The sequence below is a fragment of the Psychrobacter sp. ANT_H3 genome (assembly GCF_027919975.1).
Classification (GTDB): domain Bacteria; phylum Pseudomonadota; class Gammaproteobacteria; order Pseudomonadales; family Moraxellaceae; genus Psychrobacter; species Psychrobacter maritimus.
The window spans coordinates 1-57,671 of sequence record NZ_JAQISM010000028.1; the positions used below are offsets into that span (position 1 = coordinate 1).

The 57,671-nt window shown below is 43.0% G+C and carries 47 protein-coding genes (1 of these 47 running past the window's edge); 22 read left to right on the plus strand and 25 right to left on the minus strand.

Annotation, left to right across the window (positions count from 1 at the left end; translation table 11 throughout):
* Positions 1-153 precede the first annotated feature (153 nt).
* Positions 154-1,005, plus strand: coding sequence for a thymidylate synthase (locus PG901_RS12445; protein ID WP_102077603.1), 852 nt, complete (start codon positions 154-156; stop codon positions 1,003-1,005).
* 171 nt (positions 1,006-1,176) lie between these two features.
* On the opposite strand, the gene PG901_RS12450 is transcribed toward PG901_RS12445, so the two are convergent.
* From PG901_RS12450 to lgt, 6 genes are all read right to left on the minus strand, one after another.
* Positions 1,177-1,689, minus strand: coding sequence for a hypothetical protein (locus PG901_RS12450; protein WP_102077602.1), 513 nt, complete (start codon positions 1,687-1,689; stop codon positions 1,177-1,179).
* Positions 1,686-3,794 carry a site-specific integrase gene (locus PG901_RS12455; RefSeq protein WP_102077601.1) on the minus strand — a complete coding sequence of 703 codons (2,109 nt, stop codon included), beginning with the start codon at positions 3,792-3,794 and terminating at the stop codon, positions 1,686-1,688. The genes PG901_RS12450 and PG901_RS12455 overlap by 4 nt, the downstream gene beginning before the upstream one ends.
* The gene (locus PG901_RS12460; RefSeq protein ID WP_102077600.1) at positions 3,794-6,247 is read right to left on the minus strand and encodes a tyrosine-type recombinase/integrase; all 2,454 of its coding nucleotides are present in this window, start codon (positions 6,245-6,247) and stop codon (positions 3,794-3,796) included. Before PG901_RS12460 ends, PG901_RS12455 begins: the two co-directional genes overlap by 1 nt.
* Positions 6,244-7,479 (minus strand): tyrosine-type recombinase/integrase, encoded by a 1,236-nt coding sequence (locus tag PG901_RS12465; protein ID WP_271134616.1) that lies wholly within the window; start codon positions 7,477-7,479, stop codon positions 6,244-6,246. Before PG901_RS12465 ends, PG901_RS12460 begins: the two co-directional genes overlap by 4 nt.
* 42 nt (positions 7,480-7,521) lie before the next feature.
* Positions 7,522-8,166, minus strand: coding sequence for a thymidylate synthase (thyA, locus tag PG901_RS12470; RefSeq protein ID WP_271134617.1), 645 nt, complete (start codon positions 8,164-8,166; stop codon positions 7,522-7,524).
* Positions 8,167-8,293: 127 nt separating this feature from the next.
* Positions 8,294-9,178: a prolipoprotein diacylglyceryl transferase gene (gene lgt / locus PG901_RS12475; protein ID WP_201563655.1), complete on the minus strand. Its 885-nt coding sequence runs from the start codon at positions 9,176-9,178 to the stop codon at positions 8,294-8,296.
* Between the two features lie 156 nt (positions 9,179-9,334).
* Between lgt and PG901_RS12480 the strand changes: the two genes are divergently transcribed.
* The 3 genes from PG901_RS12480 (at position 9,335) to PG901_RS12490 (ending at position 13,259) form a co-directional block, all read left to right on the plus strand.
* Positions 9,335-10,939 carry a DUF4139 domain-containing protein gene (locus tag PG901_RS12480; RefSeq protein ID WP_271134618.1) on the plus strand — a complete coding sequence of 535 codons (1,605 nt, stop codon included), beginning with the start codon at positions 9,335-9,337 and terminating at the stop codon, positions 10,937-10,939.
* Between the two features lie 198 nt (positions 10,940-11,137).
* The gene (locus PG901_RS12485; protein WP_271134619.1) at positions 11,138-11,950 is read left to right on the plus strand and encodes an NRDE family protein; all 813 of its coding nucleotides are present in this window, start codon (positions 11,138-11,140) and stop codon (positions 11,948-11,950) included.
* Between the two features lie 214 nt (positions 11,951-12,164).
* Positions 12,165-13,259, plus strand: a complete 1,095-nt coding sequence (locus tag PG901_RS12490; protein ID WP_271134620.1) for an NAD(P)-dependent alcohol dehydrogenase — start codon at positions 12,165-12,167, stop codon at positions 13,257-13,259.
* An 85-nt stretch (positions 13,260-13,344) separates the two neighbouring features.
* Here the strand turns inward: PG901_RS12490 and PG901_RS12495 are convergent, their stop codons facing one another.
* Entirely contained in the window at positions 13,345-13,866 is a 522-nt protein-coding gene (locus PG901_RS12495; RefSeq protein WP_068403735.1) for an RNA pyrophosphohydrolase, read from the minus strand.
* 565 nt (positions 13,867-14,431) lie between these two features.
* On the opposite strand from PG901_RS12495, the gene PG901_RS12500 reads away from it, so the two are divergent.
* Entirely contained in the window at positions 14,432-14,845 is a 414-nt protein-coding gene (locus tag PG901_RS12500) for an OsmC family protein (RefSeq protein ID WP_271134621.1), read from the plus strand.
* A gap of 14 nt (positions 14,846-14,859) precedes the next feature.
* Positions 14,860-15,285, plus strand: a complete 426-nt coding sequence (locus PG901_RS12505; RefSeq protein ID WP_201619617.1) for an MAPEG family protein — start codon at positions 14,860-14,862, stop codon at positions 15,283-15,285.
* Positions 15,286-15,362: 77 nt separating this feature from the next.
* On the opposite strand, the gene PG901_RS12510 is transcribed toward PG901_RS12505, so the two are convergent.
* From PG901_RS12510 to hisIE, 6 genes are all read right to left on the minus strand, one after another.
* Complete coding sequence (locus tag PG901_RS12510; RefSeq protein WP_271134622.1) at positions 15,363-16,397, minus strand: tRNA dihydrouridine synthase; 1,035 nt, start codon at positions 16,395-16,397, stop codon at positions 15,363-15,365.
* Between the two features lie 66 nt (positions 16,398-16,463).
* On the minus strand, positions 16,464-17,963 hold the full coding sequence (locus PG901_RS12515) for a UvrD-helicase domain-containing protein (protein WP_271134623.1): 1,500 nt from the start codon (positions 17,961-17,963) through the stop codon (positions 16,464-16,466).
* Between the two features lie 220 nt (positions 17,964-18,183).
* Positions 18,184-18,930 carry a twin-arginine translocase subunit TatC gene (gene tatC, locus PG901_RS12520; protein ID WP_442966920.1) on the minus strand — a complete coding sequence of 249 codons (747 nt, stop codon included), beginning with the start codon at positions 18,928-18,930 and terminating at the stop codon, positions 18,184-18,186.
* Between the two features lie 197 nt (positions 18,931-19,127).
* Entirely contained in the window at positions 19,128-19,835 is a 708-nt protein-coding gene (tatB, locus tag PG901_RS12525) for a Sec-independent protein translocase protein TatB (protein ID WP_271134625.1), read from the minus strand.
* Between the two features lie 26 nt (positions 19,836-19,861).
* Positions 19,862-20,104, minus strand: coding sequence for a Sec-independent protein translocase subunit TatA (gene tatA / locus PG901_RS12530; protein WP_201563635.1), 243 nt, complete (start codon positions 20,102-20,104; stop codon positions 19,862-19,864).
* Positions 20,105-20,293: 189 nt separating this feature from the next.
* Entirely contained in the window at positions 20,294-21,142 is an 849-nt protein-coding gene (hisIE, locus tag PG901_RS12535) for a bifunctional phosphoribosyl-AMP cyclohydrolase/phosphoribosyl-ATP diphosphatase HisIE (protein ID WP_201619622.1), read from the minus strand.
* A 558-nt stretch (positions 21,143-21,700) separates the two neighbouring features.
* Here hisIE and rpmI point away from each other — a divergent pair.
* The 5 genes from rpmI to PG901_RS12560 all read left to right on the plus strand — a co-directional run bounded on the left by rpmI (position 21,701) and on the right by PG901_RS12560 (position 26,854).
* Positions 21,701-21,898, plus strand: coding sequence for a 50S ribosomal protein L35 (gene rpmI / locus PG901_RS12540; RefSeq protein WP_011281253.1), 198 nt, complete (start codon positions 21,701-21,703; stop codon positions 21,896-21,898).
* 159 nt (positions 21,899-22,057) lie between these two features.
* Positions 22,058-22,414 carry a 50S ribosomal protein L20 gene (gene rplT / locus PG901_RS12545; protein WP_011281252.1) on the plus strand — a complete coding sequence of 119 codons (357 nt, stop codon included), beginning with the start codon at positions 22,058-22,060 and terminating at the stop codon, positions 22,412-22,414.
* A gap of 325 nt (positions 22,415-22,739) precedes the next feature.
* Positions 22,740-23,795: a phenylalanine--tRNA ligase subunit alpha gene (pheS, locus tag PG901_RS12550; protein ID WP_201629325.1), complete on the plus strand. Its 1,056-nt coding sequence runs from the start codon at positions 22,740-22,742 to the stop codon at positions 23,793-23,795.
* Positions 23,796-23,899: 104 nt separating this feature from the next.
* Positions 23,900-26,305 carry a phenylalanine--tRNA ligase subunit beta gene (pheT, locus tag PG901_RS12555; RefSeq protein ID WP_271134626.1) on the plus strand — a complete coding sequence of 802 codons (2,406 nt, stop codon included), beginning with the start codon at positions 23,900-23,902 and terminating at the stop codon, positions 26,303-26,305.
* Between the two features lie 249 nt (positions 26,306-26,554).
* A complete protein-coding gene (locus PG901_RS12560; RefSeq protein WP_079692789.1) occupies positions 26,555-26,854 on the plus strand; it encodes an integration host factor subunit alpha in 300 nt (99 codons plus the stop codon).
* A gap of 242 nt (positions 26,855-27,096) precedes the next feature.
* Here PG901_RS12560 and PG901_RS12565 read toward each other — a convergent pair whose 3' ends face one another.
* A complete protein-coding gene (locus PG901_RS12565) occupies positions 27,097-27,453 on the minus strand; it encodes a hypothetical protein (RefSeq protein ID WP_271134627.1) in 357 nt (118 codons plus the stop codon).
* Positions 27,454-28,103: 650 nt separating this feature from the next.
* Between PG901_RS12565 and ypfJ the strand changes: the two genes are divergently transcribed.
* Entirely contained in the window at positions 28,104-28,991 is an 888-nt protein-coding gene (gene ypfJ / locus PG901_RS12570; protein ID WP_271134628.1) for a KPN_02809 family neutral zinc metallopeptidase, read from the plus strand.
* A 144-nt stretch (positions 28,992-29,135) separates the two neighbouring features.
* Here the strand turns inward: ypfJ and PG901_RS12575 are convergent, their stop codons facing one another.
* The 3 genes from PG901_RS12575 to trxA all read right to left on the minus strand — a co-directional run bounded on the left by PG901_RS12575 (position 29,136) and on the right by trxA (position 31,886).
* Positions 29,136-29,372, minus strand: coding sequence for a hypothetical protein (locus PG901_RS12575; RefSeq protein WP_201563623.1), 237 nt, complete (start codon positions 29,370-29,372; stop codon positions 29,136-29,138).
* A gap of 391 nt (positions 29,373-29,763) precedes the next feature.
* Positions 29,764-31,032 carry a transcription termination factor Rho gene (gene rho, locus PG901_RS12580; RefSeq protein ID WP_149490840.1) on the minus strand — a complete coding sequence of 423 codons (1,269 nt, stop codon included), beginning with the start codon at positions 31,030-31,032 and terminating at the stop codon, positions 29,764-29,766.
* Between the two features lie 527 nt (positions 31,033-31,559).
* A complete protein-coding gene (gene trxA / locus PG901_RS12585; protein WP_149490841.1) occupies positions 31,560-31,886 on the minus strand; it encodes a thioredoxin in 327 nt (108 codons plus the stop codon).
* Positions 31,887-32,098: 212 nt separating this feature from the next.
* Here trxA and PG901_RS12590 point away from each other — a divergent pair, with 212 nt between their 5' ends.
* From PG901_RS12590 to PG901_RS12600, 3 genes are all read left to right on the plus strand, one after another.
* Positions 32,099-32,230, plus strand: a complete 132-nt coding sequence (locus PG901_RS12590; RefSeq protein WP_271134629.1) for a hypothetical protein — start codon at positions 32,099-32,101, stop codon at positions 32,228-32,230.
* An 88-nt stretch (positions 32,231-32,318) separates the two neighbouring features.
* Positions 32,319-33,032, plus strand: a complete 714-nt coding sequence (locus PG901_RS12595; protein WP_271134630.1) for an RluA family pseudouridine synthase — start codon at positions 32,319-32,321, stop codon at positions 33,030-33,032.
* A gap of 78 nt (positions 33,033-33,110) precedes the next feature.
* Complete coding sequence (locus PG901_RS12600; protein WP_271134631.1) at positions 33,111-34,742, plus strand: flavin-containing monooxygenase; 1,632 nt, start codon at positions 33,111-33,113, stop codon at positions 34,740-34,742.
* A 192-nt stretch (positions 34,743-34,934) separates the two neighbouring features.
* Here PG901_RS12600 and PG901_RS12605 read toward each other — a convergent pair whose 3' ends face one another.
* From PG901_RS12605 to PG901_RS12615, 3 genes are all read right to left on the minus strand, one after another.
* Positions 34,935-35,870 (minus strand): D-2-hydroxyacid dehydrogenase, encoded by a 936-nt coding sequence (locus PG901_RS12605; protein WP_271134632.1) that lies wholly within the window; start codon positions 35,868-35,870, stop codon positions 34,935-34,937.
* Positions 35,871-36,126: 256 nt separating this feature from the next.
* Positions 36,127-37,083, minus strand: coding sequence for a response regulator (locus PG901_RS12610; protein WP_201629318.1), 957 nt, complete (start codon positions 37,081-37,083; stop codon positions 36,127-36,129).
* 83 nt (positions 37,084-37,166) lie between these two features.
* Complete coding sequence (locus PG901_RS12615; RefSeq protein ID WP_271134633.1) at positions 37,167-39,479, minus strand: sensor histidine kinase; 2,313 nt, start codon at positions 39,477-39,479, stop codon at positions 37,167-37,169.
* Positions 39,480-40,296: 817 nt separating this feature from the next.
* Between PG901_RS12615 and rapA the strand changes: the two genes are divergently transcribed.
* A complete protein-coding gene (rapA, locus tag PG901_RS12620; protein ID WP_271134634.1) occupies positions 40,297-43,185 on the plus strand; it encodes an RNA polymerase-associated protein RapA in 2,889 nt (962 codons plus the stop codon).
* A 349-nt stretch (positions 43,186-43,534) separates the two neighbouring features.
* A complete protein-coding gene (locus PG901_RS12625) occupies positions 43,535-44,437 on the plus strand; it encodes an acyl-CoA thioesterase (RefSeq protein WP_271134635.1) in 903 nt (300 codons plus the stop codon).
* A gap of 101 nt (positions 44,438-44,538) precedes the next feature.
* Here the strand turns inward: PG901_RS12625 and mutY are convergent, their stop codons facing one another.
* From mutY to PG901_RS12645, 4 genes are all read right to left on the minus strand, one after another.
* Positions 44,539-45,786, minus strand: a complete 1,248-nt coding sequence (gene mutY / locus PG901_RS12630) for an A/G-specific adenine glycosylase (RefSeq protein ID WP_271134636.1) — start codon at positions 45,784-45,786, stop codon at positions 44,539-44,541.
* Between the two features lie 258 nt (positions 45,787-46,044).
* Entirely contained in the window at positions 46,045-47,001 is a 957-nt protein-coding gene (gene ylqF / locus PG901_RS12635; protein ID WP_271134637.1) for a ribosome biogenesis GTPase YlqF, read from the minus strand.
* A gap of 147 nt (positions 47,002-47,148) precedes the next feature.
* Positions 47,149-50,301: a DUF2339 domain-containing protein gene (locus PG901_RS12640; protein ID WP_271134638.1), complete on the minus strand. Its 3,153-nt coding sequence runs from the start codon at positions 50,299-50,301 to the stop codon at positions 47,149-47,151.
* 164 nt (positions 50,302-50,465) lie between these two features.
* Positions 50,466-51,203, minus strand: coding sequence for a dienelactone hydrolase family protein (locus tag PG901_RS12645; protein WP_271134639.1), 738 nt, complete (start codon positions 51,201-51,203; stop codon positions 50,466-50,468).
* Positions 51,204-51,564: 361 nt separating this feature from the next.
* Between PG901_RS12645 and PG901_RS12650 the strand changes: the two genes are divergently transcribed.
* Positions 51,565-52,050, plus strand: a complete 486-nt coding sequence (locus PG901_RS12650; protein WP_271134650.1) for a YcgN family cysteine cluster protein — start codon at positions 51,565-51,567, stop codon at positions 52,048-52,050.
* On the opposite strand, the gene PG901_RS12655 is transcribed toward PG901_RS12650, so the two are convergent.
* Positions 52,040-53,353: an Lnb N-terminal periplasmic domain-containing protein gene (locus PG901_RS12655; protein WP_271134640.1), complete on the minus strand. Its 1,314-nt coding sequence runs from the start codon at positions 53,351-53,353 to the stop codon at positions 52,040-52,042. The two genes, PG901_RS12650 and PG901_RS12655, sit on opposite strands and share 11 nt — an antisense overlap.
* A gap of 278 nt (positions 53,354-53,631) precedes the next feature.
* Between PG901_RS12655 and PG901_RS12660 the strand changes: the two genes are divergently transcribed.
* From PG901_RS12660 to PG901_RS12675, 4 genes are all read left to right on the plus strand, one after another.
* Positions 53,632-54,531, plus strand: a complete 900-nt coding sequence (locus PG901_RS12660) for a CBS domain-containing protein (protein WP_201565149.1) — start codon at positions 53,632-53,634, stop codon at positions 54,529-54,531.
* A 361-nt stretch (positions 54,532-54,892) separates the two neighbouring features.
* On the plus strand, positions 54,893-56,467 hold the full coding sequence (gene lnt / locus PG901_RS12665; RefSeq protein ID WP_271134641.1) for an apolipoprotein N-acyltransferase: 1,575 nt from the start codon (positions 54,893-54,895) through the stop codon (positions 56,465-56,467).
* 161 nt (positions 56,468-56,628) lie between these two features.
* A complete protein-coding gene (locus tag PG901_RS12670; RefSeq protein ID WP_201565151.1) occupies positions 56,629-57,075 on the plus strand; it encodes a hypothetical protein in 447 nt (148 codons plus the stop codon).
* Between the two features lie 323 nt (positions 57,076-57,398).
* Positions 57,399-57,671: the 5' portion of a peptide MFS transporter gene (locus tag PG901_RS12675; RefSeq protein ID WP_271134642.1), read on the plus strand. 1,284 nt of this gene lie beyond the right edge of the window; the window shows 273 of its 1,557 coding nt (coding positions 1-273); its start codon is at positions 57,399-57,401; its stop codon lies off the right edge, out of view.

The following is a 57,671-nucleotide window of genomic DNA, read 5'->3' on the forward strand; positions in this document are numbered from 1 at the left end:
TATTGAGTCAGTGAGTCTGTACGAACAGGTTTGTACATTCAAGCCTTTAAACTTTATAATGCTCAATGAAATCATGAGGTAAAACGTGTTGTGATCACGGGCAATAAGAAATTACCTCACGAGAAAAGTATACAGTCCAATTAAGGTTATTGAATGAAACAATATCTAGATTTATGTCAACGTATAGTTGATGAAGGCGTGTGGGTCGAAAATGAACGGACTGGAAAGCGTTGCTTAACCGTTATTAATGCTGATTTAGAATACAACGTAGGCGCTAATGAGTTTCCTTTAGTGACTACTCGAAAAAGCTATTGGAAAACGGCTATAGCAGAGTTATTGGGGTATCTACGTGGTTATGATAGCGCAGCTCAGTTTCGAGCTATTGGATGCAATACATGGAGTGCCAATGCCAATGAAAATGAAGCTTGGTTAGCTAATCCTTATCGTAAAGGTGAGGATGATATGGGCCGAGTATATGGTGTACAGGGCCGCAGGTGGCGTAATTCAGTAGGAGAGGAGTTTGACCAGCTTCGTAAGATTTATGATAACTTGCGGAATGGTATTGATGATCGAGGTGAAATCCTAACTTTCTATAATCCAGGTGAGTTTCATATGGGATGTTTGCGTCCTTGTATGCATACCCATACGTTTTCATTGTTAGGAGGAAAGCTATATCTAACTTCATCCCAACGTTCCTGTGATGTGCCATTAGGTCAAAATTTCAATCAAGTCCAGGTTTTTACTTTATTGGCTTTAATGGCTCAAATTACGGGGCATGAGGCTGGAAAAGCTTATCACAAGATTGTAAATGCACATATATATGAAGACCAATTAGAGTTAATGCGTGATGTGCAATTAAAACGCGAACCGTATCCAGCCCCTAAACTTCACATTAACCCTGAAATTAAGTCTCTCGAAGATATTGAGACATGGGTAACATTGGACGATTTTGAAGTGGAAGGGTACCAGTATCATGAGTCTATCGCGTATCCATTCTCAGTTTGATACAAATATAGATTAAAATTTTAGAAAGATGATAAATTTCTGTTAGGCATAAAGTATTAATATATGTGATTTATGCTATAAGGTATATATTTGTTGGCTAGGCTCTTACTAGCCTTTAAGTACAAGGAAATTAAGTTTATACTTTTTATAGCATAGGTAGTTTTCGATAGATTAGTGCATCAGCTGGTTCGGTGTTGCATCTTTTAAAGCTAACATTTGTCTCAGTTTTTTAATCTCCTGTCTAGCTTCTAATAACGACCTTTTATCTGTATCAGATTGTTTTTTATAATAATCTCGTGACTCTTTCATTTTTTGTAACCGTTTATCTGAGTGTTGAGCGACTCTTTTTATATCTTGATATTCATTAAACCAGTAGATAACCTCATTTTGTGCTTGAATCATCTTTGCTTCAAGCACATTCTTAACATCAGCGTTATCTATAGCTTTTTTTTCTTTACGCGATTTCTCTTCAGCTTTTCTGATATCTTTGAGCTGATTTAGCTTTTGGACAGGCCAACCACGGTTTGTAATAGTATTTCGATGAATACCAGTCATCTTCGAAAGTTGCGCTATAGTGGGTTTTAGTTTTTTATTATTTTGAAGATCTATTAGGGCAATATTTAGAGCAGAAGTTATTGCTTCATAGTCATCATTATTTTTTTGATCATAAGCTTCATTACTCATAGTTCGATTGCCTCACCAAGATTTTCCAATACCATTTTGGCCTCGTTCATTGCTGCTAGAATTTGCTCACGAGACTCCAAATATTCTGGTTTATTGAGGTTGTTCTTATTTAACATGTAAACTTCACGCCATTTAGGAGCATGCTTGGTAGTTACAACGGCTTGTTTGCATCGAGCAGGGTTACAACGTAGCGAACCAATACATGGTAGGCTTGAGTCATACTCTTCTGCTCTACCACCATAGCAAAGCCCTTGTCCCATATAGACCATGGCAACCCCTTGATCTACCATAGCCTCATAAATCTCATCCTCTGTGTATCCTTCAGCCATATATCCATTAAACGTCTTGATCAGACCTTTTTTATGCTCACTCGCTTTACCACCATAATATGTACCATTTGGATTATGGGCAGTTTTAATAGCATCTAATTCAGCTGCTCGGCGCAGTGATTTCGTATCACCTTTTCGGTTACCGTCTTTTGACAGCATCTCACCTATATCACCGTAGCCTAACGTAACTGACGAGGTAGCGCCAGTAGATGTGTACTTAGAGATGCTCTCTACAAAATGTTTCAATTGAAACGATATAAGAGGCAATCCAACTTCAGCCTTAAACAATTGATATGTTAATGTGTGTCTTAGCATGTAAGGATTAAACTTCAGTTCATCAGCAATGTTTTTGCCTAACAGTTGGCCTATAAAACTATTCATTTGATGTGTAATACCCTTACTAGCCATCGACTGAGGGGAACTACCTGGTTTAACAGTATCTACATTAGAAATTAAGTAAGGTGAAACTTTAATTTTTGAAATATACGATGCTGCTAATATTGCATCTTTAACAATCGGTATAGCTACCCATCTATCGTCAAACAAGCCTGTACTAATTTCATCTTTATGTTTCTTGACAGTACTTTCAATAAGCCAAACGCCGTCATCTTGAACTAAGCACGAACAATCTTGAACTCTTATTTCTGATAGTTCAGATGGTCTCATACCTGTATACTGGCCTACTAAATATGTGCATGCATACGCTACGAGGTTAAAGTATTCTCTAAGATTATCTAACTTATAACCACGTTTTTTCAATGCTTTACGTAAAGTTAGTCCACCCATGACACTAGAGTCTTTTTTTAGCATCCAATCATGGGGTTCAATTATATTTGTAATGAAACTTGAGGGATAGCCTTTAGTTCCTAGTCTCATAGCAATATACCCATTTAGAATTTCATGAGTGACTTGTTCTTGCTTAGCCCATGACAAATAGTCGCTTGTATTGAAGCGCTCTAAAGAGTGGACATCAGATATTTTTTCTTTAGCTCCTATAGCACTTAAAAAGTCAACTATGATAAAGGAAGCTATTTTCGATAGAGATTCAAATACCAGATCTGGCAGTACTTGTTCTTTTTTCGAAGTATTAGTATTAGCAAGTCTCTTCCATTTCAGGCTATTTAACTCTACATAAGCAACAGGCTTTTCAAATACATACTTGACAGAAGCCGGGCTGCGTAGATATTTGAAAAATTTATCTAGCTCTACACCTTTTACGCGATCATAGTTCTCAGCAGCTTTGGAATACAGTTCGGGTGTTATATCGGAGAGTGTTCTGATTTTTTCCTGAACAAACTCATAGCCTAGCTCATGAGATGCCTGTTTAAATATTTCATTAATAAACGTTAATCCATTTTCAAAAATTGTAATTAAAGAGTTTGCTTTTAAGACTTTTTTTATTCGGCTTTTCCCCTTTTTTTCCTGAGGCTTGAAAATCGAATTGTTTAGCAGAGCCAACTCCAATATAACTTTAATTTCTGTTAAAACGAATATTGGGATCTCTGTATACTTTGAAAAATTAATGCGGAGCTTTGCTCCCTGGACATTTTGTGCAGCATTAGGATAGTCGTTATTAAAATTCCAACACATGTCAGAAAACTTTGATAATTTCGATACAGGTTTGTCCATAAGGTACGTCACATACTCTATGTCATCTGTGTAATTATTTTGAAGGTGTTTCTTCTTTTGAACTGTAGCATGGTCTAGAGCATCTAAGACATATAAACGATGTTCTGCAAAGCCTGCTAATACATTTAGCTTTTTTTCATAGTCCATTAGATTACTCCATCAACTAGTGTGGTCGTTTCAATGTATTCTGCTAAACGCCGCCCATTTTCTAATTCTTCTAAGGAAAAATTAGATAGTTCTGGTTCTGTGATGCCTTTTATCAGCTCTAAATTCTCTGAAATAACATGCCCATAGGGTGTATCCATGACACGAGAGTGCTCTTTCAAAAGCGTATAGTCACGCTTCATTGCAAAAATTTCAGGAAGATTCTTAGCTGTAATAATGACATTGTCACAACCCAAACATTTATTGTATTGTGAGCATGGAGTACCAGGTATGTAGGATGAAAGATTTTTTACAAAATCTGGCGGGTCAAAAATATTTCTGCATTCAGCTAGAGGAGTATGAAAGGTTGTTACCAATTCATCATTTTTTTTGGACTTTATATCTTCTGGCACTTTCTCAACTTGTTTATCCAAAGTCGATTGATGTATCTCCTCTAATTTATCATTTATCTTCATTCTACTCATGGAGTTAAAATCTAGAGAATCTATATAACCGAGAGTTGTTTGGAGTGAGGAGTGGCCCAACATGAGCTGAATCTCACGTACAGTTACGCCATTTCTAAGCATCTCACTAACAAATGTTGGTCTGAACCGACTTATTGTAAGAGTTAGGGGGTCTCCTGCATCATTTTTTAAATTATATTTCTTAACAAACCTGGACAAACTAGCTCCCAATGCTTCTGCATTTTTTTCTTTGTTTCCTAATAGTGGAGATACTCTGCCGTGCTTTTTTGTACTATTCGACTGATAGATGAACAACCTATCTTTAAAGGCATCATCTTCAATATCTTGTCGAAAACTACCAGTTAATTTCTCCAACTCTTCAAAAATAACTTTTATCGACTGAGCTTGAGATGATGTAAGCCATGTCAGTTCTGCATTGAAAAGATCAAGGTGGTATTCTTTATGACCATCAGACCTTTCTTTCCAATATCTAAGACAAGGCCGCGATGTTGCCGGATGGGAATCTACATAATCGTTTATATCAAGAGAAAGTAAAGGATTTGCATTTAAACCAGTAATTTGAGCAAGCCTTAAAACGTAAGGCGTTAGTGTATCCATATTTATCATTGGGGTAATGCCCCAGTCGTTGTATACCTCTATCAAACCCTTATCTGAATCATTAATAATTCTTAAGAAAGACTTCTCAATAGGTGATTTAGCTGTATTGTAATGAACTGGCTTACACATTAAGCGGTTTTCAAAGAGCCATCGCGCATTCTCTAGTGTCGAAAGGCCTCTAATGACTGAACCCTTTTCGTCCAAAGGATTGCTGCCTAAACCCGTTTTCTTATAAGGTTTGAGGGCTTTTCTAGATTCGCTCAATCCTTTTTCAATAGCATCTAATATTTGAAGCCGCTCGTTCATTGTAAATGGCTTTTTAACATCTGTTTCTCTAGTTGTAGCAAATCCATTTATATTGAAAAAGCTATATTCTATATCGCGTACTTGAGTCAGCCGATTCAATGTTATACGGACTGAACTCAAAACTGTATTTGCATGATGACTTGATATTTCTTTATTTATTACCTTGCCCTCTAAATATTTCCGATATCTAGATAATAGGTATTCATCAAAAGTTGTTACGATTCTAAAGGGTTTATTTCCATACAGTTTAGATAAGAACTCTATAAATGAACTACTCGCAACTCTATAATTACTCTTGCCTGATTTTGAAGAGACAGTTTTGCTACTACAAGCAAACAGTTGCTCAACCTGAATAAACGGTTCTAATTTTGAAGGAGGGAAGAAGTCATCAGCTGCATTTAGCTCTCTTGCTGCGAGTCTATGAAAACGCTCTATCTGACTTTCACTATGATTTCTTCTATTGACATTCGCTTCGCTTGTTCTTTCAGCAACGCTTTTATAATTCGCATCAATAATTCCAATTTTTTCTAAGTCTTTGTGAATAAATTCCCAAGCATCTTTAACAACATTAAATTCTAAGGATCCTTTTTTTATAGGTAGTTGTTCTGGAGACATTTTTCCTATCGAAATTTTGTTGCCGAAAATAGGTAAAGTGTGCTTTTCCTCTACAGTTAGCTTTCTGTACCAATTCAAAAGTTTTCTAGTGTTTTCGATGCCAGCCGCTTCGTAGCTTTCACTTGGTATTACTAGAATACCTTCTTCGATCATCCTTTCAATTAAAGGAGTAGTAAGACCCCTATATTTTTGTGCAACAGAGTATGAGACACCTACAGCACTCTGAATATGCTTAACAGCTACACTGAAGCCTAAAGTATTATCCGCTTTACTAATTGGTATTTCCCATAGTGATTCTTTATCTCCAGCTGTTTTCGATACCCATTCTATAACAGCTGCTTCGGCGTCTTTAATCGGTTGTTTTTCTTCAACGTTCTTAAAGTCTGTACCTAAAGTTCCTGGCTCAGGAAAATCCTCATGAATCTCATCAATGGTTATTCCAATGTTTTTCATTTGATGTCCTTAATGCCAATTCTTAACTGTGTCTGTTCAGATAAGCGCTTCATTTTCTCAGCTTTGGTTAATGTATCACCATTCTCGTCACACATGCTCTTGTAGATATCTTGAGGGATATTAGTGTATATCTGTGTAGTACTAAGATGGTTGTGGCCTAAGCAATTCTGCACAATAGCAAGCCGATCTACATAGTTAGACCCTAAATCCTTTGACTGTAGTATTGAATAAGCGTTGCCATGCCGTAGCTTGTGGGGAGAAATCAGTCGATTGAGTCGACCGTGTTTGATTGCGCGTTTACTTATACGTTCAAGTAGCTTACTGATTGAATTTGGGGTGTAAGGAGTGCCTTCAGCATTAAGGAACGCTGGTGTTTCAGACGGCTTTAAATATTTACGAGCGTATTTTTTATACAAGGGAGATGCGTGATATTTCTGCACACGTTTGATAGTTACTAAGCTAAGCAAAGTCCAGCGTGGCTTAATTTGATTACCACGGCCCTTACTTCCTTTAACTTTCAAAGATACATAGTCGGGATGAATAGGCAGGTCAGTATCGCGGGAAATATATTTTTCAGAATTAAGGCTAGTAATATCTTTAAAGTCTTGAAGAGTAACTCTAGGTAGTTCTGAACGACGTAAGCCAGAGTCGTATAAAAACTGGAGTAAAGCTCTTTCTCGTTCTGAATCAGTAAATTCAATCAATATGAAAAGGTCATCAAGTGTGCAAGAGCTAATCGGTGTGCGCTTTGGTGGTTTTGATAGCAAGCCATCGCTATATGGGTTATCTTGTCTAAGCTTATCACGGTCTTCTGTAGGGCTACAAAGGTATTCGATGAAGGCATGTATTGTCTCATCTCGACTTCTAACAGTAGATGAGTTCTTATGGTCTTCACGGATTAAAAATGTCAGGTATTCTTGAATTACGTATTTTGGAACTGTAATAAATACTTCATCAGATTCACTGTCATCATAATCTGGACGACTACGAATATAACTTAAGAAGTAGCTTAGGTTTCTACCATAAGTAACTGCTGATTTATAAGAGATTATTTGATGTTTGGTTCGATACGACAAATACTCAGAAACAAGAGGAAGGATCTTGCCATCATCATCAAATACTCCAACACCATTCACTGTTACGGTTTTGTTCAATGATAAATTTGGAATCTCATTGAGTAAACAAGACTTAGATAAATCTAACTTTGTATCAAAACAAACTTTAACATCCATAATAATCACTATCTCAATACATAGACTAAGTTATGTATTGCATTATATACGATCTATTACTCCGTATTGTGCATTATTGTTATGGGGGTATAATAGGAATAAATCCGCTGAGCGTTGATAGAGCTGGCATGACAGTTTATTGTCCGCGACAAAAAACTGAAATAAAGTATGACAAGGCGGCAACGCAACTTGCTCCGCTTCAGCGGGATTCCAACCAGAAACGATTAAGCGGCGCGAGTTGGGGTTGTTCTTAATTTGCTCAATAACTTGGGTGATTTGATCGACGCCATCGTTCTCATAGCTGCCATCTTCACGCTTGGTCGCGCCATAATTGCGCCATTGATGACCATAAATAGGGCCGAGGTCACCCGCTGGACGGTTAAAGCGCGCGGTTTGTTCAGCGGTCGCCCATTCGTTCCAGATGCGCACGTTATTTTCTTGTAAATAATCGACGTGGGTGCTGCCACTTAAAAACCAAAATAGCTCATAAACGATGGATTTGAAATGGACTTTTTTGGTGGTTAATAAGGGAAATCCATCGGCTAAGTCAAAACGTAGCTGCGCGCCAAAGTGACTCAGTGTACCGGTGCCAGTACGATCGCCTTTTTCAGTGCCATGAGTAAGGACGTGTTGTAGCAAATCTAAATAGGCTTGCTCATTTTTACTGTTATGGTAATGACTGCTCATAAAATTGCTCTTTTACGCTGTGAAAACGTCTCTTTAATTTATTTCTCAAGAATATGGTTCTTAAAATATAGTTCTTAAAATAATGCTTAATATAGCTTTTAATAGGGTAGTTGTTGCTAAGTAGGGCTTAATAAGCTGACTGTTTACCCCAATCATAAATACCGCGTTTATAAGCGTAAATCAGCATGATTAAGCCTGCGATAATCATCGGTGCGCTTAAGAGCTGCCCTTTGGTCATCCAGCCTAATAAGATAAAGCCTTGGTCAGCGTCTGGCTGACGGAAGAACTCGATGATAAAGCGGCTGATACCGTAGCCCAATAAGAAGACCGCGGATGCTGCCATACGTGGGCGCGGTTTTGATGAATACCACCATAAAAAGATAAATAGTAGCAGACCCTCAGCAAAGGCTTCGTATAGCTGCGATGGATGACGCGGTAGTAAATACTGTCCATTTACCTCAAGCATCAACTCTTGTAGCTCAGGATTGCTCTGTAATTGCTCCATATCAAAGGCAGCGGCTTGCGGGAAATAAGTCAGCCAGTTGTAGCCACCGTCTGAGACGCGCCCCCATAGCTCACCATTGATATAGTTACCGATGCGACCGAATAATAAGCCCGTCGGCACGCAAGGCACGATAAAATCGAACACTTGAAAGGCAGTCTTTTTATACTTACGAGCAAAGAACCACATGCCTAGCATGACGCCGATAAAACCACCGTGGAAAGACATACCGCCTTCCCAAACTCGTAACAGATACGCAGGGTTTTGTAAAAGCTCGCCGAATTGATAAAACAGCACATAGCCGATACGACCGCCTAAAATGACGCCAAGCGCCCCATAAAAGACCAAATCAGAGACCATATCGGTGGTCCAATTGTCGCGTTTAGTGCTGCGATACCACGCCAGACCATAAGCGGCAGCAAAGGCCAACAGATACATTAAGCCATACCAGTGCACTTCTACTGGTCCCAAAGATAGCGCTACGGGATCATACTGAGGGTGAATCATCATAAGAGCATCATATTATTGATAATGGAATGTAGCTCATAATAGCAAAATTCATCCGTTGCGAATACTGTGATAAGTGAATGGTTAATTGAATGGATAGCAAAGCGTTGCAAAAACCGATAAGATGAAAAAAAGCGCTTCAATTTCTAAGGAACCCTTATGCAGCCATATTTATCGAAACTATCCTTGCTAGGCGTAGTAGCATCAGGCCTAACGCTGTGGGTTCCTGTAAATGCACAAGCAGCGATGAGCAATATTGATAACATTACCATTTATCAAGGCTTAGCCAGCGTAACGCGTTCCTTGCCCATTAATGGTAGCGGCGAGCAAACGCTAGTTTTTTCTTGCTTATCGCCGACTATTGACCCCGAAAGTATCAGCGTTCAAGCATTGGGCAATGTCAATGTTGGCGAATTCAGTATCGAAACCTTGAGCGCTGAGCAAGCGGCACAATGTCAATATGGCCAGTATCAAGGCGACACTAAAATACAGAGCCAAAAAAACAATCTCACCGATATCAGCGCTGAATTAGAAGCGGCACGTTTAACCAAAGCCTATTTGCAAAACCTTACTAAAGTGACGCAAATCAATACGGCTGGTACTCTTGCGAATAATGCCCGCGATTTAGAAACGCAAGCGGCCAATATTAATAAAAGGATTGTCGAGCTACAACAGCGAGAGGCACAAGCGAAAGATGCACTCAATCAGCTGCTAGCGGGCAGTACCACCTCGAAACAGAATAGTGTGACCCAAGTCAGTGTACGTACTGCCAGTCGCACGCCAAACACCGTTAAACTGCATTATCAAGCACGCGGTGCCAGCTGGGAGCCGACTTATCAAGCGCGCTTAAATACCGATAGTAAGCAGCTGAATATCACCGCTTCTGCCATCATCGCCCAACAAACGGGAGAGAACTGGAACAACGTGCCGGTTATCTTAAGCACCGTTAATCCCAATCAAACGACGACCAGTCAGTTGCCAAGAGTTGAGCGCTTGTCGTTATATGAGGAAGAGCAGGCTAAGTTAAGCCGTTATGCACAACCAATGATGGAAGCAGCGCCAGTGGTCGTGTCTGCAAGAGACAATTATGGCGGCGGTGCAGATGATATGCCACCGCTACCGAGCTTTAGCGTCAGCAGTCAAAATAAAAATGGCATCACCGAATATAGACTGCCGCAGCGTGTGAGTATTCCAAGTGACGGCAGACGCGTACGCACGGTCATTGATGAGCAATCTGGCACCAGTAAGCTTTGGCTACGTAGCACGCCAAGTGCTGAGAACGCCGCTTATTGGTATGCATCCGCGCCGTTTTTGACGCCCGCTTGGGCTGATGGCTCGTTGCAGTTATACCGCGACGATAACTATGTTGGACAGTCGCGCTATAATTATCAAAACCTAAAAGAGCAGGGTATCGGTTTTGGTATTGACCCAAGTTTACTGGTGAAGCAGCTGACCGATGAGAATAAACAAGGTGATAAAGGCGTGTTTAACCGTCAGCAAACCAAAACCATCACCCAAGCTTATCAGTTTACCAATCAGCACAATCGTAGCGTGCGCTTGCAAGTGTTAAGCGCTGAGCCGGTTAGTAGTGATGACAGCATTAAAGTCACTGCGGCGCACACGCCAGCTATTAGCCAAAAAGACTGGAATGATAATAAAGGCATGGTCGCTTGGGAGTTGGATTTGCCAAGTAAACAAGCGCAAGTCGTGCAATCGACGTATCAAATCAGCTACCCTGCCGATAAAAAATTAAGCACCAATTAATGTTAAACCAGAACCATATAATTGACTCAATTTAAAAAGAATACAGTGCTGATGGGAGTGCTGCTGGGATAAATTTTGTGAAGCCTCTGGAGAGCGAAGTCCACAGCAAGCGAGAAAATTTTATCCCAGCAGAACGCTATTTTGAACGACCCTCTTTTATGTTGAAACACCACCTAATAATCTTATAAAAGGAAAACTATGTGTATTGTCGCCATTGCTTGGCAGTTATTTGATGAGCTACCTTTGGTCTTATTGTCCAATCGTGATGAGTTTTTGCAGCGTCCGACAGAGCCGCTCCATCAGTGGGCGGATAAGCCTGTTTATGCAGGGCGTGATAAGCAAAGTGGCGGCACATGGCTTGGTATACATCAAGAGCAATATGGCAATTTTTACAAGCAAAATGGTCGCTGGGCGGCGGTATTAAACTTTCGAGATGGCGTGCAAGCAAGTAATGACGAACGCTCGCGCGGTGCATTGGTGACAGATTTCTTGACCAGTACTGTAAGCCCGATGAATTTTGCTCGGCAAATCAGCCTGCAAGATTATGCGGGTTTTAATCTTATTATTGGTGATGCGGCGCAAGCGGTGATTGTCAATAATCGTGGTCATGCACCAACCGCCTTACACTCGGGGCTGCATGTATTCTCAAACGGTCAGCCTGAGGAAGAGTGGTTTAAGACTGAGAAGTTACGTGGCCGTTTAAGACAAGAAGTATTGCCTTTGATTGCTGAAAATAGCGCTCCTGAATATTGGCAAGAAGCGGCGTTTGCAGTGATGTCTGATAAAACGCCAGCGCCAGAAAATAAATTACCCGAAACGGGTGTTGCTAAGCAGATTGAGCGAGCACTATCTTCTATTTATATTGAGCCCATTGCTTTGTTTAGCATGGATGCTACCGTCCCGACATACGGTACTCGCACCCAAAGTATTCTGACTTTAAATCAATCTTCAAGTCCTATCGATGCCAAACCTATCTTACGTGCTCAACTACAGAGTCGAGAATATGAGTAATTTATCTATGGTCATTTTACTATGACTGATGGCTAGGCTTTTCTAGTTATTATTTAAGCCTTATTGCAGAGGTAATTGTAAATCCCCAATATATTTAGGGATTTACCTGTTAATAGTGACTCTGATGACATAAACTGGATATATAGGTCATTTAAGCGCCATTAATAATGCCTACTACCCTCTAATCAGAGGTCAGTTTAACAAGGAGTACGATATGACTATGATGAAATCATTAATATTCGTTGAGCCAGGTAAAATTGAAATTGTTGATAAGAAAATTCCTGATGTCGGCCCGAACGATGCTTTATTAAAAATTACCACTACGACGATTTGTGGTACCGATATTCATATTTTTAAAGGTGAGTATGCTGTTGCAAAAGGATTGACAATTGGGCATGAACCGGTAGGGATTATTGAAAAGCTAGGTAGTGCAGTGATGGGTTATAAAGAAGGGCAACGAGTCATCGCTGGCGCGATTTGTCCAACATTTACCTCTTATGCTAGCCAAGATGGCTTCCCCTCACAAGATGGTGGCTATCTTGATGTCGATGGCAAATGCTCTTGTCATGGTTATAAAGCGACCGGCGGTTGGCGCTTTGGTAATCACATTGATGGTACGCAAGCAGAGTATGTACTAGTGCCTGATGCACAGGCCAATCTATGTCCAGTGCCAGATGGATTGACGGATGAGCAAGTGCTGATGTGTCCTGACATTATGTCAACAGGCTTCAAGGGGGCAGAAAACGCTAATATTCAGATCGGTGATGTTGTCGCTATCTTTGCACAAGGGCCTATTGGCTTATGTGCTACTGCTGGGGCAAGGCTCAAAGGTGCGTCACTGATTATCGCTGTTGATGGTAACAATCAGCGTCTAGCGATGGCGAAGAAATTAGGAGCGGACATTACGCTTAATTTCACAGAAGTTGATGTGGTTGATGAAATCATGAAAATCACTGCTGGGCGTGGTGTCGATAGTAGTATCGAAGCATTAGGTTTGCAAGCTACCTTTAATCAATGCATCAAGATATTAAAACCGGGTGGAACTTTTTCAAGTCTTGGCGTTTATTCTGAGGATTTAGTCATTCCAATAGCGAATTTCGCTGCTGGTCTTGGCGATCATACGATTCGTACGGCACTTTGTCCAGGTGGTAAGGAACGCATGCGTCGTTTGATGAATGTCATTGAGTCAGGTCGTGTGGATTTATCAGAGATGGTGACACATACTTATGCGCTAGACGATATTGTAGAAGCATATGATTTATTTATGCATCAGCGTGATGGGGTCTTAAAGGTTGCTATCAAACCATAATTTTAGCAATTATAAATACGAAAAAGCCTGTATCGAGTGATACAGGCTTTTTCGTATTTACTACTAAGACAATAAATCTAACTATTTATTCCACCAACAAATGGTTGTTTTGTTCTGGAATAATCAGTTCTTGTTTAAGGGGTAGTTCGCGCACCAATTCTTGCAAGGCGCGACGATATACCCCACGTTTAAAATGAATCACTTGTCCGAGTGGATACCAGTAGCTGACCCATTGCCAATGGTCAAATTCTGGTTTACCCTCATCAAAGCGGATATGTTGAGTATTCGGCTCATCTAAGCGCAGCAAAAACCATTTTTGTTTTTGCCCAATACACAAAGGATACTGCCCATGACGCACATAGCGTTTCGGCAGGCGGTAGCGCAACCAATCTTGCGTGACCGCCAGTAAATCCACGTGACGCGGATGTAAGCCGACCTCCTCCCAGAGCTCGCGATACATCGCATCCATCGGCGTCTCCCCGCGGTCGATGCCGCCTTGAGGGAACTGCCAAGCGTTGTGACCAATACGTTTTGCCCACAGAACTTGCCCTTGTGTATTTGCCAAGATGATGCCGACATTGGCGCGAAAGCCGTCTGCATCTATCATGACTAAACCCTTTTGAATTGTTTAAAAATAGCTTATTTCAACAAGGTACAGTGACAGCAATCATAATTATTATAGGGTGACTGTTATCGATACCATGGCAAAATAAGATTCATTACCGTTATTAAACCAAGAAACAACCCAAATGTGTAACAGTATTTTGCTATAAAATGTTTCACAAGATTAATGCTTTAAAATCAGTGGGTTATAATTAGACTTTTGTAAGTTTTTTATGATGGATCTTATAAGAGTAATAAGTTTGAATAATATTATCGTGATAAATACTTAACAATCAGATTCAGGGTGAAATGGTGATTTCTAAAAGACATGCGCTGAAACGGTTTATAAAAGGTAAACAAGGATATGGCTTTATAAATCTCGTTTTGGCTTATGCTACACTAGCAAAAGACATTATTTTTCCAAAAGACATTGTTCTTCAAAAAATAAGAAACCGTTACTATTCAAATTAAAAACCATGTCAAATTAAAAATCATGTGAATTAAGAAGCATGTGAATTAAGAAGCATGCACATTCAAAATCGTACCAATTAAAACAAGGAATATTTAAGATGTCAGAGTCAAAAGCAAGCGTTACGTGGCAAGAAAATAAAGCCTTTATGGGTGTGTCCCCATCAGGACATAACGTCCAAATCGATGCCGATAAAGAAAAAGGCGCAAGCCCAATGGAGCTGATTTTATTAGGGCTTGGTGGCTGTGCAAGCTATGACGTGGTTGCAATTTTACAAAAGTCGCGCCAAGAAGTGACAGACGTACGCTGTGAGCTGACCGCGCAGCGTGCCGAAACCGTGCCAGCCGTTTATACTGACATTCATATGCATTTTGTGGTGACCGGACAAGATGTCAAAGAAAGCCAAGTCGAAAAGGCAATCAAACTGTCTGCAGAAAAATACTGCTCAGCCAGTCGCATGCTAGTACAGGGCGGTGTCAATGTGACTCACGATTTTGAAGTCATTGCAAGATAGGGAAGATTATACTAATGAGTCTATTCTTTGGGTTGATTCCCGATAGCGCAGCGTCAGGTATTTGGGCAATGGTGGTGGCAAGTTTGCTGCCCCTAGTGATGGCGCTTACGGCAAAAGCAATTGGTGGCTTTAATTTGGCTGACAATGCCCATCCGCGTGATTTTTTACAAGGGACGACGGGAGCTGCCGCGCGGGCTAATGCCGCCCAGCAAAACAGCTATGAGACCTTGCCTATATTTTTGGCGGCAGTGTTGGTTGCGATGCTGTTTTTTGTACCGCAATTAATTATTAATACCATCGCTTGGCTTTATGTGCTGATTCGTATTGGTTTTTGCGTGGCCTATATTACCAATTTAGCTACCTTTCGCTCTATTCTTTGGACGCTATCAATGGCCTGCTCATTGATGTTATTTTATTTAGCGATTCGGGTCAGTATGTAAGTCGATTAGCCTGAGCGCGCTGTTGTAAAACGCGCTGTTTTAGCAATAGAGTATGTTATCAATAAGGTAGTGATTCATTAAGCAACGCTTGCTTGTAGCGCCTTGATAATCACTGCTTTATTTTTTTCTCGCTTGATATCGTCCCATACTGTTTTCGCCTCGCTATAGCCTTTGGTCAGCATCGCTAACCACTGCTTATAACGACCGACTAAAACCACATCGCTTTTCGCGACGCCCTCTAGAAATTTAATCTGATGGGTGATTAAATCTTGCCACAATAATATCGCTGTATTTTCTAGGTTTTTAGAACTGTTAGTATCGAGCTGAGCAATTAAATCAGGTCGGGTAACTGCACCGCGACCAAGCATCAGATGAGTAGTACCTGACTGCGCCATACAGTTTTGCGCATGCTCACTATTCCAAATCTCACCATTGGCAATCACTGGAATATCTAAGGTATTAAAATTCTGAATTTTATCCCAATAAGCCGGCGGCTTATAGCCTTGGGTCTTGGTACGTGCGTGAATGGTTAGCCAATCGGCGCCACTCGCAGCAATGGCAGCTTTGATATCATCCATGCGACTGGTATCGGTATAGCCCAAGCGAATTTTTGCGGATACGGGAAGATGAGCAGGAACCGCTTGGCGTACGGCGCTGATAATCTCATACATCACTTCGGGCTCATCAAGTAGCACTGAACCACCGCGATGGCTGTTGACCGTTTTAGCCGGACAACCAAAGTTGATATCAATCGCCGGCGCACCAAGCTCACACGCATAGGCGGCGTTTTCTGCCATCAATTGCGCTTCGCTACCGAGTAGCTGAATATGAATCGGCGTACCGGATGCGGTTTTGGCATCATGATGTAGTTCTGGCACGTATTTATAAAAAACGTGTGCTGGCAATACATGCTGAGTGACGCGAATAAATTCACTGACCGACCAATCATAAGGGCGACCCAAGTCTGACGCAATTTGGGTTAGGATTTGGCGCATTAAAGGATCGGTTAAGCCTTCCATAGGCGCAAGGAGACGAACGGGGTTGGCAAACAAGCGCTGAATAGTGTGTTGGCGCTCTTGTAGTGCTTGAGATAAAGATGGAGTGTTATTCATGGTTGGTAAGCTGTTACTGTAAATTGAGGTCGGCAAAGACTATGAGGTGTGAGATAAAAGAGAAAACTAAGAATTACCAAAAACCACCTTTTTACCCGTCTGTAATCCTGATATCAAGTCTTTAATATTATGAATATCTAAATTGCTCTGTGCCCGCGTGCAAGCAACGTAGAGCAGACGCAGCTCTTCTGGGCTGATTTTTACCGCATTGGTTGTCACATCATAATAAAAGTCATCATCTAGTTGTACTTTACCCCACTCAAGCCCTTTGGCTTTATGCGCGGTTGAGATGACATAATCGGCATTTTCAATACTGGATAAACTATTGACCGCTTGGCTGAGCACATTAGTCCCATGATCATCGACCAATTTGACCAAGGTTTTAAGGTCGCTGCCTTCATTGGTTTCAGAATATTCTTGGACGTCACCCCAATTATAAAAATACGCCAGCTCAGGGACGCCATACGCCGATTTACCATTTTTTAAGTTTTCGGCTGCCTGACAGAATTTAAGCATACGATCGGTATCCGCTTGCAACGCCACGCGGTGACCGAGTTTTAAGCCCGTTAGCAATTGCGACATAGCAGCAGCATTGGTGCGGCAAAGAATGGCGTCTTTTTTACTATGAACCATGCCTTTTTCGGTAGAAGACTGCTTATTTGGATTGCCTTTTAATGGCACGTCTTCTTGTAAGGCTTTGAGCAAGGTATTGGCAATCTCAGCAATCGGTTCGCCAAAACGAAATGACTGCGTTAATAAGGTTTGCGGCAATGGCAGTTTTTTCATCGCATTGACCGCACCGCGCCACTCATAAATCTGCTGATGGGCGTCGCCTACATAAATCACTTGCCGTGGCTGCTGGGTCAAAATGCCCATCATCAAGGGATCGGCATCTTGCGCTTCATCAAATAAGATAAAATCTGCGGGAATACTGGGCTTCGATAATGCCCACAATTTAAGATAAATATCATGCCCGATACCGGCCGGATGGCGCGCATCAATTGACTGTAGCCAGCGCTGCTCAACGGCAGGGTAGAGTATTTCACGCAGCTGCTCGGCATCAGAATCATCGAGCCAACTTGGAAATTCAATATGCCTTGGCGCAGGATAGCTGGCGTGGGTACTACAAAAATTGCTCACCGCATCACTGACAAACCGCGACAAGCGCGCTGGCGTGAGGGTAATATATTTATTCATCCCATCCATTTGCCGACGGACTTGTACCGGTTGCAGACCCAAATCATCACCCAGACGTTTGGGTGAAAATCTTGGCAACGACAATTTTGCGGTGATATCACGTGGTACATGACGATAAGCCAGTGAGTGAAACGTCCGACAATCGACGTGACCGGGGAATTTTTGCCGCGCATCGTTGGCAATTGCTTTGTTAAAGGCTAAATATAAGCCGCGGCCACGCAGACGCTCACCGATTAATTTGAGCGTCGTCGTTTTCCCTGCGCCCGCATAAGCGACCACTTTAAATGACTTGTGATCCATCGCCATATTTAGCGCGTTCAGCTGCTCATCGGTGGGATCGCTCATATAAGCTGGCATAGATGCGGACATAATAAAGCTACCTAAAAACTAGAATGGGGACAAAAATAACGGGGGTAAAAAAAGCCACTGCATAGACAATGGCCGACTGGTCATGATGTTGATTGCAAAAAAATTGCAAGCGCACAGGACAATAATAAAAAAGTTAGTAGAAAATAAAGGTGGAAATAAGCAGGTTATATTAACAGATTAGCGCGTTGGCTGTTTTGCAATAAGTGTCTGATAAGTAGAGCTATTCTTTCTTCAATTCTATATCGTCTGCTGCATCAAGGCTGCGCTCTTCTTTGATTAAGATTTTCGCTAAAAATAATCCCAGCTCAAACAATAACCACATCGGAATCGCGAGCATCAACATCGATACGCCATCAGGCGGTGTAACGACCGCCGCAACGGCAAAACAGCCGACGATAATATAACGGCGTTTATCTTCTAAGCTCTGAATGGAGACGACACCCGCCAATATCAATAGTAAGGTGACCACTGGAATCTCAAACGTCAGCCCAAATACCATGAATAATTTGAGCGCAAAACTTAAATAACTGTCGATATCTGTCATCGGCAAGACGTTCTGCGGTGCAAACATGATAAAAAACTTAAGTACGCCTTTGAGTACAATAAAATAAGAGAAAGCCACGCCCGCATAAAATAAAAATATCGAGGACATCAGTACAGGAATGGCGACTTTTTTCTCTTTTTTATATAAACCGGGTGCGACAAACGACCAGATTTGATACAAAATATACGGCATCGCAAAAAATGCCGCGACAAATATGGTCAAGCGTATCGGTGCCATAAAGTTAGAGGTGATATCGGTCGCAATCATCGTCGAGTTGGCGGGCAACTGAGCAACCAATGGGTCAGATAAAAAATCATACAGCTCGCGTGAAAATCCGACCAAGGCTAAAAATATCACCAATACCGCGACGCATATCTTAATCAGATGCCGACGTAACTCAATCAAATGCTCGGTAATCGGCATATCGCCAAGTGAGCTTAAGATATCGCCAGAGTCCTCATTATTACTATCGACATTAATGTTATCGACAGTACTACTATTGACCTTACTGTTATCGACGTTCTCATTATCGGTATTACTCTCAAGGGTTTCTGTTGCAGCCTTAATATCTGCATCCATTATTTTTTCTTCGCGGCTTTTTTTACGTTTAAATAAGCCCACTAATCATTCTCCTGCTTATTAACAGAAGCCTGTTTGGGTAAAGGACTGTCCAAATGGTTGACAGGGCTGTTTAATAAAATATCGGCTTTATAATTGGGTAAATAGGGCGCTTGCGGCAGACGCCTTGCTTTATCATAAGCGCCAAGACGGAACCACATATTTTCCCACGGTTTGGTGCTGATATTTTGAATGTTGCTTTGAGTTGTTTGTGTAGTGATGTGTTGAGTGTCGCTATCATCATTACCTTGACTCTCTGAAAGTTCAGGCTCTTTTAACTTTTTATCTGACCCATCACTGTCATAGGCATAGTCAAATTCTTTTGGCGCCGCGGGCGAATTACCGCCTTTTTGAACATCGTTTTTATTATTGATATTATCCACTTTATCGGTTGTAGGCTGATGCGCTGCTTTTAGATGCTGATTCTGCGAGGATGAAAACTCTTGCATACTGCCGCGCATCTCTGCCATTTCACGGCGCATTTCTGCTTCCGTTTGGCGAATTTTGGCCAGCTCTTTTTGCATTTGCTGGCGCGTCTCAGCTAAGTCAAGCTCCGCTTCGATTTCAGACTGCAAGGTAGAAACCGTACGGCGAATTTTGGCATACCATTGTCCAGCAGTGCGCGCCGCTTGGGGCAGCTTTTCTGGCCCCAAGACGATTAAGGCAATGACGCCAAAAAGCAATAATTCAGAAAACCCAATATCAAACATAATGTTCCGATGTCACTGTCTAAATGCTATACATTATGCTTGTCATCAACCTTAGTGGTTGTTGGGCGCTCTTCAGGGTGTGCTTTGCCATCATGGTCGAGCACCACTTGCTTTTTGGCATGTTCAGTATTTTCGTCTTTGACGGCTTCTTTAAAACCTTTGACCGCGCCGCCCAAATCTTTACCGGCATTTCTTAGTTTGGAGGTGCCAAATACGACAACCACCACCACTAATAAAATCAGCCAATGCGTAATGGAAAAACTGCCCATAATGCTATCCTTATGTCTTGGTTTTCAGTCTTTATAGGAATACGTTGAGTGTATAGAATATTGCTGTCGTACACAAAATCTATCGACAGCTTATGCGAAGTAACACGTCACACTATTATAACCTGCCGTTATGACAAAAAGGTGAAAGCAACAATAATCAAACAGGGTAATGGCTAAGCTTAAAGAACGCTAGCGCGCCGCTTTTTCATCAATACCTGAGAGACCAAAGCGTCGACCTAATTCATTTAATACCGCCTCTGACTCGATATCGAACCAAGCCAAACCTACTAAGGTATGGAACCAGACATCAGCGACTTCATAGATAAGCTCATGACGCGCTTCGTCATATTGGGTTTTATCAGTGCTTTCATCGCAATTGGCAAAGTCTTTAGCAGCGATGATGCTCTCGGTACTTTCTTCACCGACTTTTTCTAATATTTTATTTAAACCCTTGGCGTATAAGCTGGCTACATACGAGCTGTCAGCATCCGCTTGTTTGCGCTCGGCCAATACTTTATCAAGCTGCTGCAAAATAGAATGAGTGGTAGCAAGGTTGTTATTTTGATGGGTGTTCGAATGGTCTATATCTTCCGCCGCCGCTTCATTAATTTCAGGCGTGGCTTTTGCAGCGGCGTTTGTCTGATAAATCTCTGCAGGATCTTTTAATACTTTATCGACTGTTTGCCATTCAGGTGTTTGCCCTGACAAATCCAAACGCTGATAAAAACAAGACTCGCGGCCGGTATGACAAGCAATACCACCGGCTTGAGTGACGCTAAGGACAATCACATCGGCGTCGCAATCTAGACGAATATCATGCACGCGCTGGGTATGCCCAGAAGATTCGCCTTTATGCCATAACTTGCCACGCGAACGCGAAAAGTACACCGCCGTCTGCGTTTGCGCGGTTAATTGTAAGGATTCGGCGTTCATCCACGCCATCATCAAAATACGCCCTGACACATAATCTTGTGCAATTGCAGGAATCAAACCATCAGCATTAAAATTTACGGCAGCAAGCCAAGCAGGTAAAGTCATCGTCTATCGTCTTATAAGTAGAAAGTAATTAGTAATACAAACTAATTAATAATAAAAAATAGGTTTTAATAAAAAGCACTCATCAATAAAAAGAAGCTTATGAAGTCATTTAGCCTATCTACCGTTTATGAGAGCGCTTTATCAGTGTTCACTCTCTACTTAAACACAGCTTAGGCTGACATTCAATATGTTAAAGCAGTAAATAAAGCACAATTATACCTGAGCGGAATTTTGATAAAATAATAATTGTAAATTAGACTCAGCTAACCTTAGTTTTATTAAGTTTATATAGCTTAGTTTCTATTTCTAAGCTTGTGTTTTAAGTGGCTAATGACCAAGGTTTAACTACTTAAAATAAGCGCCATGGTATTTGTGATTAGAAAGAACAACATACGCTAAACCGAGCTGAAACTTTCCTTGGCAAAACTGCGCATGATCTGTTAAAATGGCGCCTCCCACCTCGAGGCAAATAGAGGTTTAGTGCCTGTTTTTACAGCCACTATTCGTTATTGACTATTTGACGACCAGGTTCTATCAAAGACAAAGAGGCAAATCATCATGAAAGTTAAGATGAAAACCAGAAGCGGTGCAGCTAAACGCTTCAAAAAAACAGCGAACGGCTTTAAGCGTAAGCAAGCATTCAAAAGCCATATCTTGACCAAGAAATCAGCTAAGCGTATTCGCCAGTTGCGCGGTCTTAAGATGGTGGACAAGTCTGACGAAGCAGCAGTTCGTCGTATGTGCCCATACATCTAATAAGGCTATCGTCATTTATCTTTAATTAAGCGCTATTTAATAAATAGCGACTGAATTAAAAACATCTGACTTTGCAATCTGATAACGATGTCTATTATTCAACTATTTAATGACATCGTGATTCGTTTAATAATGATTAAAAATATCTTGGAGTAATTTATGGCCCGTGTAAAACGTGGTGTACAGGCAAATCGCCGTCACAAAAAAATCTTAAAGCGCGCAAAAGGCTACTACGGTGCCCGTTCACGTGTTTACCGCGTAGCGGTACAGGCAGTGACCAAAGCTGGTCAATATGCTTATCGTGACCGTCGCAACAAAAAACGTACTTTCCGTCGTCTTTGGATTGCACGTATCAATGCTGGTGCACGCTTAAACGGCTTAAGCTATAGCCGCTTTATCAATGGCATGAAAAAAGCTAACATTGCAATCGATCGTCGCGTACTTGCTGACATCGCTATGCATGATGCAGCGACTTTCACCGCCTTGGTTGAAAAAGCAAAAGCGGAATTGGCCTAAATATTAACCGTCCTTTAGGTATTCAGCTTTTTTGATTACTTGAATGGATAGGACTAATATTGATTAATAGTACGATATTAATAAAAGCTACCGCTGGTCGGTGGCTTTTTTTATATTAAATTATTTTATGGTCAGTTTATCACCGCTAAGCGGTAACCTGTTTTATCTGAACTTGCACTTCTTATTGTCTAAATATTCAAGCCATTCATATTACACGCCCTTAGTTTAAAATGAATGGGTAAATGGTTTGCAATATTTGGTCAAATCCCTACAATTACCTATCACTATAATTAATAGTCCGTTTAAATCAGGAAGAATGCGTCTTATGACTACCCCTGCTGCTACCACCGATTTGTCGGCGCTACCGACCTTATCCTCAGAACTGAGCGAGCTAACTGAAGCCCAGCTGATTGAGTTTGCCAGTGCCGCTGAAGCCTTAATCCTACAAGTCAATGATGTCCGCTTATTACAAGATTTGCGTGTGCAATTGACGGGTAAAAAGAGCCCCTTAACTGGCTGGTCAAAGCAGATGGGCAAACTGAGCAGCGATGATAAAAAAACTTACGGCGGCTGGTTACATCAAGTCCGTAGCCGTATTCAAGATGCATTGACCGCGCAGCAGCAGCAGCTAGAAGTGGCGGCATTAAATGCTAAGCTTGCAAGCGAAAGCATTGATATCACCTTGCCTGCTCGCGGTGGTCAAAAAGGTCATTTACATCCAGTGACGATGATTACCCAGCGTATGCAGCAGTATTTCATTCAAGCGGGTTTTAATGTCGCTACCGGCCCTGAAGTTGAGAGCGACTATTATAATTTTGAAGCCCTTAATATTCCCTCGCATCATCCAGCACGCGCGATGCACGATACTTTTTATTTTGATGCGCACTATTTATTACGTACGCATACCAGTCCGGTGCAAATTCGCACCATGGAAAAAAATGAGCCGCCGATTCGTATTATTTGCCCAGGTCGCGTCTATCGCAACGACTCAGACCAAACCCATTCGCCAATGTTCCATCAGTTAGAAGGGCTCATGGTTACCGAGTCGAGTACCTTTGCTGAGCTAAAAGGCTTGATTAGTGAGTTCTTAGAAGCGTTCTTTGCCAAAGAATTGACCGTTCGTTTCCGCCCGTCATTCTTCCCATTTACCGAGCCGTCAGCTGAAGTTGATATCCTCGATGATAATGGCAAATGGCTTGAGGTCATGGGCTGCGGTATGGTACATCCACAGGTGCTGACTAACTGCGGTATTGATAGCGATAAATACACCGGCTTTGCTTTTGGGATGGGTATTGAGCGCTTTGCGATGTTATATTACGGTATTGATGATTTGCGCTTGTTTTTCCAAAACGACGTACGCTTCTTAAAACAGTTTGGCTAGAGTGCTCTTTGTTTATATAAAAAGTGCTCCTTGTTAATATGACAGGTTAATTTGCCAACCTTTAATTCAAAATCTTTATTATAAAATTCTGATCCGAGATATTTATGAAAATTAGCGAACAGTGGCTACGTCAATGGGTAAATCCCAACAATAGCAGTGAGCAATTGGCCGAACAACTCACCATGGCAGGGCTTGAGATTGATGATCGCTTTGCGGTTGCCCGTGCCTTTAGTGGTGTGGTTGTTGGTGAAGTTATCAGTGTCGAGCAGCATCCAGATGCCGATAAACTGCGCGTTACGCAGGTTAATATTGGTGCATCTGAACCGTTACAAATCGTTTGCGGTGCACCCAATGTAACGGTCGGTATGAAAGCACCCGTTGCGACCGTTGGTGCCATTTTGCCTTCTGATAATGGTGCAGGTTTTGAAATTAACAACGGTAACCTACGCGGTGTCGACTCTAAAGGTATGCTTTGCGGCGCGTCTGAAATTGATTTAACCGATAGCATCGATGGTCTGCTTGAATTGCCAGCTGATGCACCGATTGGCATGGATATCCGTGAGTATTTAGGTTTAGACAATCAGATACTAGATATCTCTATCACCCCAAATCGCGGAGATTGCTTTAGCGTACGCGGTATCGCGCGCGAGATATCAGTGATTAACGATTTGCCGATGCAGCAGCCTGAGATTCCTGCCAATGTAGCAACTACTGATAACAGCGCAACGCCAGCGGTGACAGTAAGTGCGGTTGAGGCGTGCCCACGCTATCTTTTACAATCAATCAGTAATATTGATCGTAGCATCGACACCCCAAAGTGGATGCAAGATGCGCTCGTCCAGTCAGGATTACGCTCGCATAACTTTTTGGTTGATGTGACAAACTATGTGTTGATGGAATTGGGTCAGCCGCTACATGCGTTTGATGCCGATACCATTGTTGGTGATATCGTTGTACGTTTGGCAGAGCCTAGCGAGACCATTACCTTATTAAATGAGCAAACCATTACCTTAACCGGTGATGAATTGGTCATTGCTGATGATAAAGGCGCACTTGCGCTCGCGGGTATCATGGGCGGTCAACGCAGTAGTGTGACTGATAGCACCACCAATATCGTCTTAGAGAGCGCCTTCTTTAACCAGCTTGCTATTGCTGCACGTGCACGCCGTTTTGGTCTGCATACTGATGCCTCACAACGTTTCGAGCGTGGTGTCGATTTTGAATTGCCAGAGCTAGCACTGGCACGCGCTTGTGATTTGATTACTAGCGTTACTGGCGGTCAAGCCGGGCAAATAGTAAAAGTGGAAAACAGTGAGCATCTACCGGCACGTGCGCCTATTATGTTGCCACTCACTAAAGTACGTGATGTCATTGGTATTGAGATTGAACCAGCAGTGATGGTACGTATCTTGAATCAATTAGGCTTTGAGGTAGCGCAGCAAGCAGATAGCCTGATTTGCACGCCGCCATCGTATCGCTTTGATATGAGCATTAAAGAAGACCTCATCGAAGAAATTGCGCGTATTTACGGCTATGATAATATTCCAAGTGTCCTGCCGCATCTGCAAGTCAGCATGGATTATGACGATACCGCAGACTTAACGCATCAAATGAAGCTGGCACTGGTCGATAATGGCTATATGGAAGCGATTAGCTTTAGCTTTAGTGATGCAAAAATAGAAGCCCTGCTCGATGATAAAGCGCTAGGTGAAGTGTTGGCACTGGCCAATCCTATCTCTAGCGACTTAGCGGTAATGCGCCGTACTTTGCTGTCAAGCTTATTGCCTTGTGTGCAATATAACCTCAATCGTCAGCAGCCGCGCGTGCGATTCTTTGAAACCGGTCTCAGTTTTGTCGGTCAAAGTATTAGCGAGTTGGTACAAACGCCAAGTATTGCATTGGTCGCAGTCGGCGATGTTTGGGACGAGCAAGCGTATCAAAACCGGGCATTAGACTTTTATGATTTGAAGCATGATATTGAGCAGTTATTACCTGCGCAAGTAGATAATGCGCGTATCCGCTATGAGCGTAGTGAGCTAGCTTTCTTACATCCGGGTCAAAGTGCCAAACTCTATATCGATGATCAGTATGTCGGTTGGTTGGGTCAATTACATCCTAATACCGCTAAACAATTGGATTTGCCAGCTACATGGGTGGCCCAATTATCACTTGCGCCATTATTAACCCTTGTACGTGAACAGCATGCCATCACCACTCCAAGCAAATTCCCGCAAGTACGCCGTGATATTGCCATCTTAGTCGATAGCGATATTAGCTTACAGACGTTAGAGGCGACGATACGCGCGGCAGCCGGTGAGCTATTGACAGATATGTGGCTATTTGATGTGTATCAAGGTGATAAAGTGCCAGCGGGTCAACGCTCATTGGCTTTTGCGCTGATATGGCAAGACAGAACACAGACACTCTCTGATGAAGCGGTAAAGACAGCGACCGATAAGGTAGTGCAAGCCCTAACCGAACAGCACGCTGCTCAGTTGCGTGACAGCTAATATCTAATCCTAAAAATATAAAATCCTCCATAGCCTCCTCATAAGCGAGGCTATGGCGCTTTGCTATTGATGAAAAAGATTAGCTGATAGAAAGTTTTAGGCATAAATTAAGTTAAGTGGTTATTAATAAAGGATTTTATTGCAGACTTTATTAAAATGACGGCAAAAAACCTTTATAATAGCTAACATTAATCCTCATACCGCTAAACCATGATATTCGACATCACGACATAGCATAGGAGTCGTACTGTGAGCACCTTAACCAAATCTGACATGATTGAGCATTTGATGAGTCATCTTAACCTGACACGCCAAGAAGGCCGCTGTTTGGTGGAGAACTTTTTCGATGAATTGTCAGAGAGTTTAATTGATGGCAAAGAGGTCAAGCTTTCAGGCTTTGGCAACTTCGAGCTGAAAGATAAAAATAGCCGTCCCGGTCGTAATCCAAAGACAGGTGAGCCTGTTGCGGTGTCTGCGCGCCGTGTGGTTACCTTTAAAACCGGTCAAAAATTTCGTCAGCAGGTTGATGAACGTTTATTTGATGAGTAAGACTTGGTAATAAGTTACTCTGTTGAGCCAATAGCGATGATGAAAGTCATTCTATTGGCTTTTTAGATTTATCAAGCAAATGATTTACAAGATAGGGTAGTCAGTGTTATTTAGCGCCATAGCCTAACGCATTTTCTACCTAACCTTTGAAGCGCTAATAAAATCCTAAATAACAGACATAAAAAAAGAGAGCATAAGCTCTCTTTTTTTTACTACAGTATTTTTATTATGAAAAATAAAAATTACTGAGCTGGTTCTTCAACTACAACTTCGTCAGCTGCGTCTACTGCAGGAGTTTCGCTAGCTACGTCAACGCTAGTAGTAGTACCGTCTACAGGTACTTCAGCATCGATTTCGTCAGTAGCAGTAGCAGCTTGTGCATCAGCGATGTCAGCTTCAGCGTCAGCAACAGCAGCTTCTGCATCAGCAGGAACAGCTTCGCCTTCAGCAGCAGCTTGGTCTAACTGTTCAGAAGCATCTTGCACTTCTTCTTGTGCGTCAGATAAATCTTCAGCAGCGTTTTCTTTGTTGCTGTCACAGGCAGTAAGGCCCATAGTTGCAGTCATGATACCAGCTAGAGCAAGTAATTTTAAGTTCATAAGGTTTTCTCCGGGAAAATGAAATGATCAGTAGCAGCAAAAAAGGTTGAATATCCGAGATGTCTCAGAATTCAACTAGTATTAATCGCAGCTACTCAGCTTCCACGCATTCTATATGATTTCTTTCTGCATGGAAAGAGCTTGTACAATTAAGTAACAATAAAATTGTAAATAGGGGTTTACATGGTCTACTTAATATAACTTTTAATACAACAAGCCAAATTAATCGACGTATAATCAATGACATCAGTACGATTTAAGGGTTTCCCTATAAAAGGTTTTCTCTCATGACTAAGGTGCTAGTTTATACCCATTTATGGCCTATTGTCAGTACAATTATCATCAAATATAGCCATTGAATGATGAATATTAGCAGGGTATAAATAGCGGTAGTATTCGTAAAAGCTATCAATAAAAACCGTCTATAAAAGTAGTAAGAAACGAAGTCTTAGCAACAAAACAATAGCAGCATAAGAAGCGTTGTTTGACCTCGTTTTTTACGGTTAATGGCTAAATGAAAAATGAAAAGCCGCTAAATAAAATAGGCAATCAAGGGACTGAGCTTAAAATTATTAAATATCCATAACTATATAACAGGACTAACGACGATACGCATAGCGATGACTATGGTATTTTTTAGGAGAGATTTTATGAAATGGCAAGGCAGACGCGGCAGCTCTAATGTGCGCACAAGCAGTGGTGGCGGCAAGATGATCGGTGGCGGTATCGGCGGTATCATCATCGCCGGTATCTTATGGTTGGTGTTTGGGGTCAACCCAATGACTGCACTACAGACCGGTCAAGTGGTTGCAGGTGGTGGCAGCAATACCTCTACTGAGCCTGCGACCAGTGACGACCGTGATACAAGGTTTGTCAAAGTAGTCTTGGCGGATACGGAAGAAGTTTGGCATCAGATATTCAATGAGGCCGGCAGCACTTATAAAGAACCGTCCTTGATTCTATTTAATGGGCAAGTCAGCTCCGCTTGTGGCAGCGCCAGTGCAGCAACCGGACCTTTTTATTGCCCGGGTGATCAAACGGTTTATTTGGATACGTCGTTTTTTGTAGAGATGCGCCAAAACTTAGGTATTACAGGCGATGAGCAAGGCTCAGGTGATAGCGAAAACCAAGGTAAAGCCGGAGATTTTGCCCAAGCGTATGTGATCTCTCATGAGGTTGGTCATCATGTACAGACCTTGCTCGGTATTACCCAACAAGTAAATGAAGCCGGTCGTCAAGTTACGCGCGCACAGGCCAATAAGCTGTCGGTATTACAAGAGCTACAGGCGGATTGTTTTGCGGGCGTTTGGGCACAGCGTAATCAAGAGCGCGTGCAGTTTTTAGAAGCCGGTGATATCGATGAAGCCATCAATGCCGCCGGTCAAATCGGTGATGATCGCTTGGCGCGTGCCAGTGGTGGGGCAGTCGTACCTGATAATTTCACTCATGGTACCAGTCAACAGCGCGTTCAGTGGTTTACCCGTGGTTTAGAGAGTGGCAATATTCAATCTTGCGATACTTTTAGTGGGGCACTATAAGTAGTAGAGTATGATGAATAGTGAGGCATTATAAAAGTATTGCTTCATTCCTTCATTGCTTAATAAATAAACATAAAAAAGCCTGCAATTTAATTGCAGGCTTTTTATTTTGATAACTGTCTGTTGATAGCTATCTAAAATATATTATTTGGTTTGGTCGTAGATATAACCACCAGCGCCACCAAGAGCAGCACCCGCTAATGCACCACGTGCGATGTCTTTACTATCGCCTTTACTTCTGATTAGAGCACCAGCAGCAGCGCCTGCAGTAGCACCTCTTACGGTGTTGTTTGCGTTACCGTATGGGCCTGTATTACAACCAGTCATGATTAATGCTGAACTAGTAATGGCTGTCATTGCAAAAGTTTTAGCAAATTTCATATTATCACCTATTAAGTCGTCAAATTTAAAATACAATATACAGTTTAAAATACAATATGTATCTAGTGATGTTAGTACTACTTTGCATAGTAGCCCGTTTATGTCTATCGCGGCGTAGTAGAAACGCTAAGCTTTGCAAATAGCCTGTAAAGTATGTTGCTTCACTGTATCGTTGGTAGGGCTTTTGCTTGGAGTTATTGTATTTATAATGAAAGTCCGCTAACTGTTTCTAAGGATTATCTCCACAGCTCTATATTCTTTTTAAGTGGAATCGACTATATAGGGAAAAAGTCTTTAAATGAGCATTTAAAAAGCAAAAAAGACCACCCTAAGGCAGTCTTTATGTTTGCATATTCACTATCTAATCAATTTAATAAACAATAACTATTAATTAGTTTTGTGATTTACGTTTCATTTGCTCAAAGAACTCGTCGTTGGTTTTGGCTTCTTTTAGACGGTCTAGCAAGAACTCAGTGGCTTGCACGCCATCCATTGGTTGAAGCAGCTTACGTAAAATCCAAACCTTACGCAATTTATCTTCATCAAGCAGGCGCTCTTCGCGACGTGTGCCTGATTTTTTGATATTAATGGCTGGGAAGACGCGTTTTTCCGCCAAATCACGCTCAAGGGTAATCTCTTGGTTACCGGTTCCTTTGAACTCTTCAAAGATAACGCTGTCCATTTTACTACCCGTATCAATAAGTGCACTGGCAATAATGGTCAAGCTGCCGCCTTCTTCAACGTTACGCGCCGCACCAAAGAAGCGTTTTGGACGCTCAAGGGCATTGGCGTCTAGACCACCGGTCAATACTTTACCTGATGATGGAATCACGGTGTTATAGGCGCGGGCAAGACGGGTAATAGAATCCAGTAAAATGACCACGTCTTGTTTATGCTCAACCAAACGCTTGGCTTTTTCGATGACCATTTCAGCCACTTGGACGTGACGCTGTGGCGGCTCATCAAAGGTAGAAGCAACCACTTCACCGCGTACCGTACGCACCATCTCAGTGACTTCTTCTGGACGCTCATCAATCAAGAGCACGATTAAATAACACTCAGGGTTATTACGGGTAATTGACTGCGCAATGGTTTGTAACAGCATCGTTTTACCGGCTTTTGGCGGTGCAACGATAATCGAGCGCTGACCTTTACCAATTGGAGCAATCAGGTCAATGATACGACCGGTCAAATCTTCAGTCGTGCCATTACCAAGCTCGAGCTTTAATTGCTCAGTTGGGAATAGTGGCGTCAAGTTCTCAAAAATCAGCTTATGACGCGAGCGATCTGGCGTATCAAAGTTAATCTCACCGACTTTTAATAGCGCAAAATAACGCTCAGAGTCTTTTGGCGGACGAATGGTGCCCGCGATACTGTCGCCTGTTTTGAGGCTAAAGCGACGGATTTGACTTGGGCTGACATAGATATCGTCAGGACCTGCTAAATAAGAGCCTTCAGATGAGCGCAAAAAGCCAAAACCATCAGGAAGAACCTCAAGCACGCCGTCACCATAAATGGCTTCACCGTTACGGGCATGGGTTTTTAAAATCGCAAAGATAATGTCTTGTTTACGGCTACGCGCCATATTATCAAGACCCATTTCTTTGGCGATGGCCAATAGCTCAGCGATTGTTTTTTTCTTTAATTCAGTAAGATTCATAGATAGGTCATTAGCAGTTGATCAGATGAGAGATGCCATTATCAGCACAAATCAAGACATTGATTAAAACAACGGATATAGGGCGATAGCGGGTATATGCACAGCATTGGGGTTTATGTAGGTTGGATTTTACGTGCCAGCTTATGGACGCGTTGCCAGAAAGTCAGGCACGCTCATAAGAGGTAAAGATAAAGAAGTCTACATAAGAGTCTGCGTCAAAAACTCAATATCAGTAATTGTGTTTAGTCATTGCGTTCAGTAGTGGTGTTTTATAATGACGATTGTGTTTTTGTTGATAAACACGAGGAGAATAGCGACAAGACACTTAGGAAAATGGTTAGTTTTCTCTTGTCAGCAGACTATACGGGCTTCAAGCTGGCATTGTCAATAATTTTTGCCAAAAAATTCGCATAATCTCGTTTTTTGCTCAGAAAAGCAGCAAAAAAGCCATTATCTGCTGTAGACAATAGCTTTTTCGGTGTCGGCTTTTATATAAAAACCTTTTAGTAAACAATTACTAAAAACGATTATAGATGCTTATCTAGTACGGCTGCTAATGCGGCTTTTGGTTGTAGACCCATCACTGAATCGACTTTTTCGCCGTCTTTAAAGACAAACAGGGTAGGAATGTTACGAATACCAAAACGGCTGGCCGCTTGTGGGTTACTATCGACGTCGACTTTAACGATTTTAACTTTACCTTGGTACTCAGTCGCTAAATCTTCTAAAATAGGCGCAATGGCTTTACAAGGACCACACCAAGTTGCCCAAAAGTCTACTAGAACTGGTACGTCTGACTGTAGGACATCTTGGTCAAAGTTTGCATCGGTGGTGTTAACAATAAGGTCTGACATAGTTTTTCTCTCTTGTTTTATTATTTCTATTACCAGCCGTCTATATAAATATGAGGGTCATATTAAACAGATGAATGGCTAAAGAATGGTTAAGAAGGGGTTAAATTCTGCCATTATATTAACATGTTTGCTCAAAGTTGACAGATGCAGGCCGGTTAAATTGTTTAACAATTACTATTAGCACAATAAATCGAAACATAACGACACAGGTTATGTTTTATCTGTCACTTGCCATCGCTATCGTCATTTTTAACGCAAATCCAGTCGTCGCTTTGAATACTGGTCGAATACTGATTCAGTATTATTTTAACTGCTCACTCACCACCCATTTTGCTCAAAGTTAATTAGTATCGGTAATTTGTTTACATAGACCGTTTATGAATATCGAAACCTTATCAATATAGAACCCATTACTATAAGTAGCTAAATTTTATGCCTTTCACTGATGAAAAGATAGACGCCCTGAATGCTGAAGAAAATGCGTATCCACCGGAGTTTTTTCGAGAATTTGCGCAAGCCGTTACCGTTTATGAAGATGATGATATTTGGGTCGTCGATAAGCCTGCCGGATTGTTAAGCGTCGATGGTAAAACGCTCAAGGTGAGTTTGTTGGCACGGCTTGAGCGTGCCAATCCAGCGGTTAAGTTGATTCATCGCTTAGACATGGATACCTCAGGGCTGCTGATTTTTGCCAAAAATGCTGCCGCGCAGACCCATATTAGTAAGCAGTTTATTGAGCGGCTGCCGCAAAAAGGTTATCAAGCGCGTGTCTTTGGTCAGTGGCAAAGCGTCGGTGCCAAAGGTGAGATATCAGTGCCAGTACGTTATGAGCCTGCAACTAAGCCGCGTCATATCGTCGATGCCAACTGGCCAAAGCATGCATTAACGCTGTATGAGGTGCTGGCGCATGAAGAGTGCAACGGGCAAACCGTCACGCGCGTGCTATTAAAGCCCGTTACCGGTCGCAGTCATCAGCTGCGTGTACATATGGTGCACGTTGGACATGTGATGATTGGCGACCCGATTTATGCAGAAGGTACGGCATTAACGATTGCGCCACGGCTCAATTTACATGCCCAGCAATTACGCCTAAAACATCCCACACTTGGCGCTTGGATGGATTGGGAAAGTCCAAGCCCTTTTTAAGTCGTTCTCTTTTAAATAGATTTCTTTTAAATACACCATGTAAATTAAAACCCATCATGCAAAAACAAGGATTGTATTATGCTTGATATGACTGCCGCCAAACAGGCACTTAAAACGCGCTTTAAATCTAAATCTTCGCCAGCAGCCTTGAATACGCCCGTCGATTGTGAGGTGCTTATCATCGGCGCTGGGATTGCCGGTATCGGCATGGCCAGTCGATTGCAGCAGCAAAAGCACAAAGGGCTGTTTGGGCATAAAAGCCGAAGTCGCTTAAAACAGCTAGTAAAAAGAAAGCCGCAAAAAACTACCCAGCGCTTTGTGGTATTAGAAAAACGCGCGGATTTGGGCGGTACGTGGGATTTGTTTACTTATCCTGGTATTCGTTCAGACTCTGACGCCTTGACTTTTGGTTATAGCTTTCGTCCGTGGTTGGACCATCGAGTATTGGCAAAAGGCGGTGATATTAAAAACTATATTGCTGATACGGCGCGCGAGTTTGGTATCACTGAACATATCCGCTATCAGCATGAGGTGCAGCAGCTGTCTTGGTCAAGCCATAGTCAGAAGTGGACGGCAACGGTAAAAAATCTTGCAAGCGGTGAGGTATTTGCCTTAACGGCAAAGTTTGTCGTCGGTGCTACAGGCTATTATGATTATGAGCAAGGTTACAGGCCTCATTTTGATAAAGAAGAGGACTTTCAGGGTGCTATTGTCCATCCGCAGCATTGGCAAAATGTGAATTATGACGATAAAAAAGTGGTCATAATCGGTAGTGGTGCGACAGCGATGACGCTACTGCCCGCTATGGTCGATGAAGAAAGCGAGCAGTGCGCGCAGCACGTTACCATGCTACAACGGTCGCCGACCTATGTGGCAAGTGTACCGGGCGATGATTATGCGCTTGATTGGCTGGCAGGCAAGTTTTCGCCACTCTCGAAAACGCAAGCTTATAAGCTACTGCGCACGCGCAATGTGTTGATGCAACAAGGGACTTATCGAGCGGCTGTGTTTGCGCCCAAGGTGATGAAAGCATTATTAAAACGTGGCGTTAAAACCGAATTAAAAGGCAGCGGGGTTGATATTGCGCATTTTATGCCCGCTTATAATCCTTGGGATGAGCGGCTTTGTGCCGTGCCAGACAGTGATTTATTTATGGCGCTACATGGCAAACGAGCTGCCGTAGTGACCGATCAAATCAGCCACTTTACCAAGACTGGCATCATGCTTGACTCGGGCAAACACCTAGATGCTGATATCATCGTTACCGCAACGGGGTTAAAGCTGCAAATGCTTGGCGGCGCTAAAGTCTATGTCGATGGGCAAGCAATCGATATCGGCTCGCGCATGACTTATAAGGCGGTCATGATTGAAGGCGTGCCAAATATGGTGGCGCTATTTGGCTATACCAATGCGTCGTGGACACTAAAAATCGACTTGGCTTGTCAATATGTGCTGCGGCTGCTCAACCATATGCATAAGCATCGCTATCAAGTGGCAGTGCCGCAAGCAAAAACTGCGCATAGCGAGGCACATGCTCAGCCAGATACGGTGATGGGTGCGCTATCGGCAGGCTATGTGCAGCGCGCGCAACACGAGCTACCAAAACAAGGCGATATTTATCCTTGGCGGGTCACTAACAATTATCTGAGTGACCGCGTGATGCTCAAATACCGTAACATAAAAGACGATTGGTTACGCTTTAGTCGTTAAGCTTTATTAGGGCGTGTCCTCAATTCAATCGATGGACATCTAAATGGTCTAAAAATGGCTAAATTTTGCCAAACTTCGTCAAATAGCTGGGTAATATCCCGATATTAACTGCACTATTTTCCTTGTTTGGCTACAATTTATCTCATTTTTATCACCATTTTTAAAATGAGGACGCGCCCTAGTGATTGTCTTTTAATGCTTATCGATAAATTCTGAGACTTGCTTACTTAGGATTTGCCACAAGGTTTCTTGCGCGCTTTTACTGCCCCACGCGTTATGTGGACTAAATATCACCCGTGGATGGTCAGCAAGGGTCAATAAAGGGTCGTCTTTGACAATTGGCTCTTGCTCAAATACATCGGTGGCATAACCAATTATTTGCTCGTTATTAATCGCATTAGTTAGCGCTTGGCTATCGACAATACCGCCACGGGCGACATTCACAATCAGCGGCTGTTTAGCCATTTTTGCTAAAGTATCTGCATTAATAAGATGCTTGGTTTGCTCGTTTAATGGGCAATGTAAGCTCAGTACATCAGACTGCGCCAGTACGTCTTCAAACGCCGTATAATCCTCATTACGCGGCGTACGCCCTTGATGCTCTGCCCACAATACCGTCATCCCAAAAGCGCGGGCGATGTCGGTGACGCGTTTACCAATAGTGCCAACACCAATAATCCCCAGTGTCTTATCTTCCAAATCTATCAGTGGGATATCGAGCAAGCAGAAATTACCGTTATCTGCCCACGTACCGTCAGCAACTTTTTCATGATAATGGATGCCGGCACGCATGGCAGTTAGCATCAGCATAAAGGTATGCTCGGGCACGCTTTTGACCGCGTAACCCGCGACGTTATATAGCGCAATATTGTGCTTAGCACAGGCATCTTGATCGACGTTGTTCATACCAGTAGCAGTTAGCTGGATAAGCTTAAGCTTGGGCAGATTGGCTATGATGTCAGCATTGATTTGGACTTTATTGGTAAAAATAATGTCGGCATCTTGACAGCGCTCAATAATCAGCTCCTGAGGCGTATCGTCGTAAGTAATATAGTCGGTAACGCCAACGGGTGCTGGCAAGTCGACATTATCAGAAAAAGTACCTTTGTCTAAAAAAACCGCTTGCATGATGATTCCTTATCTCATTGTTATTTTAAATAGATGATATTTTAAATAGAGTACGTTTTAAATGGTCTTGCATTTTAAATAGGCTGACATAGTTATCCGCTTAATGTAGCACGTTGCAGTCTTTAGTCAAAAAGCGTGTCAAAAAGCGTGTCAAAAAGCACGTCAAAAAGCGTACAGCAAAAAACCTCTACTTCAATTTGAAATAGAGGTTTTATTTTTTGCGATAGGAATTTTTGTGCTTATGTCGTTTTTACGCTTATAAAGAGAAGCGCTTACGCAATTTGCCAATCAGACTACGTACGCGACTGCTTAAATCGATACGCACGTCGTTTTCAGGGTCATGCTCGACTTCATAGCGCTTAACCAATTCAGGACTGGCTTTCAGTTTTGTATGATGCTGAAAGGCACGGTTGACGCTAATCTCAAGTAAGCTGGCGCGCATTGGTTTTGGTAAGCAGCGATAGACCTGACCTTTATTAATCAAGTCAATTAACAAGCCTGCATCTTGGAATTCAGTTTGTACTAAAACCACCAAGTGCGGCGCATCTTGTTTTAAGGTAAAGATAATCGGCGCGATGTTCTCGCCGCTGACATTGATGTCGGTAATACAAACACCAATATCCTCATTCGCCAAATAATCATAAGCCTCTTCTAAGCCTTTAGCATGCAGGACTCTATAACTGTTAGAAAACTGCTTACGTATTTGCTCAATCAGATCGTTGGTTTCATCGATGACCAATAGCGTTTGCTTGTTGCCTGAGCTGTCAAATTGCTCAGCGTCTTCGTCTGGGTTGTAGGTCAAAGCGATTTCGGTGGCGCGACCGACGACGGCAAGCAGCTCTTCAGATTTACAAGGTTTGGTCAAATAACGATAAATCTCCCCATCGTTAATAGAGCCAATAATCGCGTTCAAATCAGCGTAACCGGTCAATAAGATACGCATGGTAGACGGCGATACTTCTTTGACTTCGCGCAAGATATCGACACCAACGCGCTCAGGCATACGCTGGTCACTGACCGCCACGTGTACGTGGTTGTTTTTGATATAGTCAATATACTCAGTCGGGTCCGTGGTGATAAAAACGTCATGCGTTTTACGAAACAGCAGTTTCATCGAACGTAAAATACGTTGTTCATCGTCAATGAACGCCAACTTCGGTTTTGCTTCAGACCCTAACGCGGCGCTAGGGGTTTCCATTTCCAATTCATTCATGATGGTATCCTTATGATGAATAATAGTGCTATAGCTTTATATAATCATTAAAATAGCAATTAAAATAAGACAGAACCTAGCGATTACGCTGCTAGGCTTTGTTCCGTTAAATCATTATCAATCGGTAGCGTTAAGGTAAAGGTGGTGCCAACGCCTTCGGTTGAGACCGCTTGAATGTCGCCATTATGCTGTTCCATAATCTGCTGACTGATGGCCATACCAAGACCCGTACCTTCGCCTGCGCCCTTAGTGGTAAAGAACGGCTCAAAAATTTGATTAAGCACGTCGGTGCTCATACCTTTGCCGTTGTCGCTGACATCGATATAGACATTGCTGTCATCAGAGCGCGTCCGCACTTCGATTTTGCCATCCAGTTTTTCTCCCATGGCTTGCGCGGCGTTATTGAGCAAGTTCACCAAGACTTGGTTAATCTGTGACGGCGAGCATTTAACCTCAGGCGTCGGCGCAAAATCAGTGACAATTTCTTGATGTCTGATAGAGTTACCAGCGATTTTCAATGAGGCTTCGATACATTCGCGCACATCGATAGTTTTCACTTTTGATTCATCAAGACGGGCAAAGTTACGTAGATTTAGGACCATCTCGGTAATTTGCTCAACGCCAAAGAGTGAGTCTTTAATCAGCTCTTTGAGCTCAGCGGACAGATCATCTTCTTGGATTTCATCAGACGCACGGACGATATCTGCCAATAGCTTGTCAATTTTGCCATCAGCAGCGGCATCAGTTTTAACGGCTTTTAACCCTTGTACCAGTTCAATCAGCTCTTCGTATTGCTCAGTCAACTGACCGATAATTTCAAGGTTATTTTGCACATAAGATAATGGTGTATTTACTTCATGGGCAACACCAGCAACCATTTGACCTAAAGTCGCCATTTTTTCTGAACGAATCAATTGCAGCTGTGAGTTTTTCAGCTCTTTTAGCGTATCTTGCAGCTCAGCGGTACGTTCTTCGACTTTAATCTCTAGCTGCTGGTTAATATTGGCAAGCTTACCTTCGTTAGATTGGATACGGTCTAGTAGGTCATTAATAGAGCCGTTCACCAGTCCAATCTCGTTGCGACCTTCAGCGAATTTAACCTCGCTCAGCTTATTGTATTGCTTGTCGTTAATCAGCTTTTCCGCTTGCGAGATTTTGTCAGTGGTTTCTTTTAGCGGTTTAAAGGCTAAGAAAGTCAACATAAAGTAAATCACACCCGCTGTGATTAATAGCGCCAAGGCAATCCAGTTAATCAAGTTTTCACTGAGATTATCGGCGATAGCGTTAATTTCAGCATCAGGCTGGACAACGATCAGCTTCCAATAAGTCTCAGGAATCTCAAACACATACGCTTGACTGCCGTTGTAGAAGTTGTCTTTAGTTAGCTCAAAGCTCTGCAATAAGCGACTATCCATCGCGTTTTGCTTGTTTTCGCTATTATTTAGATAAGCGGCATAGTTGACCAAATAATAACCTTTGGAATCACCTGTTTCTGCTTTATCAATCGTATTCAATACTTGCTGTACTTGCGGCGATACGCTAGCTGCAACGCGCTCGATAGTCTCGTTACGCTGAGCTTCCAAGAAGTTTAATACCGGATTCCAAGCAGGGTCAGAGTTGATAACTTGTTTGATATCAAGCGGCGTACCGGTTTTTTCATCAATATAGCTTAAGCGTTCAGGGTTAGATGAAGCGATAACTTTATCACTATTATCCAGCAATAGAATATAACCTGAGCCCGAGCTTTCGCTTAACTTCACGATGTTTTCTTGTAGCTGGTTTAGGGTAAAGTTAACGGTACTGGCGCCCCAGAACTGATTGTCACGCTCGATTGCAACACCGCAGCTCATTGCCAGCTCGCCTTTGGTTTGGCTGGCGCGGACATGGTTCCAGATACAGCTTTCAGGTTTGAGCAACTTTAAAACGCTAAACCAATCTTCTTGATAATAAGGATTGGCAGGATTTGGGTCGCTGAGTACCGCTTGATAATCGCCATTTTGACGTACCATCAAAAACGGATGGGTTGCAGCATTGACACCAAGTGCGCCTTTTTCAGGCCAAATGCCGCCACTACCTAATAAGTTATAATCACGCTTATCAAAGGCATTGGCGGTACTGGCTTGCAAAATCGCTTCTTGTGGTGGCAGCGTTTGCGCGCTTTGTTGCAGTAGCAGGGCACTGCGCATCACCCGATTGATATCGGCTGAGATACTATTGACTGCTGTATTACCACGCTCGGCGACCAGTTTTGCTGACTCAAGGCGAATTTTCTCATAGCCTTCTTTATCAACAACATAGACGACGACCGCCAGTACGACCGCAAAAGCGATAAATAGAATGGTCGTCACTTGGGTACTGACTTGGTTAAAAAAGCCAACTTTTTTGGAGGCACTCATGATGGGGTTTGTCCTTGGATGATAAGAAGCACAAAGAAGATTGTTAAAGGGATTAAAGGGATTAATGCGATATGACACTCAAAGTTATCATTACTCTCATAAAATATAATTATGTATAATATTATAAGTGATAACTAAATGGACTATAATAAGCACTACTATCTCTATAGCGTTTAGACAGCATCTATAACGACTATGAATCTATAATGACCATGAATCTATAATGACCATGAATCTATAATGACCATGAATCTATAAAAGTGGGATTAGATACCGTTAATGCTTAAATATAGATGATAGATAATAGGTACTTGGTAAACTTAGACAACGCAGACAGTCATTTTAATATGGCTCAGCTAAATATTGTAGAGCTTCAGTCAGAGGTAGTTAGCCAGAGACACTTATCCAGAGATGATTAATCAGAAACACTTAGCCAAATTAGCCGCATAGAGAAATAACTTATTGCATTTTTTAACAATACAGCAACAATTATATGATGGCAATATTTTTTGTTTACTTGCGAGTCGTTATCTTGTTGTTTTATAAGACCAACTTATGCTTGGCTTTGCGGCAATCTTGGTAAAATCTGCTCTTGAAAAGTCAACTTAACGCACTCATCTAGGCGCTAACGTTATATAATGGTCTGTTTTATCAATCGACCTAGCTTTTAAGTTGGGCATTGCTGATATCGCCAATGACCAGCAGCTTATTAATGACATTGAGCTATCAAGCCAGCAACGCTAGCTTGGCCAGTAAACGTAGCTTGCCTCATTAACTATCTATTTTCTTATCATCTGAGTACAAAAGACATCGCCTTATGACTATCTCTATCGCTTCATTGCACAGCACCGAATTTGCCGTTGGTCAACGTTATCTATCTGATACGGAGTCTGAGCTTGGCTTGGGGGTGGTCATCGATGTTGATGACCGCTGTGTACATATCTTATTTCCACAAAGTGAAGAGACCCGCGTCTATGCAAAAAACTCTGCGCCGTTATCGCGCGTGGTGTTCAAAGAAGGCGATAGCATTTCTGACCAAGCCGGTAAAACCTATACCGTAACCGCGGTCGAAGAAGTGATGGGCGTGCTCAAATACAGTGTCGATGAGCATGAAAAAGGCATTATGGAAACCCGTTTGGCGGCCAATATCACGCTTGCCAAGCCGCTTGAGCGTCTGCTTGCTGGTCGTATTGAACGTGGCGATTGGTATGAGCTGCGTCAAGATATCTTGCGTATGCAATCGGCGCTAGCGGGTCATCCGCTTAAAGGTCTAATGGGCGCGCGCGTCGATATTATTGAGCATCAGCTTTATATTGCCCATGAAGTTGGCAAACGTATCGCGCCGCGTGTCTTGCTTGCTGACGAAGTCGGTTTGGGTAAAACCATTGAAGCGGGTTTGATTATTCATCAGCAGCTATTGACTGGCAAAGCTGAGCGCGTATTAATCCTTGTACCAGACAGTTTGCAATATCAGTGGATGATTGAGCTGCGCCGCCGTTTTAATCTAAACTTTGCCTTATTTGATTTGGTACGTACGGCAGCGATTAAAGAGCACGACCCTGAGCAAAACGTCTTTGCTACTGAGCAATGTATTATTGCAGGTATGGATTTATTGCTCGACCATCCAGATTTGTATGACCAAGCGATGGAAGCCGGTTTTGATTTATTGGTCGTCGATGAGGCGCATCACCTGCATTGGGATGAAGCGCAAGGCGGCAATGATAAATATGACTTGATTGCTGACTTTGCTGAAGAAACACCGGGGGTGATGCTATTAACCGCCACGCCTGAGCAACTTGGCGCACAAAGTCACTTTGCCCGTCTGCGTTTATTAGACCCCGATCGTTTTGACGACTTGGATGAATTTATCGATGGTCAAGAAGCCTTTGCTGAAACCGCAGCGGTTGCTAGTGTCTTAATCGAAGATAAGCCGTTAAGTGATGGTCAAATTGCGGCGTTAAGTCATCTGCTTACTATTAGTATCGATGAATTAGCAAACATTAATGAAGATGAAAAACTGCGTACTTATGCGCTCAATGAACTCCTTGACCGTCATGGTACGGGACGTATTTTATTCCGTAATACCCGTGAAAGCGTCAAAGGCTTCTATGGGCGTAGCAGCCAGCCGTATCCATTGCCGCTACCTGAAGCATGGGTCGATAGCTATCAAACCAATGGTAAATTGCGCGAGCAGCTTTGGGGTGAAGAAAACCAACCTGACGGTAGCTGGCTAGAAGATGACCCACGTGTGCCGTGGTTGATTGATATCTTAAAGGGTGAGCTTAAGCATAAAAAAGTATTGCTGATTGCCCGTAGTGGGGCGACGGTTGAAAGCTTAGAAGCGGTATTGCGTCTGCATGCCGGTATTAAAACCGCCATTTTTACTGAGCAGATGACCTTGCTTGAGCGTGACCAAGCGGCGGCGTTTTTTGCTGATAGTGAAGGCGCACAGATATTATTATGTTCAGAGATTGGTTCAGAAGGTCGTAACTTCCAGTTTGCAAGCCAGCTGATATTGTGGGACCTGCCTGCTAATCCAGATACTTTAGAGCAGCGTATCGGTCGCCTAGACCGTATCGGGCAAACGCAGCAGATTATGCTGCACGTTCCTTATGTACAAGGTACGGCGCAAGAGCGTCTATATCGGTGGTATAACGACGCGCTAAATATGTTTAATCAGATTTCACCGACCGCCCAAAGCGTGCAAGAGCAGTATATCCAAGACCTAAAGCCGATGCTTGAAGGTGCGGATAACGACGCTAACCGCACCACTTTGCAAGATATCATTGATGACGCGCTACAAACGCGTTTGGATCTTGAGGCGCAGTTGCAAGCCGGTCGCGATCGTCTTTTAGAGTACAACTCATGCCGTCCGCGTGTTGCTGGTCGTATCGCTGATGCTATGCGTGATTTTGATGGGCATAATCTATTGCCGCAATTTATCGAGCGCTTTTTTGCTTCCGCCAATATCGACCACAATATCCAACGTGATGGTTCATGGGTGATTGCACCAATTGATAGCACTGAGATTAGCGATTATATCGACGGTCTGCCACTTGGCGATGAAGATGGTATGACCTTGACCTTTGAGCGTGAGCAAGCGCTGCAGCGTGAAGATATCGAATTTATCACTCACGAGCATCCATTGATGCGCGCGATTTATGAGCTGGCAAGTACCAGCACCTTTGGTAATACCACCGTTGCCATGCTAAAAAGTGCTGCCGTCCCGCAAGGTATGGTGTTGCTCGAGGTGAATTTCCGCGTCGAAGCGATTGCGCCAAGATTACTCAATTTACCTGCGACTTTAACCACACAAAATATCCGTGTCTTTATCAGTGAGCAGGGCAGTGATTTATCCGCCCGTATCAGCGCCGATATGATTATGCCGCATATTGAACGTTTGGATAAAAACCGCGCCCGCCAAGTGATTAAAGTACGTGGCGATGTGATTGAGCAGCGTTATTATGAAGCTGAAGACATTGCCCGCCAGCAGTTAGCGGAGATTGGTGAACAAGCCAGTGCGCGTTTTAGCCAGCAGTGGTCGCGTGAAATCAAACGCCTAAAGCATTTGCAAACCATCAATCCTAACGTCCGCCCAGAAGAGATTGAGCGCTTAGAGCAGCTAAAAGCCCAAGGCGAGCAAGCATTGGGTAATCTGTCTTTAGTACCAGACTCTATCCGTGTGCTCGTGGCCGTGAAACCATAAATTTGGCAAATATAAAAACGAGATGGCAGTAGGCACCTCGTTTTTTATTTATTAACACTATCCTAGATAGTTATTTTAGACTTAACATTGCGCGGTAACTGCCTAGTCAAAGCCGTTAATATTCGTTAAGATGATTGGCTTTTCGCTTTATAATGAGTTCTTAGCAATCGTTTTACTGGTCATTTATTGCGCGCTCTAAGCGTTATCTTGTAGTTTACTGCAAGCCATTTCATATTATTTTAAATTAAAACGCCGTATTGGCTTAAGCATATGGTATCGAGATCAATATCGTTAGGTGCTTATACCCAGATGCTTGGCGTTATTGATAAAAATAAGGAAACGTATCGTCATGTCTGATTATCCGCAACTGATAGATGAGCTGCTGGCTACTGTCGCGCTTATTGAAGTCAGCCCTGATGTTTTTGAAGGTAAAAGCCACGACTATGTTGGCAGTCGTATTTTTGGTGGGCAAGTGCTGGCGCAAGCGATTATGGCAGCGGCGCATACACTGGATAAAGACAAACCCTGTCATTCACTGCACGGCTATTTTTTGCGCGGTGGTGATATCAATCAGCCGGTTATTTATAAAGTACGCCGCCTGCGTGATGGCCGCAGCCTGTCTGCGCGTGAAGTAACGGCGATTCAATATAAAGAAGTACGCGGCAAAGCGCCTATTGAGCAAGTGATATTTTCGATGATTGCGTCGTTTTCACCGATGGAAGAGGGCTTAGAATATCAAGAGGATATGCCCGTTTATCCGCCGCCAGAGGATTTGCTTGCCGAGCAGGATTTAAAAGAAGAGTACGTCGGTAAAGTCCCAGATGCGCTTAAAGCGCGCTTTATGCGTCGTCGTCACGTCGAGATTAAGCCGGTCAAACCGCGTGACCCAATTCATCCAGAACCGATGAAACCTAAGCAAGCAAACTGGCTGCGTATTCGTGAATTGGGCAATCAACCCATAGCAATTCAGCAAGCACTATTGGCATTTTCATCCGACTTCTACCTAGTAGGTACGGGGCTGATGTCGCACGGTGTAAGCTTTATGACCAGTGGCTTACAAGCGGCGAGTATCGACCACTCGATGCATTTTCATCGTGAATTTGACTTAAATAATTGGCTGCTATACGACATGTGGAGTGATACCACATCCAATGCCATGGGTCTGAACCATGGGCAGTTTTGGCAAGATGGTCGATTGGTAGCAACGGTACAACAAGAAGGCTTGATGCGCTTACGTGTACCGAAGTCTTAAGTTCTGTCTTAAGTTTTTAGTGCTTTATAAATTAAAAAAGCGACTCATGATTTATTGTGAGTCGCTTTTTTTTATAAATGTTATTTAGTTGCATTCACTCATTATTCTAAAATCTTAACCATCGCGCGTGGTAATCCAAGCGTTGCCTGTGCATCATCAGCATTTAACCAGTTAATATTAATCTCTGCTGCTTGTAATGCTTGGGTTAAATCAGCCGTTTGCTCATTATTTAAAGTCAGTGATTGCGGCGTTAAATACCAATGGAAATGGGTTAATGAGTGTTTAATAGGCGCGTCATCAAGTAAGGTTTTATTAATTGATGCTACTTCTAGTTTATTCTTGTCTAACCATTCATTGATAATTTGCTCAGCGACGGTAAATTCTGTTTCATAGACCTTCTCATTACTAGCTACTTCTAAAGATTGCTCAACAGTCGCTTCTTTTATTTTCTTATCTATATTCTTGTCGGTATTTTTAACAGCAGCTTTGCCGCTAATTTTTTCTACAAATTCTAGCGGTAAACTCCACAACCCGCCCCAAATGCCGTTATCAGGGCGCTGTAGCCATAAGATATTGCCATCTACATCTTTAATCAGTAACGCATTACTAAACTTACTGGGTTTGGGCTGCTTTTTTGCTTTGACTGGATAATCGGTTTCGCGACCTTGCGCGTGCGCTAAGCAATCATCTTGTAGCGGACATAATAGGCAAGCAGGTTTACTACGAGTGCATAAAGTTGCGCCCATATCCATCATCGCTTGCGCAAATAATCCTGAGTTTTCTCTAGGCGTTAGACGTTCTGCCAATGCCCACAGCTCTTTAGTGGTGGCAGATTTAGTGATATCGCCATCGATTGCCGCCCAGCGTGTCAGGACGCGTTTGACGTTGCCGTCACATATGACACCATAGCGATGTAGCCCCATTGCCATAATTGCGCCAGCGGTCGACGGGCCAACGCCAGATATCGCCTCCCAACCGGCTAAGGTTTGCGGAAAGTCGCCCGTCTCATTAATTACTTCGACCAATTGCTTCGCGCCTTTATGTAAATTACGCGCGCGCGCATAGTAGCCAAGACCTGCCCAATGCTCCGCCACCATATCCCATTCTGCTGCGGCTAAATCCTGCACCGTCGGAAAGCTATCCATAAAACGGGCAAAGTAGGGCAGCACTGTCGTTACTTGCGTTTGCTGTAGCATGACTTCTGATAGCCAAACGATATAAGGATTGGGCGTATGGGTTTGGTGCTGTTGCCAAGGTAAGTCGTGGCGTCCATTAATTGCAAACCAGTCGAGAAGGCGTGGGGCGAGGGAGTCGAGAGAGGTTGATGATTGAGAAAATTGAGTAGGCAAGAGTATTCCTTGTAAATTGAACAGGGATATATGAATTTGAGATTAAGAACGTTTATGGGGTGTAATACGATTGATACAAGACAACAGCGGGTGAGCTTCGTTTTCAATATCAGAAGATGAAATTATAATTGATCGTTTTGTTTGCCAAGTAAAGTTTGAGTAAATCTGCAGATAAGTTAAAGGTAAATAATAAAATATAGCAGGTGCGCTAGGCGCACCCTAAGCGAACTTCAAATATACTTATAGAGAATATTCTACCTACTTCCGATTCTTCCGCGTTTTTAAACGGCGCAAACGTTTCTCTTCTTCTTTAGCGATTCTTTTCTCTTCTGCAGCGATGCGTTGTTCGGCGACGACCAGCTCTTCAGCTTCCGTCATTGCAGGCGTCTCGAGCGTAATGTCGCCAAGCTTGCCACTACGTAACTCGTTAATCAGAATCTCAGACATGCGGTAAGTATCGACTTGATTGCCCGCGCGTACACAACCGCGATTACGTCCAGCTATTTCAAAAAACTCCCAATCGGTCTTGGGTAATTCTTCGATTTTATATCGAGTTTTTAGTAGCTCAGGATAGGCTGTCAGCAAATACTCAGCGGTATAACTGGCCACATCAGCGAAGTCAAAAGCGGTATCACGAATACCGCCAGTCGCTGCTAGACGATAGCCAGAATTTTCGTTTTCAACCTTTGGCCATAGCATACCGGGGGTATCATAGAGCATAATGTCATCGTCAAGCTTAATCAGCTGCTGCGACTTAGTGACGGCAGGCTCGTCGCCGGTTCTTGCCACGGCGCGGCCTGCTAAGGTATTAATCAAGGTCGATTTACCAACGTTTGGAATACCCATAATCATGGCTTTGATTTGGCGACCGGTGCCGACTTTATTGGGCACCATTTTTTTACATAGCGCAATGATACGCTTGACGTCATCGGCTTTATTATTGTCGCACGCGATAGCTTTAACGCCATCTTGTTGCTCAAGATATTCCATCCACGCTTTGGTCAATTCAGGATCAGCAAGGTCGGCTTTATTTAAAATTTTGATGACCGGTTTTTCGCCGCGTAATGCCGCGACCATTGGGTTTTCGCTACTATAAGGAATACGCGCGTCAATCACTTCAATGACGACGTCCATCTGCGGCATGATTTCTTTGATTTCGTTACGGGCCTTGTTCATATGCCCAGGGAACCACTGAATACTTGCTCTCTTATCCATCTGCTTTTATAACCTTTTATAAAAAATGCTAAAAGTAAGACACTCTTTGCTTACTCTTTAATGGCGTCCAGTTTACTACACAACCAGCGCTATCACCCAACGTTATCAAGTTATCACGTTACAATTTCATGTAACGCTCAGAGCAGACTATCCTGCAGACTCGTCTGTTAAATCCTCGCGCGCTGGTGGTAATGGTGCTAAATAACCAATGACTAATATTAAGCTACCCGCGCCAAGGAAGGAAATCACCCGCCAAATTGCCTCGGTCTGTGATAAATCGACAATTACCAGTTTTAGCACGACAACGCCCAACAGTCCAATGCCCATAAACCATAGTGTTCGCTGTCCATAGCGGCTGGCGATAATAGTGGCGACCAAAGCAATGAGCGTCCATAAAATGGTCAATCCCGTCTGTACCTGCTCGCTATTCCAAGCGCCCCCTATAACGTCGTATAAACTGCCAGTCCATAAAGGCGTACCGATAAATGCATGCAGCGTTCTAACCAACATACTAGAGCCTATCCAAAGGCCAATCAGTGCTAAGATAATTAATAGCATATCGTTTTTAGGAATGGCGCTTAATAGGTTTCTCGATTTCATGCCATGTGGCTGACGGAGCAAATAAACACCCAAGCTGTAAAAAACCACCAGCCATAACGTCACATCATATAAGTTAAATAGGGGGAAATAGGGTAGCTGCCAAATGACGCCATCGTCAGTAAAGTTGGTAAAAATGGCCCAGCCTAAGGTAATAGGTACAAATATTTTGGCACTGTCTAACAGTGCCTGATGCCAATCAAACCAATAAGGTACAAGCGCTGAATTAGCTGCTTTTGATTGCTTATCATTGTACTGAACCATAGCATGACGCTGTGTCCACCATAATCCAGCCAGCATAAAGGCAACCGGAACTAAAATAGTCATGACGCCTTTTGAATCGGGCAAGCCATAATGCATGGCTTCTGCCAACAGGATAATTCCAGCACCAAGCCAGCTCGCGCTATCAAAACTTTTTAATTCCGCTTCTTTATGCCATGTTTTTAACCACAATTGCCCAACGACCAACCAGCCTATGAGTAGCGCGATAAATATCGGCCAACGAAAGGTTGTCCATTGATAATTAAATTCATATTTTTGCGGCAGTTGAAACAGTAACATGGCATAAAATAGCAGCAGCAAGCCATGGCTAAACTGCCTAATCTCACGCCACGAATGATAATGATTAATTGCTTGATAAATAACTAGGCTGGTTATCATCGCCAACCCTAGCAGTGCCGTTATTGCTAATTGCCAGCTGGTAAGCCATTGGTCAAAATCGATGACCAATACATACAGCAGCCAAACCATTGCGATAAAGGTCAAAAAACGACTCAAAACCGGACTGCGCCACATCAGGTTAAACGCCATACTTTGGCTATTGATACTGGTAAGCCATTGCTGAGCGGCTTGGCTACTGATACCTAGCGACTGAGCGACATTTGCTGTTATGTCGGTGATTGAAGATGGTAAATCAGACGTCATATGCTGCTGTGAAACGGCATTTAGACTGTCATCTAAAACGGCAGGCGAGTTACTGGCGCGTAAGATAAACATCGTTGCTAGATAGCTAAGAGCTGAAATCGTCAATGCCAGCGTTGGATAATCTTTGATCGTAAAGACCACGTTTATCATCAGCATGGCGATACTGAGTAGCTGTAATAACAATCCAAACAATACTGACCATGCACGTAGCGAGCGCCGTCCAAACCATACCAGCGCCAGCCCTTGTACCGACCAGCCAAAGGCAATCCATTCAGCATCGAATGCCAGTGGGATGACCAACGCTAAAAAGCCAAACCCTAACGCTAGCATGCCCTCAGTAATTAAGGCATAACGCTGACTACGCTGGACAAACACCCAGCCAATGCCCAAATAAATTGCCGCTAAAACAGCACTGGTAATGGTTAACGCGTTAGGAACAGCGTCTAACAGCGCAGCAAATAAACCAAAGGCTAGTATCGGTACGGAAAACAGTAAACCGGTATCAATAGGAAATACATAGCTATTGTTTCCTAGATGAACCTTATCCATGTGGTTGACGTTGCTTGTACTATTAAAAGTATCTACGGTATCGGCAATATCTATATCAGCAAAACTTGCTTCATTAAGCGTGTTATAAGCGATAATTTGTTGCGCGTAGCGAATGACGACAAATAAATATAGTAGTACATGCAGCGCGACTAGTAATACCAATGACCAGCGCTGCGCCTCAATAACAGCACTTAAGTTTTCAGTCACACCCCAATAATAGGCTAGTCCAAAAGTAACCATCACGCCGAGTAGATTGAGCATTTTCCAAGTGCGGTAATGGGCGATAATGGCAATGGTAACGTTTAATAATAAGTAATAACTAAATAAAGCCACCAAATTACCAATATCGCTACTGGTCAAAATAGGGGCAAAGAAGCCGCCAGAAAGCGCTAACAATGCCAACGGTAAGGCATTTTGACGCACAGCTAAGCCAATGGTGATGGCTGACAAGATACCAAGTCCCATAAAGCTCGGCACACTTGAGAGCACGTGATAGACGCTATAGGCAAAAAAAGTGGTTAAATAAGCAATCGCTAAACCTGCTCCTTGCAGGGTAATACCATAAGCAAAACGGTTTTTTGCTAATTTTAATCCCAGCGCCGCAAGTCCTAAGCCAATAATACCAATGCCAATGAGCTTCACGGTAATAGGGATTTCGATATAATCGCTTAATAAGCGTAGCAATAACACCACGCCGACGAGCAATACCAATACCCCAACGCGCACCACTAAATTACCGCCAAAAAACCAATTTTGTATAGAGTGAATCAGTGAGGTGACGATAGGCAAGGAGCGTTCGTCTGGCTCTATGGTTGCGGTGGTGTTTTGTGGGATTTTCGATTGTGGCGGTGAGGGCGATTGTGGTGACTTTGATAATATCGGCAGCTCTGGAGGTGTTGTTTCTAAATGCTGATTTTTTGTAGATTCGACATTAGGAATAAAAGTAGCATCGGGAATGAGAACAGCGGAGGTAGCCAATTCTGCTGCTGGCTGTGTTAATGAGTCTACTGATTCAGACCGGCTCTCTTGAGTAGGATGTATATACGCAGCGTGCGAGGGCTTTGCTGTATTCACGCTATCTGCAAGCTGCTCAAGCTCAGCTTGTAGCGCCGTCATATCATGGCGCAACTGCTCAATTTGCCGATTAATCTTGGTATATAGCACCACAACCACGATTAATAGAACAATAAAAGCCAGCCAACCCAACGGGCTCATTAATAGATATAGCATCCTCGTCACTCAATCCACTTGATAATAAAGCGATAATGACGCGATTTAATCAGAAGTACAAGATAAGTCATAAACATAAAATCGATTAGATAAATAAAAAGGGCCGCTTAATAGATAAGCGGCCCTTTTTTAACTACCTTTTATAAGGCGTTTTTTGCAGAGATTTATGCCAAGTTGCTTTTCATAAACTCAAGCATATTCTCCCAGCTTTGCTTAGCCGCGGCTTCATTATAGCCAAGGTCGACACCATTTTTGGCAGCGCGTTCATCAGCATGCGGATTGGTAAAGCCATGCTTAGCGTTATCATAGACATCGATAGTGTAGTCGACATCGGCAGCATCTAACTCTGATTTCAGACCTTCGATGGCATCCATCGACACCATTGAATCATCACGGCCATGAGCGACCAACACTTTAGCTTTAAAGTTTTTGTCTGCTGGCTGTTTTGCTGATGGGTTGCCATGGAAGGTGGCGACTGCTTTTAATGGCATGCCTTCACGCGCCATATCGAGGACGACTTTACCGCCAAAGCAAAACCCAATCGCTGCCAAGTTATCGCGATTAACGGCCAATTGGTCACCAAAATCATTGAGGATTAAACGACAGCGATCCATCAGCATGTCTTGATCTTCAAGTACTTGTGTCATCCACATGTTTGCCATGGCCGCATCAGTGGTCAGTTTGCCTTCACCGTAAACGTCCATCGCCACGGCAGCATAGCCTGCTTCTGCCAAACGCTCAACCACCGATTTTGGGTGATCGACCACGCCCCACCATTCTGGCGCGACCAAAATCCCAGCTACCGGATTATCATCTGAGGCCGATTCTGGCAGCGCCACATAGCTGATCAGTTGGACGTTATTTTCAGTGGTACTGATTAATTCAAAGGTCTTAATTGACATATTATTGTCCTTTTTTATGTTATGAGTGTTGTTCTATAAATATGAATAATGCGTATGCTAGCGCAATCCTTTTGCTTACTCGTACTACCTTAACGCCCAAGTTGAGCAAAAACAGCTATAATACTGTAACGCTCTTTATCAAAATGTCTCTTTATAAAAAATCGACTACAACGCTATGACTATCAACTTGTTAAATCAATCTTCTGCCAACTTAGATTCTGATTCAGCCTCGCAGAACAAAGCTGATTCAAATACAGGAATAAGCTCAGGGCTAAAGCCAATCGTGAGCCTATTTCCCGCTAGCAATACTAGCAGCGACAATGCCAATGACGAGGACAGCGACAATAAATCGACTGAAACATTGCGCCCGCAGTTTTGGTCACGTTTTGCGCTGTCAGAATTAAACCATAGCGAATGGGAAGCCTTGTGTGATGGCTGCGGCAGTTGCTGTCTCATTAAGTATATCGACGATGAGCACGTTAGCGACGATGACAATAGTCATGAAGCAGAAATGGTCGAATATACCGATGTGACTTGCCAGCTGATGGATTGTGCGACGGGCTATTGTCAGCACTATGACACGCGCCAAGAACATGTGCCCGATTGTATTCAACTGACTATGGAGAATTTGCCGCAGATGATGTGGCTACCGTCGCACTGCGCTTATAAGCGCTTGTATAAAGGACAAGGTTTGCCAAGTTGGCATTTGTTATTAACCCAAGATGCGGTGGCAACCCAGCAGCAAATGCGCGCTGCCAATGTTGGCGTAGCAGGGCGCTGTGTTTCCGAGATTGGTATGTCTGATGAAGAGATGGAAACGCGGGTGGTAAATTGGGTTAATCCTTAGCATCAGCCGCTAATTTAGCACTTGCTTCGGCATCCGTTTGCGAATCAGCTAATGGCGGCACAGGGATACCTTGCCGAATTTGCTCAGAGAACTGGCGGCTGTTTTCGCGACTGTTAATGTCAGATTCTAAGTTAGCCTGATTATCAAAGCCGCGAACCTTGGCGTTGATATGGGTACGCTCGTACCAAGTATCCATTGACCAAGGCTGACCGTCTTTTTCAGGATTGGCGTCGAGCATGCCGACATCGTATAAATAGTTTGGCAGCCAACCAGATACCCAAATCCGGTAATCCCATGGCAGACGGTCACCACTGACAATACGCGCCATATAAAAAATGATATTGGTACAGTTGCTAATCAAGGTGTTATACCAAGCTGGCTTGGCATTCAATTCATCGGCGGCGGTTAAGTAAGATTCAAATAATGACTTGACCTCATGCTGCTGTAGATTGCTGACCGGAAACAAATAAACTTGTTCGCCACGCGCATTGGTACGCGTGTAAATAATATCGCGCTCCTCTGCGGCAATCAGGCTTAATTCAAAACGTCTAAAAAACCCTGCCAATGCCGAAAACGATTCGCCATTTTCTTTACGAATCTCAAATGAGAAGGCAAGCGGTCTATCATTTTCGAAGCGGAAACTGACCAAGGTATGAGCAATCAGCGGTCCCATCCAATAGGAGTTGGTGACATCGACGCCAGATAATTTAGACATATCAATGGTGCGTGTGTCCCAATGTTCGGTCGCTTCCTGATCCGTATGCCAATCAAAGTTACGTACATTGGTGAAAGTAACCAAATTAGGATTATTGCCATCACGCTCATACGTGACTCGCTCACTGACTTCAGGCATCCAATCGCGATCTTGCTCAGGCTCAATAGAGAAAAACCAGCCAAGACCGACAAACCAAATAGCGGCATATAACCCCATTAGCCATTTGCTTGCTGATTTTTTATTTGTGTTTGTGCTTGTTTTTGCCTTAGTAATTGATTGACTAGTCGCTTGCTGGTTATTCAATTGTTTAGCAGTTTTTGGCCAATAACGGCTACTAAGCAAGGCTATCAGTACGCCGACAATCACGATAGTTGCCAACCACGTGATAAGCGCGCGCATCCCAAACTGATACCAAAGCGCCATCAATAGCCAAATAGCGGATAGCAGCAGGGTAGTAACGATCAAAAACTGCACAAGGTAATATCGCCATGTCCGCTTTTGCTGGCGACCATGAGCGGCGCCATTCTCTGAGCGATGGCTATTTGAGATGGGCGTGAGCAGGCGAGAGAAAAACGCGCGTAGGGACATAGTGTTTGTTATTGATAAATAAAGGCTTTGACCATAGCAAAGTTTATAACACACTGACAATACAATTTGAGTGAATTTGTCGTTGAATGTCAGCAAGCCTTGCGATAAAGTGAGACACATTAAGCTGGTCTATTTATATTTATTATTTAATCATCTAATGATAAATGGCCGGTTTTATTTATTACTTTAATCCCCATCTACATTTTTTATGATTTTACATGACATTCACAATTGCTATTAACTCATTCTATTAACTAAAGAGGTTAAATCACATCACCATGTCTGACGACACTCCCAGCCCGAGTAGTTGGTCGATGCGCGGCTTAAAACGCTGGCTATCGACCGCCCCCGAAACCCGTGATGAACTGATTCGTTTGGTACAGGACTCGCGTCAATTCTTAGAGCCTGATACCGTCGATATGCTAGAAGGCGTGCTCGACCTGCCTGCGACCCAAGTTCGCGAAATTATGACCCCGCGCCCGCAAGTGGTTGGGCTGCATGAAAGTACCAGTCTTGCTGAAGTAATGGACATCATTCTTGAGACCACGCACTCGCGCTATCCGGTATTTGATAGCCAAGACGACGACGCTGTTATCGGTATTTTATTGGCAAAAGATTTGATTCCTATCCTCGTGCATATGGTGCGCGACCAAGAAGACAAAATCGACAGCAAACGTCTTAGAGACCTTGTCCGTCAGCCACTCTATATCAGTGAAACCGCGCGTTCTGATACTTTGTTACGCTCATTGCAGCGTACCCAAGTGCATATGGCGATTGTCGTCGATGAGTTTGGTAACTTTGGCGGTGTGGTAACCATGGAAGACTTACTTGAGGAAATCGTTGGTGATATCGTCGATGAGCATGATGATTTCGATGAAGACAGTGATATCAATAATATTGTTGCCGACCCTGAAAAGCCAAATACCTGGCGCGTGCAAGCGTCGACGGTGATTGAAGACTGTAATGATGAGCTAGGTAGTCACTTCGATGATACCGATGTCGATACCATGGGCGGTTTGGTCATGCAGGCGCTCGGTTACGTTGGTGATTTGGAAGGTGAAAGCGTGGTTATCGATGATTGGCAAATCACCATTACCGATGTCGAAGGGCGCTTTATTCAGAATTTAGAGCTGACTAAAATCAATGCTGACCAGCAAATACTGATAGGTAGCCATTAATTTATTATTCAGCTTTTTATGACTGAGTTTTTTATGACTGAGCTTTTTATTATTAAGCTTTTCATAACGGCCTAGCAAGTTTATCAGTAACGTTGTAACTTGATGTCTTTATAGCTATAAAAAACACGATTGCGGTCGTGTTTTTTTTTGCTTTTAAAAGCCGTGTTTTGCAACGCAAATTTACCCATTGAGTGGTACAGACTGGTATCATGGGCAGGTTTGATTTTTGAGTAATGTCTTTATCGTTATATAGAGGGCTATCAAGTAAGCGTTGAATGCGCCACTGATTGAATCCCTCAAAGTTAACATTTAAGTTTTATAAGTTTTAAATTACTGAATAATAAGGTTTTGGATAACTGCTATGCGTCTGTCTACTGTTGATTTGCAAAAATGCCTGAACCCCGATAAGCCAAAGGGCTTACCTATGGTGCTGACTATATTGATTGCGTTGCTGGCAGGGGCAGTGTTTATCTTTGCGCTCGCGCCGTATGGCTTTTGGCCAGTCGCCTTGGTATCACCTGCTATTTTATACGCGTTACTGATGCCGCAGATGAGCGGTAAGCGAGCGTTTGTCATTGGTCAGGCTTATGGCACGGGACTTTGGTGTGTGGGAGCATTTTGGCTCTATACCTCTATCCATGTTTATGGCGATACACCCGTCTGGTTGGCGCTGATTATGATTGCGCTAATGGGTTTGGGCATGGGATTATTTCATGGCTTTTTGGCGTTAATTTTTAATCGGGTAGTCGGCAAGCAACCGTTATCATTTGCGGCGCTTTGGGTACTACAAGAGTGGATGAAAACCTGGCTATTTACGGGTTTCCCGTGGTTATTTGTCGGTTATGCCTTTACTGAGCAGTATTGGCTATCGTCATTAGCGCCCGTTGCCGGCGTGTTTGCTGTCTCTTTCGTTGCGGTATTATTGGCGGCAAGTTTGGTCGAGCTGCTGCGTCGTCGCGGCGGTTATATGATTCCTGCCAGCGCGTTGTTGGTTGTCAGCTGCGCATTATGGTTAATAAATCCACAATGGACGAAGCCAAAAGGCACGCCTGATTTATCGGTGTCATTAATCCAAGGCAATATCCCGCAAGATTTAAAATGGCTGACCGAATATCAGATAGAAACGCTAAAAATCTATGCAAATCTGACGCGTACCGAGTGGGGGCGTGACATTGTTTTATGGCCTGAATCGTCGATTCCGATGTTTCAGACTGATGCGGTTGGTTTTATCACCGAAATGGTAAAAATGGCCAAAGAAACCAATACCACTTGGGTGACCGGCATTCCTTATAAAGATGAAGCGGCTTTTGATGCCAAAACTGACAAATATCCACCGTTTTATAATAGCGTGATTGCGTTAGGTGCGGAAGCAGAAGGGCTGTATAAAAAACAGCGCTTAGTACCGTTTGGCGAATATATTCCGTTTGAAGGCATGTTAGATATTCTGCCTAATCTGGCGGGTAGCCAAGAGATTTTAAGCTACAGTCGCGGTAGTGACAATCAATCGCCGCTGCGGGTTCGTGGACATAACTTGGGCGCGGCGGTATGCTACGAGGTTGCTTATCCTGATACCACCCGTAAAAACGCCATCAATACTGACTTTTTATTGACCATCTCAAACGATGCGTGGTTTGGCACTTCAGCAGGTCCACTGCAGCATCTGCAAATGGTACAAATGCGCGCGTTAGAAAATGGCCGTTGGTTTATGCGCGCGACCAATACGGGGGTTACCGCTATTATCGACCATAAAGGTCGTATCGTTGAGCGCGCCCCGCAGTTTGAGCGCACGGTATTACGCGGTGATATTCAAGCCCGTGTTGGTAATACGCCGTTTATGAATTTTGGTAATTATCCTATTTTAATCCTTATTGCGCTTCTATTATTATTAAGCTATCTTGGCAAGCGTGCGACCCCGCGGACGCGTTTGGTTGCCTAGGTTGCCATTTAGTAATTTGATACGTTAAGCATGGCAATATAGAGCGGATTTCACTTTTTTTATGAATAAAACCTTTAAATAGTTAAGGGTTTTCACAAATCAGTATAAATTGCGATATAATAGCCCAATATTTTAAATATTCTGTGCAAGGTGGATAAGGTATGTCAGAAGATATCGTTAATAACAACCCCAAGAAAGAGTTCCTATATGCTTTAGGCGGTGTTGCCTTATTTTTAGGTATCGTCTTATTGATTGGCATTTCTGGTTTCTTGCGTCCAGCGGGTGAGCATATCACTCCTGAGACCATTGAAGCGTCAGCCGCCGAGGAAGCAGAAGCAACTGCTGCTCCGGAAGAAGCTGCGACTGCTGAAACAGCGGCTGCGCCTGCAGCAGAGACTGATGCAGCAGCAACGAGCGATACTGCAGCGGATGCTAACGCAACGCCAGCTACTGATGCCGACAGTGCAGTGGTTAGCGCTGAAGCTGGTACAGCCACGGCTGAAGGTACGGTTAATCAAGCAGCGGTTGCTGATGCTGACGTGACAGCCGAGCAAGCCGATGCTGATTTGGATGCTGGCACGACTGAAAAAGCTGCGACAGCAGAGTAATTTTTATTTAGATAGCTGCTGCTTCAATTTTTAGACCTAGCAATAGAGTTTGTCATAGCCCTATCTCTTATAATATTGCTTCTAATGTCTCTGATATTGATTAATTAAAACGGTCATGGCGATTGTTTTATTTGTACAGCTAACAACAAACCCGCCCTTAGCGAATTGAGGGCGGGTTTTTTTGTGGGTACTTGTGTAATTATTAAACCTTTTTTTCTTTACTTGGTTCTAGGCAAGTGAAACAATAATGCGCCTATGTGACCGCCTAGCAGAATAATTAGAAGTTTGGTCATCATTACAGTGGTTTTTAAAGGAATAGATTTATGAGCACAGACTCACAATCGAACGTTAGTGCTGCTGAATTAGAAGCATTAGATAATGGCTTTATGGGGCATCCTAAACCCTTAAGCTCGTTATTTTTCACCGAGATGTGGGAGCGTTTTTCTTATTATAGTATTCGTCCATTATTAGTACTCTTTATGGTGGCGACGGTTGGCAGTGGTGGTTTCGGTTTTGATGAAGCAACGGCTTCTGCCATCTATGGTATTTTCGCCGGTTCATTATATTTGGCGGCAGTACCGGGCGGCTGGTTGGCG

Excerpts from the sequence above, each read along its gene's own strand:
- tatB (WP_271134625.1), bottom strand. The coding sequence starts at position 19,835 with ATGTTTGATATTGGGTTTTCTGAATTATTGCTTTTTGGCGTCATTGCC.
- PG901_RS12615 (WP_271134633.1), bottom strand. The coding sequence starts at position 39,479 with ATGAGTGCCTCCAAAAAAGTTGGCTTTTTTAACCAAGTCAGTACCCAA.
- PG901_RS12460 (WP_102077600.1), bottom strand. The coding sequence starts at position 6,247 with ATGAAAAACATTGGAATAACCATTGATGAGATTCATGAGGATTTTCCT.
- ypfJ (WP_271134628.1), top strand. The coding sequence starts at position 28,104 with ATGAAATGGCAAGGCAGACGCGGCAGCTCTAATGTGCGCACAAGCAGT.
- rpmI (WP_011281253.1), top strand. The coding sequence starts at position 21,701 with ATGAAAGTTAAGATGAAAACCAGAAGCGGTGCAGCTAAACGCTTCAAA.
- PG901_RS12565 (WP_271134627.1), bottom strand. The coding sequence starts at position 27,453 with ATGAACTTAAAATTACTTGCTCTAGCTGGTATCATGACTGCAACTATG.
- PG901_RS12625 (WP_271134635.1), top strand. The coding sequence starts at position 43,535 with ATGTCTGATTATCCGCAACTGATAGATGAGCTGCTGGCTACTGTCGCG.
- lgt (WP_201563655.1), bottom strand. The coding sequence starts at position 9,178 with ATGATGATTCACCCTCAGTATGATCCCGTAGCGCTATCTTTGGGACCA.
- PG901_RS12495 (WP_068403735.1), bottom strand. The coding sequence starts at position 13,866 with ATGATAGATGCAGACGGCTTTCGCGCCAATGTCGGCATCATCTTGGCA.
- pheT (WP_271134626.1), top strand. The coding sequence starts at position 23,900 with ATGAAAATTAGCGAACAGTGGCTACGTCAATGGGTAAATCCCAACAAT.
- thyA (WP_271134617.1), bottom strand. The coding sequence starts at position 8,166 with ATGAGCAGTCATTACCATAACAGTAAAAATGAGCAAGCCTATTTAGAT.
- trxA (WP_149490841.1), bottom strand. The coding sequence starts at position 31,886 with ATGTCAGACCTTATTGTTAACACCACCGATGCAAACTTTGACCAAGAT.
- PG901_RS12670 (WP_201565151.1), top strand. The coding sequence starts at position 56,629 with ATGTCAGAAGATATCGTTAATAACAACCCCAAGAAAGAGTTCCTATAT.
- PG901_RS12505 (WP_201619617.1), top strand. The coding sequence starts at position 14,860 with ATGAGTCTATTCTTTGGGTTGATTCCCGATAGCGCAGCGTCAGGTATT.
- PG901_RS12600 (WP_271134631.1), top strand. The coding sequence starts at position 33,111 with ATGCTTGATATGACTGCCGCCAAACAGGCACTTAAAACGCGCTTTAAA.
- lnt (WP_271134641.1), top strand. The coding sequence starts at position 54,893 with ATGCGTCTGTCTACTGTTGATTTGCAAAAATGCCTGAACCCCGATAAG.
- tatA (WP_201563635.1), bottom strand. The coding sequence starts at position 20,104 with ATGGGCAGTTTTTCCATTACGCATTGGCTGATTTTATTAGTGGTGGTG.
- PG901_RS12510 (WP_271134622.1), bottom strand. The coding sequence starts at position 16,397 with ATGAATAACACTCCATCTTTATCTCAAGCACTACAAGAGCGCCAACAC.
- PG901_RS12645 (WP_271134639.1), bottom strand. The coding sequence starts at position 51,203 with ATGTCAATTAAGACCTTTGAATTAATCAGTACCACTGAAAATAACGTC.
- tatC (WP_442966920.1), bottom strand. The coding sequence starts at position 18,930 with ATGCCGATTACCGAGCATTTGATTGAGTTACGTCGGCATCTGATTAAG.
- pheS (WP_201629325.1), top strand. The coding sequence starts at position 22,740 with ATGACTACCCCTGCTGCTACCACCGATTTGTCGGCGCTACCGACCTTA.
- PG901_RS12640 (WP_271134638.1), bottom strand. The coding sequence starts at position 50,301 with ATGCTATATCTATTAATGAGCCCGTTGGGTTGGCTGGCTTTTATTGTT.
- PG901_RS12655 (WP_271134640.1), bottom strand. The coding sequence starts at position 53,353 with ATGTCCCTACGCGCGTTTTTCTCTCGCCTGCTCACGCCCATCTCAAAT.
- PG901_RS12455 (WP_102077601.1), bottom strand. The coding sequence starts at position 3,794 with ATGGACTATGAAAAAAAGCTAAATGTATTAGCAGGCTTTGCAGAACAT.
- PG901_RS12500 (WP_271134621.1), top strand. The coding sequence starts at position 14,432 with ATGTCAGAGTCAAAAGCAAGCGTTACGTGGCAAGAAAATAAAGCCTTT.
- PG901_RS12445 (WP_102077603.1), top strand. The coding sequence starts at position 154 with ATGAAACAATATCTAGATTTATGTCAACGTATAGTTGATGAAGGCGTG.
- PG901_RS12480 (WP_271134618.1), top strand. The coding sequence starts at position 9,335 with ATGCAGCCATATTTATCGAAACTATCCTTGCTAGGCGTAGTAGCATCA.
- PG901_RS12515 (WP_271134623.1), bottom strand. The coding sequence starts at position 17,963 with ATGTCCGCATCTATGCCAGCTTATATGAGCGATCCCACCGATGAGCAG.
- PG901_RS12610 (WP_201629318.1), bottom strand. The coding sequence starts at position 37,083 with ATGAATGAATTGGAAATGGAAACCCCTAGCGCCGCGTTAGGGTCTGAA.
- PG901_RS12490 (WP_271134620.1), top strand. The coding sequence starts at position 12,165 with ATGACTATGATGAAATCATTAATATTCGTTGAGCCAGGTAAAATTGAA.
- PG901_RS12450 (WP_102077602.1), bottom strand. The coding sequence starts at position 1,689 with ATGAGTAATGAAGCTTATGATCAAAAAAATAATGATGACTATGAAGCA.
- PG901_RS12575 (WP_201563623.1), bottom strand. The coding sequence starts at position 29,372 with ATGAAATTTGCTAAAACTTTTGCAATGACAGCCATTACTAGTTCAGCA.
- rplT (WP_011281252.1), top strand. The coding sequence starts at position 22,058 with ATGGCCCGTGTAAAACGTGGTGTACAGGCAAATCGCCGTCACAAAAAA.
- rapA (WP_271134634.1), top strand. The coding sequence starts at position 40,297 with ATGACTATCTCTATCGCTTCATTGCACAGCACCGAATTTGCCGTTGGT.
- PG901_RS12465 (WP_271134616.1), bottom strand. The coding sequence starts at position 7,479 with ATGGATGTTAAAGTTTGTTTTGATACAAAGTTAGATTTATCTAAGTCT.
- ylqF (WP_271134637.1), bottom strand. The coding sequence starts at position 47,001 with ATGGATAAGAGAGCAAGTATTCAGTGGTTCCCTGGGCATATGAACAAG.
- PG901_RS12595 (WP_271134630.1), top strand. The coding sequence starts at position 32,319 with ATGCCTTTCACTGATGAAAAGATAGACGCCCTGAATGCTGAAGAAAAT.
- rho (WP_149490840.1), bottom strand. The coding sequence starts at position 31,032 with ATGAATCTTACTGAATTAAAGAAAAAAACAATCGCTGAGCTATTGGCC.
- PG901_RS12590 (WP_271134629.1), top strand. The coding sequence starts at position 32,099 with ATGTTTTATCTGTCACTTGCCATCGCTATCGTCATTTTTAACGCAAAT.
- hisIE (WP_201619622.1), bottom strand. The coding sequence starts at position 21,142 with ATGACTTTACCTGCTTGGCTTGCTGCCGTAAATTTTAATGCTGATGGT.
- PG901_RS12485 (WP_271134619.1), top strand. The coding sequence starts at position 11,138 with ATGTGTATTGTCGCCATTGCTTGGCAGTTATTTGATGAGCTACCTTTG.
- PG901_RS12660 (WP_201565149.1), top strand. The coding sequence starts at position 53,632 with ATGTCTGACGACACTCCCAGCCCGAGTAGTTGGTCGATGCGCGGCTTA.
- PG901_RS12605 (WP_271134632.1), bottom strand. The coding sequence starts at position 35,870 with ATGCAAGCGGTTTTTTTAGACAAAGGTACTTTTTCTGATAATGTCGAC.